Annotated in this window: 44 protein-coding genes (2 of these 44 running past the window's edge); 25 read left to right on the top strand and 19 right to left on the bottom strand. The window is 43.7% G+C overall.

Features of this window, described 5'->3' with window-relative positions; translation table 11 throughout:
* Together ABIC84_RS18275 and ABIC84_RS18270 are read right to left on the bottom strand one after the other, a co-directional pair.
* Positions 1 to 3,369: the 5' portion of a gliding motility-associated C-terminal domain-containing protein gene (locus tag ABIC84_RS18275; protein WP_429264457.1), read on the bottom strand. Its footprint begins 126 nt before the window's first position; only the first 3,369 of its 3,495 coding nucleotides appear in the window; the start codon lies at positions 3,367 to 3,369; its stop codon lies beyond the left edge, outside the window.
* Positions 3,370 to 3,486: 117 nt separating this feature from the next.
* Positions 3,487 to 6,507, bottom strand: a complete 3,021-nt coding sequence (locus ABIC84_RS18270; RefSeq protein WP_429264456.1) for a gliding motility-associated C-terminal domain-containing protein — start codon at positions 6,505 to 6,507, stop codon at positions 3,487 to 3,489.
* Positions 6,508 to 6,634: 127 nt separating this feature from the next.
* Between ABIC84_RS18270 and gcvP the strand changes: the two genes are divergently transcribed.
* The 3 genes from gcvP to ABIC84_RS18255 all read left to right on the top strand — a co-directional run bounded on the left by gcvP (position 6,635) and on the right by ABIC84_RS18255 (position 10,558).
* Complete coding sequence (gene gcvP / locus ABIC84_RS18265) at positions 6,635 to 9,526, top strand: aminomethyl-transferring glycine dehydrogenase (protein WP_429264455.1); 2,892 nt, start codon at positions 6,635 to 6,637, stop codon at positions 9,524 to 9,526.
* A gap of 60 nt (positions 9,527 to 9,586) precedes the next feature.
* Positions 9,587 to 9,961: an antibiotic biosynthesis monooxygenase family protein gene (locus ABIC84_RS18260; RefSeq protein WP_429264454.1), complete on the top strand. Its 375-nt coding sequence runs from the start codon at positions 9,587 to 9,589 to the stop codon at positions 9,959 to 9,961.
* Positions 9,962 to 10,138: 177 nt separating this feature from the next.
* Entirely contained in the window at positions 10,139 to 10,558 is a 420-nt protein-coding gene (locus ABIC84_RS18255; protein WP_426581741.1) for a response regulator, read from the top strand.
* Here ABIC84_RS18255 and ABIC84_RS18250 read toward each other — a convergent pair.
* Positions 10,555 to 11,328, bottom strand: a complete 774-nt coding sequence (locus tag ABIC84_RS18250) for an MBL fold metallo-hydrolase (RefSeq protein ID WP_426581739.1) — start codon at positions 11,326 to 11,328, stop codon at positions 10,555 to 10,557. The two genes, ABIC84_RS18255 and ABIC84_RS18250, sit on opposite strands and share 4 nt — an antisense overlap.
* 83 nt (positions 11,329 to 11,411) lie before the next feature.
* Here ABIC84_RS18250 and recJ point away from each other — a divergent pair, with 83 nt between their 5' ends.
* From recJ to ABIC84_RS18230, 4 genes are all read left to right on the top strand, one after another.
* Complete coding sequence (gene recJ, locus ABIC84_RS18245; protein WP_429264453.1) at positions 11,412 to 13,115, top strand: single-stranded-DNA-specific exonuclease RecJ; 1,704 nt, start codon at positions 11,412 to 11,414, stop codon at positions 13,113 to 13,115.
* 153 nt (positions 13,116 to 13,268) lie between these two features.
* Positions 13,269 to 14,009, top strand: a complete 741-nt coding sequence (lptB, locus tag ABIC84_RS18240) for an LPS export ABC transporter ATP-binding protein (protein WP_429264452.1) — start codon at positions 13,269 to 13,271, stop codon at positions 14,007 to 14,009.
* A gap of 7 nt (positions 14,010 to 14,016) precedes the next feature.
* Positions 14,017 to 15,558: a GH3 auxin-responsive promoter family protein gene (locus tag ABIC84_RS18235; protein WP_426581734.1), complete on the top strand. Its 1,542-nt coding sequence runs from the start codon at positions 14,017 to 14,019 to the stop codon at positions 15,556 to 15,558.
* Positions 15,559 to 15,761: 203 nt separating this feature from the next.
* The gene (locus ABIC84_RS18230; RefSeq protein ID WP_429264451.1) at positions 15,762 to 16,289 is read left to right on the top strand and encodes an REP-associated tyrosine transposase; all 528 of its coding nucleotides are present in this window, start codon (positions 15,762 to 15,764) and stop codon (positions 16,287 to 16,289) included.
* Between the two features lie 149 nt (positions 16,290 to 16,438).
* Here ABIC84_RS18230 and folP read toward each other — a convergent pair whose 3' ends face one another.
* Positions 16,439 to 17,293 (bottom strand): dihydropteroate synthase, encoded by an 855-nt coding sequence (gene folP, locus ABIC84_RS18225; protein WP_429264450.1) that lies wholly within the window; start codon positions 17,291 to 17,293, stop codon positions 16,439 to 16,441.
* A gap of 177 nt (positions 17,294 to 17,470) precedes the next feature.
* On the opposite strand from folP, the gene ABIC84_RS18220 reads away from it, so the two are divergent.
* From ABIC84_RS18220 to ABIC84_RS18205, 4 genes are read left to right on the top strand one after another with little or no spacing between them, the layout of a single operon-like run.
* The gene (locus ABIC84_RS18220; RefSeq protein WP_090534301.1) at positions 17,471 to 17,962 is read left to right on the top strand and encodes a DUF1599 domain-containing protein; all 492 of its coding nucleotides are present in this window, start codon (positions 17,471 to 17,473) and stop codon (positions 17,960 to 17,962) included.
* 5 nt (positions 17,963 to 17,967) lie between these two features.
* Entirely contained in the window at positions 17,968 to 19,131 is a 1,164-nt protein-coding gene (locus ABIC84_RS18215; protein WP_429264449.1) for a BT_3928 family protein, read from the top strand.
* Positions 19,132 to 19,135: 4 nt separating this feature from the next.
* On the top strand, positions 19,136 to 20,194 hold the full coding sequence (locus ABIC84_RS18210; RefSeq protein ID WP_426581725.1) for an ABC transporter permease: 1,059 nt from the start codon (positions 19,136 to 19,138) through the stop codon (positions 20,192 to 20,194).
* A 10-nt stretch (positions 20,195 to 20,204) separates the two neighbouring features.
* On the top strand, positions 20,205 to 20,708 hold the full coding sequence (locus ABIC84_RS18205; protein ID WP_429264448.1) for a shikimate kinase: 504 nt from the start codon (positions 20,205 to 20,207) through the stop codon (positions 20,706 to 20,708).
* 115 nt (positions 20,709 to 20,823) lie between these two features.
* On the opposite strand, the gene ABIC84_RS18200 is transcribed toward ABIC84_RS18205, so the two are convergent.
* The 10 genes from ABIC84_RS18200 to kbl all read right to left on the bottom strand — a co-directional run bounded on the left by ABIC84_RS18200 (position 20,824) and on the right by kbl (position 29,343).
* Positions 20,824 to 21,336, bottom strand: coding sequence for a phosphoribosyltransferase family protein (locus ABIC84_RS18200; RefSeq protein WP_091172302.1), 513 nt, complete (start codon positions 21,334 to 21,336; stop codon positions 20,824 to 20,826).
* Positions 21,337 to 21,467: 131 nt separating this feature from the next.
* Positions 21,468 to 21,863, bottom strand: coding sequence for a hypothetical protein (locus ABIC84_RS18195; RefSeq protein ID WP_091172158.1), 396 nt, complete (start codon positions 21,861 to 21,863; stop codon positions 21,468 to 21,470).
* 117 nt (positions 21,864 to 21,980) lie between these two features.
* Positions 21,981 to 23,390, bottom strand: coding sequence for a 23S rRNA (uracil(1939)-C(5))-methyltransferase RlmD (rlmD, locus tag ABIC84_RS18190; protein ID WP_429264447.1), 1,410 nt, complete (start codon positions 23,388 to 23,390; stop codon positions 21,981 to 21,983).
* Between the two features lie 332 nt (positions 23,391 to 23,722).
* Positions 23,723 to 25,057 (bottom strand): cell envelope integrity protein CreD, encoded by a 1,335-nt coding sequence (gene creD, locus ABIC84_RS18185; protein ID WP_429264446.1) that lies wholly within the window; start codon positions 25,055 to 25,057, stop codon positions 23,723 to 23,725.
* Positions 25,058 to 25,407: 350 nt separating this feature from the next.
* A complete protein-coding gene (locus tag ABIC84_RS18180) occupies positions 25,408 to 25,989 on the bottom strand; it encodes a TetR/AcrR family transcriptional regulator (RefSeq protein WP_090534155.1) in 582 nt (193 codons plus the stop codon).
* On the bottom strand, positions 25,989 to 26,402 hold the full coding sequence (locus tag ABIC84_RS18175; RefSeq protein ID WP_429264445.1) for a Rieske (2Fe-2S) protein: 414 nt from the start codon (positions 26,400 to 26,402) through the stop codon (positions 25,989 to 25,991). The genes ABIC84_RS18180 and ABIC84_RS18175 overlap by 1 nt, the downstream gene beginning before the upstream one ends.
* Complete coding sequence (gene pheS / locus ABIC84_RS18170) at positions 26,399 to 27,433, bottom strand: phenylalanine--tRNA ligase subunit alpha (protein ID WP_426581715.1); 1,035 nt, start codon at positions 27,431 to 27,433, stop codon at positions 26,399 to 26,401. Before pheS ends, ABIC84_RS18175 begins: the two co-directional genes overlap by 4 nt.
* The gene (locus ABIC84_RS18165) at positions 27,433 to 27,843 is read right to left on the bottom strand and encodes a type II toxin-antitoxin system VapC family toxin (protein WP_426581713.1); all 411 of its coding nucleotides are present in this window, start codon (positions 27,841 to 27,843) and stop codon (positions 27,433 to 27,435) included. The genes pheS and ABIC84_RS18165 overlap by 1 nt, the downstream gene beginning before the upstream one ends.
* Positions 27,840 to 28,112 (bottom strand): DUF6364 family protein, encoded by a 273-nt coding sequence (locus ABIC84_RS18160; RefSeq protein WP_426581711.1) that lies wholly within the window; start codon positions 28,110 to 28,112, stop codon positions 27,840 to 27,842. Before ABIC84_RS18160 ends, ABIC84_RS18165 begins: the two co-directional genes overlap by 4 nt.
* A 40-nt stretch (positions 28,113 to 28,152) precedes the next feature.
* A complete protein-coding gene (gene kbl / locus ABIC84_RS18155) occupies positions 28,153 to 29,343 on the bottom strand; it encodes a glycine C-acetyltransferase (protein WP_091172173.1) in 1,191 nt (396 codons plus the stop codon).
* Positions 29,344 to 29,473: 130 nt separating this feature from the next.
* On the opposite strand from kbl, the gene ABIC84_RS18150 reads away from it, so the two are divergent.
* The 7 genes from ABIC84_RS18150 to ABIC84_RS18120 all read left to right on the top strand — a co-directional run bounded on the left by ABIC84_RS18150 (position 29,474) and on the right by ABIC84_RS18120 (position 43,212).
* Positions 29,474 to 31,954 (top strand): DUF5686 and carboxypeptidase regulatory-like domain-containing protein, encoded by a 2,481-nt coding sequence (locus ABIC84_RS18150; RefSeq protein WP_429264444.1) that lies wholly within the window; start codon positions 29,474 to 29,476, stop codon positions 31,952 to 31,954.
* A 169-nt stretch (positions 31,955 to 32,123) separates the two neighbouring features.
* Complete coding sequence (locus tag ABIC84_RS18145; protein WP_429264471.1) at positions 32,124 to 33,080, top strand: rhodanese-related sulfurtransferase; 957 nt, start codon at positions 32,124 to 32,126, stop codon at positions 33,078 to 33,080.
* A gap of 102 nt (positions 33,081 to 33,182) precedes the next feature.
* Entirely contained in the window at positions 33,183 to 36,077 is a 2,895-nt protein-coding gene (locus ABIC84_RS18140) for a triple tyrosine motif-containing protein (protein WP_429264443.1), read from the top strand.
* Positions 36,078 to 36,325: 248 nt separating this feature from the next.
* Positions 36,326 to 39,349 carry a SusC/RagA family TonB-linked outer membrane protein gene (locus ABIC84_RS18135; protein WP_429264442.1) on the top strand — a complete coding sequence of 1,008 codons (3,024 nt, stop codon included), beginning with the start codon at positions 36,326 to 36,328 and terminating at the stop codon, positions 39,347 to 39,349.
* An 11-nt stretch (positions 39,350 to 39,360) separates the two neighbouring features.
* Positions 39,361 to 40,842 carry a RagB/SusD family nutrient uptake outer membrane protein gene (locus tag ABIC84_RS18130; RefSeq protein ID WP_429264441.1) on the top strand — a complete coding sequence of 494 codons (1,482 nt, stop codon included), beginning with the start codon at positions 39,361 to 39,363 and terminating at the stop codon, positions 40,840 to 40,842.
* A 117-nt stretch (positions 40,843 to 40,959) separates the two neighbouring features.
* On the top strand, positions 40,960 to 42,312 hold the full coding sequence (locus ABIC84_RS18125) for a glucoamylase family protein (RefSeq protein WP_429264440.1): 1,353 nt from the start codon (positions 40,960 to 40,962) through the stop codon (positions 42,310 to 42,312).
* 102 nt (positions 42,313 to 42,414) lie between these two features.
* Positions 42,415 to 43,212, top strand: coding sequence for a dienelactone hydrolase family protein (locus ABIC84_RS18120; protein WP_090534138.1), 798 nt, complete (start codon positions 42,415 to 42,417; stop codon positions 43,210 to 43,212).
* A 145-nt stretch (positions 43,213 to 43,357) separates the two neighbouring features.
* On the opposite strand, the gene ABIC84_RS18115 is transcribed toward ABIC84_RS18120, so the two are convergent.
* The 4 genes from ABIC84_RS18115 to ABIC84_RS18100 form a co-directional block, all read right to left on the bottom strand.
* Positions 43,358 to 44,530, bottom strand: coding sequence for a hypothetical protein (locus tag ABIC84_RS18115; RefSeq protein ID WP_354486488.1), 1,173 nt, complete (start codon positions 44,528 to 44,530; stop codon positions 43,358 to 43,360).
* A 104-nt stretch (positions 44,531 to 44,634) separates the two neighbouring features.
* Positions 44,635 to 44,850 carry a DUF2442 domain-containing protein gene (locus ABIC84_RS18110; RefSeq protein ID WP_090534135.1) on the bottom strand — a complete coding sequence of 72 codons (216 nt, stop codon included), beginning with the start codon at positions 44,848 to 44,850 and terminating at the stop codon, positions 44,635 to 44,637.
* Positions 44,851 to 45,018: 168 nt separating this feature from the next.
* Positions 45,019 to 45,744 (bottom strand): YebC/PmpR family DNA-binding transcriptional regulator, encoded by a 726-nt coding sequence (locus ABIC84_RS18105; RefSeq protein ID WP_090534133.1) that lies wholly within the window; start codon positions 45,742 to 45,744, stop codon positions 45,019 to 45,021.
* Between the two features lie 144 nt (positions 45,745 to 45,888).
* Positions 45,889 to 46,842, bottom strand: coding sequence for an NAD-dependent epimerase/dehydratase family protein (locus ABIC84_RS18100; RefSeq protein ID WP_426581689.1), 954 nt, complete (start codon positions 46,840 to 46,842; stop codon positions 45,889 to 45,891).
* Positions 46,843 to 47,512: 670 nt separating this feature from the next.
* Here ABIC84_RS18100 and ABIC84_RS18095 point away from each other — a divergent pair.
* The 6 genes from ABIC84_RS18095 (at position 47,513) to crtD (ending at position 53,474) form a co-directional block, all read left to right on the top strand.
* Positions 47,513 to 48,520: an aspartate-semialdehyde dehydrogenase gene (locus tag ABIC84_RS18095; RefSeq protein WP_090534105.1), complete on the top strand. Its 1,008-nt coding sequence runs from the start codon at positions 47,513 to 47,515 to the stop codon at positions 48,518 to 48,520.
* Between the two features lie 78 nt (positions 48,521 to 48,598).
* The gene (locus ABIC84_RS18090) at positions 48,599 to 49,381 is read left to right on the top strand and encodes a hypothetical protein (RefSeq protein ID WP_429264439.1); all 783 of its coding nucleotides are present in this window, start codon (positions 48,599 to 48,601) and stop codon (positions 49,379 to 49,381) included.
* A 126-nt stretch (positions 49,382 to 49,507) separates the two neighbouring features.
* Positions 49,508 to 50,236 (top strand): hypothetical protein, encoded by a 729-nt coding sequence (locus ABIC84_RS18085; protein ID WP_429264438.1) that lies wholly within the window; start codon positions 49,508 to 49,510, stop codon positions 50,234 to 50,236.
* A gap of 9 nt (positions 50,237 to 50,245) precedes the next feature.
* Positions 50,246 to 51,154, top strand: a complete 909-nt coding sequence (locus tag ABIC84_RS18080) for a LysR substrate-binding domain-containing protein (RefSeq protein ID WP_176622326.1) — start codon at positions 50,246 to 50,248, stop codon at positions 51,152 to 51,154.
* Between the two features lie 194 nt (positions 51,155 to 51,348).
* Positions 51,349 to 51,900, top strand: a complete 552-nt coding sequence (locus tag ABIC84_RS18075; protein WP_373612843.1) for a type 1 glutamine amidotransferase domain-containing protein — start codon at positions 51,349 to 51,351, stop codon at positions 51,898 to 51,900.
* A gap of 98 nt (positions 51,901 to 51,998) precedes the next feature.
* Complete coding sequence (gene crtD / locus ABIC84_RS18070; protein WP_429264437.1) at positions 51,999 to 53,474, top strand: 1-hydroxycarotenoid 3,4-desaturase CrtD; 1,476 nt, start codon at positions 51,999 to 52,001, stop codon at positions 53,472 to 53,474.
* 98 nt (positions 53,475 to 53,572) lie between these two features.
* On the opposite strand, the gene ABIC84_RS18065 is transcribed toward crtD, so the two are convergent.
* Positions 53,573 to 57,130 (bottom strand): VCBS repeat-containing protein, encoded by a 3,558-nt coding sequence (locus ABIC84_RS18065; RefSeq protein WP_429264436.1) that lies wholly within the window; start codon positions 57,128 to 57,130, stop codon positions 53,573 to 53,575.
* A gap of 242 nt (positions 57,131 to 57,372) precedes the next feature.
* On the opposite strand from ABIC84_RS18065, the gene ABIC84_RS18060 reads away from it, so the two are divergent.
* Positions 57,373 to 57,671, top strand: partial view of a vanadium-dependent haloperoxidase gene (locus ABIC84_RS18060; RefSeq protein WP_429264435.1) — the 5' end (the start) only. The gene runs 1,021 nt beyond the window's last position; the window shows 299 of its 1,320 coding nt (coding positions 1–299); it begins with the start codon at positions 57,373 to 57,375; its stop codon lies off the right edge, out of view.

Below are 57,671 nucleotides of genomic sequence, written 5' to 3'. Positions count from 1 at the left end.
TTTTGATTCGAATACCCTTTTTCCGTAACGGTTAAAGATCTGAACTAAGGTGCCGGGGAATTTTTCAAGGCCTTCTATCTTCCAGTAATCATTTATACCATCGCCGTTGGGGGTTATAGTATTGGAGAATTTTACGTCGACCAATACAACTTCAATATGTGTTTTGGTGCGCGGGCTTTCACATGACCCTATGCTGTATGAGATATAATATTCACTGGTTTCGGTTATTAATACTTCAAAATTGCCGGTATTACTGGTTTGAAGCGGCGTTGTTGATGTAGCATCGGCATATAAATTATACATGCCTGTAGTTTTGTTTAAAACAGACAGGCCCACTTTTCCGGGCAGGCAGATCCGTTGGTCGTTTAATACCGGTGCGTCTGGGATAAATTTTTGGTTGCCAACCTCCTTGCTGAATGGTAACGGAATTGCACAGGTAGTGTTATCAGTAACTGTCAATGAATAAGTGCCTTTGCCCACATTTATTAAATCTTTATCGTTCCCCACGGTATTGCCGGTGGCGTCGGTCCAGATAAATTTATACGGAGGTACACCGCCGGAAACATCGATGCCTGTAATGCTGCCCAATAGCTGGTCGCACTCATCTGTTTTGGCTACCGGGGCATTATTTGCCGAAAATTGTAACAATGGGGTTGCCTGTATTACCCAGGTGCCCAATACAGAAGCACATCCGTTTTTATCGGTTACATGAAGCGTATATGAACCGGGGGCGGCGTTTGGAACATCGGTACCGTAACTTACCGTTGTACCGGCTGCATCAACCCATTGATAAGAACTTGGCTTTATAGTCCCCTCAAAATCAATATGCAAACTGCCATTGTTGAGCCCGCAGGTAGTAGGTGTGTTAATAAGGTTTTTAATGGTAAATACCTCGGGTGCCAAACGGTTAACCGTAAAATAGGCGTCGTTGCTGCATTGCGTATGAGTATTTAACGCATTTAGCCGGTATGTACCATCGGCGAGATCAAAAATATCAAGGTTAGTCTGGTTAGTAGTGATGGGATTGCCATTTGGATCATACCACTGATATTTGTCTGCATTTTGAACATAAACCCCCGTTATTGCCCCGTTATTTTCCCCACATTTCGCGGGGGTTACAGCCCCGCCATAAAAGATTACCGAGTATGTTTCTGTAATGGTTATCGGCGGGGTAGAATAAGGACTGCACTCGCTTTGATCTGTGAGTACGAGGGTATAGGTACCGCCTTTAACTCCTACCAGATCTTTTGAAGTCCTAACGGTTTTGCCCGCGGCATCCAGCCATTTGTAGGTAAGTGTACCTATCCCTGAGGGGATGGGTGTAATGTTTTTTATGCTGCCGTCGGCTATACCGCAACGGGCAGGGGTCACAGCCATTGTAGATAAGTCATAATCGGGGCCCGGTTTGGCTTTTATAGGTGGCGTAAGGGTTGATGTTGCCGAACAGCCGGCCTCGTCCTGAATGGTTACAGTAAAAGAGCCTTCGGGTAGGTAGGGGGCCTGGGTATTGGCCACTACGTTGCCGTTCTTGTCCTTCCATGTAAAAGTGAGATTGCCTGCACCACCGGTAAAGTTTACGTTAAAAGGGAACAGTTTTTGGCGGCATTCCGGAACCGGAACAATTACGTTTTGGATCTTGATCCGAAGATCTTTTATTTCAAAAAGTTGTGTTACCTTCTGGCAGCCACCCGGGTATTGAACCGTGAGCTGATAGGTGCCGGGTAAAAGGCCCGAAACATTCTGACCATCTTTTATTGCTGTAAGGCTGCCGTTCTGCTCCTTTTTATCCCAGTGAAATAATAACCCGCTTCTGTCTTGCTTTATAGTGATGCTGCCGGGGGTACAGGTATAATGTTTAACAACTATATCATCATCACGTATTACCAATGATGAAAACGGAGAAGTGTTGTTACTGCCATCGGTAGCAGTGGCTATTACTGCTTTGGCGATACTGCCTGAATATGTCCATTTGCCGCTCGCATCCGACTGAACGGTGGTAATGTAGGTTTTGCCCTGACATATAGTTCCGCAATCGTCTGAGAAGAAAAGTTCGATAGCCGAGTTTGGTGTAGCTACTCCCGATACCGCTGTACTGCCAAAATTGAGCACCTGCACAAAAGGAACGGTGTAATAATTACTCATGACGCTTATGCCATAATCTTTATTACAAAAAATGCTGTTCCGGGTTATGAGTGTATGCCTGCTGTTAAGGGATTCAATGCCATACTGATTATAACCAATGTAGTTTTTATTTGCTGCATTCGGCCCTCCAATGGTGCCCGACGAACTTTCGCCAACCCTGATGCCTTCGCCGTTTCCCAGATCGGCCGTGCCGGTTATATCAGTACCTATCTTATTACCTGTAATATTAAATGTAGCCTGCTCAATAGCGATCCCTGCAAAACGCTGCCCCGAAATAATATTGGCGCTGATATTAGCCGTAGTATTAGTAGCATTGATACTGATGCCATAAGCCTTCATAAACGCGTTCTGCTGAAATATCGGGATGTTTTTAAAATCCTTTTTGCCGGTATAATCAGTGCCTATTTTGTTATTTTGAATATTGATAGTCCCTGGCACCACAGTAAAATTGGACGTGTTGCCGATACCGATGTTTACAGCGTTGGCCGATATGATGTTGCCCATATTGGCATTTGCACCACCTATGTTAACAGTTTTGCTGATGAAAAGGTTCAATCCGTCAAAATTGCTGGCGGCTGTATAGCCGTCGTCAAGTAAACCGATTATATTGCTTTGAATGCTTGCATCGGCAAGGCCGTTAACGTTATAGTAGTTTGAATAATTAACAATACCATTAAGGTTTCCGCATATAACGTTGCCTTTGCCCGGCGCGCCTATTATGATATTTGAGGCATCACCTAAAATATAAATACCCGAACCCTGGTTAAAATCGGGATTGGAGAAATTGGTGATCTTGGCAAAGTTGCGGATATACAGGCCGTAGATCTCAATGCTTTTTGCTACCGCCCCTCCCGAGTTTGGATCGCCGTTAATAAAAAGACCGCTGAAATTTACAGGCGTTGTTTCAGGCTCAATAATAACCCGTGCATCAGATACGCCAAAAGCTATGCCAGCTTGACTTGTGCCATCAATAACAACGTTAGATGTAATGGCAGGCAACTGGCTTCTTAGCCTGATGGTTCTATCAGATACGAGTGTTCCCGGTAATTTAAACTGGATGATATCAGGCGTCGCAGTGCCATTAGCCGCGGCGTTGGTTAAAGCCTCGCGCAGCGTTCCTGGACCGGTATCGGCATTGCTGGTTACTATAAATGTAGCGCCTGAGGCTACATTGCAAAACAAGATCGATATTAGTAGTACTAAAAGTGATAATTTATTAATAAACATTGATTTAGGTAATCAGCTGCAAAATACACTTTTTTGCTGTAAGTACACTGTGAATATTATATTGATCAGGTGGTTATTATACAATAAACAACATCAAAATAGTGAAATGCTGTATAGTTACCTGATGATTGACAAACTGCCTGAGAGCAAATTGCAGCTTTTACCGAGATTTAAAATATAATAGTACACTCCCGAAGGAAGCCTGGTGCCATTATAAGTTCCGTCAAATGGTACGCTATAACCTTTTGATTCAAATACTTTTTGCCCGTACCTGGTAAATATCTGGACTATTGCCTGCGGATAGTTTTGAGCATTGTTTATTTTCCAGTAGTCATTTTTACCGTCGCCATTAGGTGTGAACGCGTTTGGGATATCAATAGCAGATAAGCTGATGGTTATTTGCGCCTGGGTTCGTTCGCTTTCGCACTGGCCGCTAACCCGGCTTATATAATAAGTGCTATTGGGGTTTACTTTGATTTTGAAGATGCCATTGGTTTGTTCATCCTGGTACTGAGTGCTTGTTTGCGAATCATAAAGACGATAGGTATTCCCGGCAGATGGAGAACTGACGGATAGCAAAGCTTCGCCCGGAGCGCATAATTGCAAGGGGGCAATTATCGGCGCATCTATGCTGCTGTTTTCATTTAAAACAGTATAAATGCGACTTGCCATAACGCCGCAACCGCTGGCGTCCTGAACCTGCAGCGTGTAATCCCCGGCACCGACGTCTGTAAGATCTTGCGATGTAAACAAATGCTCACCGGCTACATTAAGCCATAAATAGGTGTAGGGCTGTGTGCCGCCTTTAACCTGAATGTTTTTTATACTTCCCGTATTTAATCCGCATTGATCGTCGGTACGGGTTTCTGAGTTTGCCACTATTTGCAGGGGATCAATTTCGTTAACGGTAAAATCATGCGGATAAAGCGTTTCACAGCCGTTTGCATCGGTAAAGTAAACTTTATAAGTGCCGGGTTTAAGGTTTGGGACATTTAACCCCGTACCTGCAGGCTGCCCTTCGGCGTCAATCCAGCGTGCTGTTTTAACAAGGTTATCTGTAGGTATTACGGTAATTGAGCCGTTGTTTTCACCTGTGCAACTGTTGTTAATGTTGGCAGAATAAGCCGGATATACAGTTGGCGGATTAACGTCAACCTGATAAGGTAAACTGGATACGCTACACCCAAAATCATTGCTTGCGGTTAGTTGATATTTACCGGTGGGAACGTCGGTTAAATCAAGGCTTGTACCGGCTATACTGTTATCAAGCGTGTTTATCCATGTATATTTAGTTGCCCCCGGTGCCGTAATGCCTTTAATAGCGCCGTTATTTTGATTGCAGCTTGCTGCTTGCCTGGTTAACTCCGATATGTTTAGGGTGATTTGATTAGAGCCAAGTGTAAGTGGGCCTAAATAGGCCAAACCGCAACCCCGGCCGTTTATTTGTAATGTATATTCTCCTTCAGGTACTCCGTCAAGGTCAAGTGACGAGCCTACTTTTGTTCCTGACGCGTCTCTCCATGTAAAGGTATAAGGGCCATTATCAAGCCCAATGGGTTTAATCTTGATGTGTTTGATAAAGCCATCAGTCGCATTGTTGCAACTGGCCGGCTTTCTTTCTTCAAGGGATTCATCTATTTCCACATTTAAGTAAGGTGCCGAAAATTCAGAAGTAGCCACGTTGTTGAATGTGGCGGTAGCAATCACCTGTTTATTAATTGCGCCGTGATATAACCACTTTCCATCGGGGTCGGTAACAACACTTGCAATGTATTCTTTACCTTCACAAAGTGTACACTCAGCCGTATGAAACAATTCGATAACAGCTCCGGGTTTTGACGTTCCGCTAACTGACGAAGCTGTAAGGCTCGTTATGATAGGAGCTGGGGCATATTCGGTATCATGCTGTTTAATCCCAAATGTTTTATTGCAGTAAAAACTGTTTTTTCTTACTACAGTATTTGCACCGTCTTCTTCCATCCATAGTCCCCCAACTTCACCGTAGGCTATATAGTTTTTATCTTCGTCATTATCGCCGCCAACAATACCACTTGCATTTAGTTCAATGTTACGCCTGTTACCAAAGTTTTTTGTGCCGGTGATATCGGTACCTATTTTATTGCCTTTAATATCGAATGTACTTACGCGGAGCAGGAGCCCCGTGCCTGTATGTCCTGATATAACATTGTTTTTTACTATGGTAAAGCCCTGGCGTAACTCTGAAACTACACCATAAAATGGGTAGTTAACGCCAGCAGTAGGATTCTGACCAATGAAATGGTCTGCGTAATTTTCAAGACCGTCAATCCCTGTTCCTATCATATTGCTCTGAATAACAGCAGTGTTTCCGGTTGGAAACGGATTGTTTGGGTCTGGATATTGGCCTATGTTTACATCGAATCCATTGGCAGCAATAACGTTGCCTTGTGATGGCAATGGCCCTCCAATTAAGATATCACCACTTCTTGCTATAACGTTTATGCCGCCAAAATTTGAATTAGGGCTTATGCCGTCCTCTAAAAGCCCGATAATATTATTTTGGACAGTTAGCCCGGTGACAAAACTATTCGAAGTAAGGTCTGTACGAATGTTGGCAATTGCATAGTGAGTACCGCAGATAATGTTCCCCTTGCCTGATGCTCCAATTATGAGATTTTGACAGTGTTGTAGAATTTTGATCCCAACGGCTCCAAACTCGAAATTCGCCAGGATAGGCTTTTTTATAAAATTGCGGATATATAAACCATATATCTCAATGTTGGGCATTAAAGCATTATCGGAATTATCAATTATCAAAACCGAGAGGTTTGTTGTTGCTCCCGATTGAATAATAACTTTAGTGCTGCTTACACCAAATTTAACGCCCGGTTGGGTCGTTCCGTCGATAACTATATTTGACGAAATATTGGGTAACTCGGTAAGCAGCGTTATCGTCCTTCCCGCCTCGCTCAAATCCGGTAAATTAAAATAAATGTAATCTTTTTCCGCACTGCCATTGGCCGCGGCTAAGGTTAATGCTTCGCGCAAGGTACCCGGCCCCGAATCGGCATTGCTGGTTACCGTAAAAACAGCCGAAAAGCTTTTAAAGCTGATGAAAAGAAAAATAGTGATAAAGAGTAAAACTCGCCTGCCCGTCATGTTTAGGTATTCAAGAGCCAAATTACATTTTTTTCCTGTAAATGCATTGTCAATATCATATTAGCTAATTGTTACTCATGTTGCAAAATCGTACCTTTGCGGTAAATTTAAGAGGGACGATTAATTCATGAAGTTGAATACAACCTATCAGGAGCAGTTTCAGTCGAGGCACATTGCTCCAAGCGCGGCCGACACGGCCAAAATGTTAAAAACCATCGGTGTAAGTACGCTTGATGAATTAATAGGGCAAACCATACCGCAAAAGATCAGGCTTGCCAAACCGCTTAACCTGCCCGCGGCAAAAAGCGAGTTCGATTACCTGAACACCTTAAAGCAAACGGCTTCAAAAAACAAAGTTTTCAAGTCATTCATCGGCAAAGGCTACTATGATGTAATTGTACCGGGCGTTATTCAGCGCAATATTCTTGAAAACCCCGGATGGTACACGCAGTATACCCCGTACCAGGCCGAAATTGCACAAGGCCGCCTGCAGGCTTTGCTAAATTTCCAAACCATGGTTATTGACCTTACCGGTATGGAAATTGCCAATGCTTCGTTGCTTGATGAAGGTACTGCCGCTGCCGAGGCTATGTTTATGCAATACAGCCTGCGTAAAAACAACAGTGCCAACGTTTTCTTCGTTTCCGAAGAAGTGTTCCCGCAAACTATTGATATCTTAAAAACCCGTTCAGAGCCTTATGGCATTGAGCTGAGAATAGGCGACCACCGTACCGTTGACTTAACCGACGATATGTTTGGCGCTATTGTACAATATCCTGCAGGTAATGGCGCGGTTTATAACTACGCCGATTTTGCTGCAAAAGGACATGAAAAAGGTATTAAGCTTACCGTTGTTGCCGATATCATGAGCCTTGCACTATTAACCCCTCCGGGCGAATGGGGCGCCGATATCGTAGTTGGTTCATCACAACGTTTTGGTGTACCGATGGGTTTTGGCGGCCCTCATGCCGCTTTCTTCGCTACTAAAGAAGAGTATAAACGTTCTATCCCGGGCCGCATCATCGGTGTTACTATCGACAGCGCCAATAATTATGCCCTGCGCATGGCCCTGCAAACCCGCGAGCAGCATATTCGTCGCGATAAAGCTACATCAAATATCTGCACAGCACAGGCACTATTAGCTATTATGGCTGGAATGTACGCCGTATATCATGGTCCGGATGGTATCAAAGCGATTGCCGAAAGGATCCACGGTTTAGCCGTATTAACAGCTAAAACCTTAGGGCAGCTTGGCTATGAGCAATTGAACGAAGCTTACTTTGATACTGTTAAGTTTGATGTGGGCAACCTTGTTGGTCCTATCCATTCGGAAGCATTAAATAACGAAATGAACCTTAACTACGAAGGTTCAATAGTAACTATAGCAATTGATGAAACCACTTCGGTTGAGGATATCAAAACGATAGTAAGGTTCTTTGCCAAAGTTAAAGGTAAAACATTTAACGATGTTGATTTTGATGGCGTTAATGCAAGCCTTGAAACGGTTATTCCTACAGAACTTCAGCGCACCTCTGCATATTTAACGCACAGCCTGTTCAATATCCACCGGTCTGAACATGAAATGCTGCGTTATATCAAATCACTGGAAGCGAAAGATCTTTCGCTTTGCCACTCTATGATAGCTTTAGGCTCTTGCACCATGAAACTGAACGCTACTACCGAAATGGTACCTGTTACCTGGGCCGAGTTTAGTAAAATTCATCCATTTGCCCCAACCGACCAGGTTGGCGGTTATATGCAGTTGTTTGATGAGATCAACAATTGGCTAAGCGAAATCACCGGTTTCGCAGCCATGAGCCTGCAGCCAAACGCCGGTGCGCAAGGCGAGTACGCGGGTTTAATGGTAATCCGCGCTTATCACAATGACAGGGGCGACAGCCACCGTAATATTGCTCTGATCCCTTCATCGGCACACGGTACCAACCCTGCATCGGCAGCTATGGCCGGCATGAAGATAGTGGTGGTTAAGTGCGATGATAACGGAAACATTGATGTTGCCGACATGCGCGCCAAAGCTGAGCAATACAAAAACGAGCTTTCATGCCTGATGGTTACTTATCCATCAACGCATGGTGTGTTTGAAGAAAGCATTATCGAAATTTGTGAGATCATTCATGAAAACGGCGGCCAGGTTTATATGGACGGTGCTAACATGAATGCCCAGGTAGGTTTAACCAGTCCGGCCAATATCGGTGCCGACGTTTGTCACCTCAACCTGCATAAAACATTCTGTATCCCTCACGGTGGCGGTGGCCCCGGCATGGGCCCGATCGGTGTTGCAAAACATTTGGTGCCTTATCTGCCAGGCCATGCTGTGGTTGATATCGACAGGGGTAAATCAATTCATGCTGTATCTGCAGCACCATGGGGTTCTGCATCTATCCTCATCATATCACATGCTTACATTGCCATGATGGGTGCCGAAGGCTTGACTAACGCTACCCGTTATGCTATCCTGAATGCCAACTACATTAAAGCCAGGTTACAGGAGCATTACCCTGTACTATATGCTGGTGCTAATGGCCGTTGCGCGCATGAAATGATATTGGATTGCCGCTCATTTAAATCGGCAGGTATCGAGGTTACGGATATTGCTAAACGTTTAATGGATTATGGTTTCCATGCACCAACCGTATCATTCCCGGTTGCGGGTACGGTAATGGTTGAGCCGACTGAATCAGAGCCTAAGCATGAGCTCGACCGTTTTTGCGATGCCATGATCTCTATCCGCCATGAAATTGCCGATGTGGTTGATGGCCTGTCTGACAAGGTAAATAACCCTTTGAAAAATGCACCTCATACCGTAGCTGTAATTACCGGCAACGAGTGGGAGCATCCTTATACCCGTCAAAAAGCGGCATTCCCGCTGCCTTATGTTGCTGCCAATAAATTCTGGCCTTCGGTAGGGAGAGTTAATGACACTTATGGCGACAGAACGCTGATCTGCTCATGTCCTCCGTTAGAAGAGTATGAGTTTGAAGAAAGCGTGATTGAATAGATTTTAAATCAACCCTCCCCTAAACAAGGAGGGTTTTTATTTTTCACACAAATATATATTATGAGTTCAGCTAATCACGAAGGTAATTCAAAAGTCTCTCCCTTCAGGGGAGATTTAGAGGGGCTTATCGCCCAAACACCACAGCCCCCTTATTATGCGGTAATATTCACATCCCTACGTACCGGTGTAGAGGAAGGCTATGGCGATATGGCTGTTGAAATGGTTGAACTGGCCCGGCGGCAGGAAGGTTTTCTGGGCGTTGAATCCGCGCGTAACAATGTTGGAATAACGGTGTCTTATTGGCAGTCGGTAGAAGCTATTAAGAATTGGAAAGCTAATGCCCGGCACCTGTTTGCCCAGCAGCAGGGGCGCGATAAATGGTACCTGAATTATAAAGTACGCATTTGCCGGGTGGAGCATGACTACGCCTTTTAAATTCAATGGCTAATTCCTGTCCCATATTTTTTTTGAACTTTATTAATTGGCCAGATCAAATAAAATATTCACGGTGCGGAGCCGTTTAAATGTATTGTTTTTTATAATTTACAACTATAAGGAATATAACTTTTTGAATCGCGGTCTCGTATAAAACAACGCGCTTAAATTATAGATATGAATATTAACAATAAAGCCATAAGTGTATTACTGGTTGATGACGATGAGATAAATAACTTTATCTCCATAAAACTGATAAAGAAAGCTTTACTTAATACAGAAATTATGGCCTGCCTGAATGGAAAATATGCGATTGAGCAACTTTCTGATATTCAGCGTAAAGACCCTAATAAACTACCCGATTATATTTTGCTTGATATTAATATGCCCATTATGAATGGCTGGGAATTTTTGGATGAGTATAAGCGCCTCAACCTTGATCCCCTGGGCAAAAGCAAGATCTATATTATTTCATCATCTGTTTTCAGCAACGATATTAACAAAGCGCGTTCATATCCGTTGGTGAAAGATTTTATCTCCAAGCCGCTCAACGTTGAAAAAATAAAAGAGCTTTTTGAGGTAACTGCCGAAAATTAAACCGGTTTAACCTTAAAGTGGTCTCCTTCTGTTTCAACGGTTCCGATAGTGAATGATTTAGCATGGTAAAACAGGCATTTCCATCCTTCGGCGGCAGCTTTTTTACCATATTCTTCCCGCAGCATCATAGCCTTGCGGCCATCCATATCGTACTTAGCAATGAATTTCCTCAGCAGCTGCTCTGGTTCGGGAAGCTCATCGCCACCAAAAAATACTTTCTCGCCTTCTATATCAAACCAAAATACCTGATGCGCAGGGCAATGACCACCCGAATGTTCATACCTGATGCCCGGTTTAAACTCGCCGCTGCCTTCAACGAAAGTTATCTTAGCTCCTCCGGCCTGTAACGCTTCAAATATTTCAACATGGTATGATGAGCCTTTCCCGCTGATCCCAAACTCCCATTCCTGTTTATTGATCACGTGCTCGGCCTGCGGAAAGCTGGGTACTAATTTACCATTCCGTTCAACTACCAAACCGCCTGAGTGGTCATAATGCAGGTGAGACATCATTACCAGGGTTATATCATCCGGATCGAAACCCGCATTACGGATGTTTTGGTGCAGCATGAGCTCGTCGCGGGTATCTTTAAAGCCAAGGCCGGTGTCCAATACAATCAAATCGGTTTTTGTTTTGATGAGGAAAGGGTTAACGTGAATGAACAACGAAGCCGGGCGATCTTTGGGGTTGTCAGTTTCCGGGTTGAATGGGATAAATTTCTTGGTTGCATCAACCGAATATGAGCCCTCACCTAAAGCAAAAAATTCCATAGTAAACGTAGTATCAGATTTTGAATGTAACTTTGGCTCTTTAACAGAGCATAAGTATATTTACTGTTTCAAGCTGCAAAGATATGAATAAACGTTGGGCGCTAAAGGATAATACAAACCATGATGATGTAATAAAATTAGCCGCCGAACTCAATATCGATACCGTATTAAGCGCTATGCTTGTGCAGCGTGGTATCACCACCTTTGAAGATGCCCGCTATTTTTTCAGGCCCGATCACCGGCACCTGCATGACCCATTCCTGATGAAGGATATGGAAAAGGCCATCCTCCGTATAGAACAGGCCATGGCAGCAGGCGAAAAGATCATGATCTACGGTGATTATGATGTGGATGGCACCACAGCTGTTGCGCTAACCTACAGTTTTTTCAAAAAGCTGTATGCCAATATTGAATATTATATCCCCGACCGCTACAAAGAAGGTTATGGGATCTCTACCCAGGGTATTGACTACGCTGCCGAGCATGGTATTACGTTAATCATAGCGCTCGACTGCGGCATTAAATCAGTTGATAAAATTGACTATGCCAATGAAAAAGGCATTGATTTTATTATCTGTGATCACCACTTACCGGGCACATCTATCCCGAATGCGGTGGCGGTGCTTGACCCTAAACGCGAAGATTGTGAATATCCATATAAAGAATTATCCGGCTGCGGCATTGGCTTCAAGCTGATCCAGGCCTATGCCGAAAAGAATGATATCCCGGTTGAAGAAGTAAACTGCTATCTCGACCTAGTGGTGATCAGTATTTCATGCGATATTGTGCACATCACTGGCGAAAACCGGGTGCTGGCACACTTCGGCCTGCAAAAAATAAATACCGATCCGTGTATAGGCGTTAAAGCTTTAATGGAGATAGCAGGCAAGACAGGGACATATACTATATCAGATGTAGTATTTTCGCTGGGTCCGCGCATTAATGCAGCCGGCAGGATAGACGACGCCAAACATGCGGTTGAATTACTGATAGCTACCGATAAAGACGTTGCCAAAGAAAAAAGCGCCATGATCAATGTGCGTAACACCGAGCGAAAAGGGCACGATCTTAACATTACCGACGAAGCGCTTGGCATGATAGAAAGTGATGAGGTGTTGATTGCCCGTAAATCGACGGTGGTTTTTAATGAAGACTGGCACAAAGGTGTTATCGGTATTGTGGCTTCGCGACTAACCGAAAAATATTACCGACCAACCATTGTGCTTACCCGTTCAAACGGGCATGTAGCCGGGTCGGCTCGTTCTGTTTTAGGATATGATTTGTATGAAGCGCTTTGTGGCTGCAAAGACCTGCTGATCCAGTTTGGAGGGCATAAGTATGCGGCCGGCCTTACCATGGCCCCCGAAAACCTTGAAGCTTTTATTGAAAGGTTTGAAGAGGTGGTAAGCTCTACCATAAAACCCGAACAATTGATACAGCAAATACAAATTGACGCCGAATTACGTTTAAGCCAGATAGAACCAAAATTTTTCAGGATCCTGAGCCAATTTGCTCCTTTCGGGCCCGAAAATATGGCGCCGGTTTTCATAAGTAAAAATGTGTATGTTAGTGGTAACGCCGGTTTGGTTGGCGGCTCCCACATTAAAATGAGCGTAATGCAGGAAGGATCGGCAGCATTTGATTGCATAGCCTTTAACCACGGCCAGTACCTGGAACAATTGAGGCCGGGTGTTCCGTTCGAAATGTGCTATTCGATAGAAGAAAATGTTTGGCGCGAAAGAAGAACGATACAGTTGAATGTAAAGGGGATAAGGTTTAGTGATTAGAGGTTATTAAAAAAAGCGTCATTGCGAGGTACGAAGCAATCCCAAACTATACAGGGCGGCTCTGCTAATCGGGGATTGCTTCGTACCTCGCAATGACGGCATGAAGATATTATCAGGGTAATCCATGAATCCCATAATCATGGTTCAGAAAAAATGATACTAAGAGCAGATAATTTAGTTAAGAAATACAAGCAGCGTACCGTTGTTAACGACGTGTCTTTTGATGTGGCACAGGGCGAAATTGTTGGTTTACTTGGGCCTAATGGTGCAGGTAAAACTACCTCATTTTATATGATAGTAGGTTTGATAAAACCTAATGAAGGTACTATTCACCTGGATAATGAAGACATAACCCAGGACCCCATGTACCGCCGTGCCCAAAAGGGCATAGGCTACCTGGCGCAGGAAGCATCGGTATTCCGCAAACTTTCGGTTGAGGATAACATCAAAGCCGTGCTGGAAATGGGCGATATGTCTAAAGAAAAGCAAAAAGATAAGCTGGAAGAACTGATCGATGAGTTTAGCTTGCACAAAGTGCGTAAAAACCGGGGCGACCTGCTATCGGGTGGTGAGCGCCGCCGTACAGAAATAGCCCGCGCGCTTGCTGCCGAGCCAAACTTTATCCTGTTGGATGAGCCTTTTGCCGGGGTTGACCCGATCGCGGTAGAGGAGATCCAGGCGATGGTGGCCAAACTGCGTACCCGCAACATCGGTATATTAATAACCGACCACAACGTGCAGGAAACGCTGTCGATTACCGACCGCGCATACCTGCTTTTTGAAGGTAAAATATTAGAATCAGGCGTGCCCGAGGTATTGGCTGAGAATGAAATGGTGAGGAAAGTGTATCTTGGGGCAAACTTTGTACTTAAAAGAAAGGTTTTTCCTCAATAATAACCCTATGACCCTCTTTAACTCCGTATTTACCTGGTTCATGAAAAAGCGTATCCACCAGATAGAGCTTTTTATGAAGTACCCTAATGAAGTGCAGGAAGAATGGTTTGAGCAACTTGTATCGGTTGCTGAAAACACGGAGTGGGGCAAAAAACACCATTATAAAAGTATCGAAAATCTGGGCCAGTTTAAGGAGCGCGTCCCCATACAAAATTACGATACATTAAAGCCTTACATTGAGCGGATGCTTAAAGGCGAAAAAAATGTGCTGTGGCCTTCAGAGATCCGCTGGTTTGCCAAATCATCAGGCACTACCAGTGACAGGAGCAAATTTATCCCGGTAAGCGAAGAAGCGTTGGAAGAATGCCACTTTAAAGGTGGTAAGGACCTCCTTACCATTTATTTCAATAATCAGCCTAACGCCCGTATGTTTACGGGGAAGATCCTGACGCTTGGGGGCAGTCACCAGATCAGTCAGTTAAGTCCGGATACTTCCTTTGGAGATCTTTCGGCGGTGATCATGAAAAACCTGCCCATGTGGGCCGAGTTTCACCGTACACCGCATTTAGACATCGCCCTGCTCGAAAACTTTGAGGAAAAAATTGAGAAGATAGCCCATGCTACCAAGGATGTTAATGTTACCAGTATCAGCGGCGTACCCACCTGGAACCTGGTGCTGTTTAAACGTATCCTGGAGATCACCGGCAAAAATAACCTGCTTGAAATTTGGCCCAATCTGGAAATGTATTTCCATGGCGCGGTGAATTTTACACCTTACCGCGAGCAGTTTAAAAAGCTGATCCCTCACGAGGATATGTATTACCTCGAAAATTATAACGCTTCCGAAGGCTTCTTTGGCATACAAGATACCAAGGAGCCCGGCGATATGCTGCTGATGCTTGATTACGGTGTTTTTTACGAGTTTTTACCGATCGAAAACCTTCACGATGAAAACCCTGAAACGCTTACTCTTGATGAGGTGGAACTGAACAAAAACTATGCGCTCATTATATCAACCAATGCAGGCCTGTGGCGCTACATGATAGGGGATACCATTAAGTTTTCATCGCTTTCGCCATTCAGGATCCAGATCACGGGTCGTACCAAACATTTTATCAATGCCTTTGGCGAGGAGGTGATCATTGACAATGCCGAACGTGCATTGGACGAGGCCTGCTCGCAGACCGGCGCCATTATCAGGGAATACACCGCAGCTCCCGTGTATTTTAACGGCAATGAATGCGGTGCCCATGAGTGGATTATTGAATTTGAAAAGAAACCGGCCGAGTTTGAGCGTTTTGTTGACCTGTTGGATGAAACCCTGCGCCGCATCAACTCCGACTATGACGCCAAACGTTTTAAAGACCTTGCCCTTCGCCGCCCGATAGTTCGTCGCGCACCTGATGGTACTTTCTTTAACTGGATGAGGGAAAAGGGAAAATTAGGCGGTCAGCATAAGGTGCCGCGGTTAGCTAATGACCGGGAATATGTCGATGCTATTTTGAAAATGATGGAAGGGGCTTTTCAGAACCAGGACTTTAAGAATTAAGAAGCAAGAAAATATAAAGTTGTTATAGTGAGTAGCAGGCCGGAGGCCTGGGGATATTTACCACTCGGCTTGAGCCGAGCGGTGGCGGGAAAATAGAAATAAAATAAATAAATAAACAAACACGCTGACGCTCGGCTCCAGCCGAGTGTCGATTATCAAGCGGCCTCTCGCCGCCGAAGCAAAATCGAAGCCTAAGCCAAAGAATGTCGGAATTTAGAAAAGCCAATACAGATCGCCCGTTTTTTGTAACCCTCACGGTAGTTGGCTGGATAGATGTTTTCACCCGGTCTGAATATTGCGAAGATTTTTTAAATAACCTGGAATTTTGCAGAAAAAACAAGGGTTTAAAGGTGTATGCTTATTGTATAATGAGTAGCCATATTCATCTGATTGTTGAATCTGAGGAAGCAAAGCTGCCTCAAATTATCAGAGACTTGAAAAGTTATACCGCTAAGCGGATTATAGCGATGATAATTGATAGTCAAACAGAAAGCAGAAAAGAATGGCTGCTTTATATGTTCCGGTATTTTGCAAACAGCACTCAGCAAAACAGCGAGTATCAATTTTGGCAAAAGACCACTCATCCTACCGAATTAATAACCGCAAAAGTATTTGATCAAAAGGTAGATTATATTCACAATAACCCTGTTGAAGGGATGATTGTAAATGACCCAACAGCGTATGTGTATAGTAGTGCTAATCCGGATTCAGTTTTTAAAGTTGATGAGTAACCTTTAGGCTACGGCGGCCGGGAGGCCGCTTGATAGTTTGGCACTCGGCTGGAGCCGAGCGCCGGCATATTTTTGTTTTTTATTCACCCTCGCTGACGCTCGGCCCCAGCCGAGTGTCGACTATTTTACGGCCTGCCGGCCGCCGAAGCTCAAATCTGGTAAGCCTCCCAAATCTTCACCGCCTCCACGGCCTCTTTCACATCATGTACCCTCAAAATATTGGTACCTTTCGTCAATGCAATAGTATTTAAAGCTGTAGTACCATTCAACGCCTCTTCCGCCGTATTCCCCAATAAACCGTAGATCATCCTTTTACGGGAGATGCCAGTAAGCACCGGTAAACCCAACATATTAAATTCATTCATCCGGCTCATCAATTCATAGCTATGCTCAGCTTTTTTGGCAAAGCCGAAGCCCGGGTCGAGGATCACGTCATGTACGCCAAGGCGTTTTAATTCGCTGTATTTCGAGATAAAATAATCAAACACCTCACCAAATACATCATCATACTCTGCCAGTTGGTTCATGGTTTGCGGGGTGCCTTTCATATGCATCAAAATATATGGCACCTGCAGGCGGGCAACAATAGCAAACATGTCACCATCAAGCATGCCGCCTGATATATCATTGATAATATGTGCGCCGCCCCTTATAGCCGCTTCGGCAACACCGGCGCGGAAAGTATCCGTCGATATAATAGCTTCCGGGAATTGGGCAGCAATAGCTTCAACAACAGGCAATAACCTGTCCGTTTCTTCCTGAACCGAAATATCAACCGCTCCGGGGCGTGATGAATACGCGCCAATGTCTAAAAACGTTGCACCATCGGTCAGCATTTTTTCTGCTTGTTTTAAGGCTTCATCAACGCCGGGTTTGCGGCTGTCGGCAAAAAACGAATCGGGTGTAATATTGATAATGCCCATCACTTTTGGCGATGAAAGATCAATCAATCGGCCCCCGGCATTAAGTGTAACTTTTTTACGGAAAAATGTATATTTAGTCACGGTTAGTTAAGTGTTGCAAAGTTATAATACGGCAAAGTTAACTAACTTTACAGGCGCAGGCTTCAAAACCTTCCAACATTTAAGCTTTACAACGTTACAACAAACAAAACATAGCATCTTTTGACTAATACAGCAGCAGAATACGAAGGCGTAATTAATATATGTAAAGGCCTTTTCATGAAAAAGACCCGCGACTACGGCACCGCATGGCGTATCCTCCGTCCGCAATCCATTACCGATCAGATTTTTATCAAGGCCCAGCGCATCCGCACTTTAGAAGAGAAGAAAATTTCAAAAGTGGGGGATGATATCACCGGCGAATACATCGGCATTGTTAACTATTGTGTGATAGCCATGATGCAGTTGGAATGCGGCCCCGAAATGTCGACCGAGCTTAACCCTGATCATGTGAGCCAGATGTTTGACGAGAAGGTGAATGAAACCAAAGAACTGATGTTTGCCAAAAATCATGATTACGGCGAAGCATGGCGCGATATGCGCATCAGTTCATTGACAGATCTGATACTGATGAAACTGCTCCGCGTAAAACAGATAGAAGATAATCAAGGCCTTACAGAAGCTTCAGAAGGTGTAAAAGCCAACTACCAGGATATGCTGAACTATGCCGTTTTCGCGCTGATCAAGCTTAATATACATCTGGGCAAATAAAGCTTATGAAAAATACATCATCAAATAGCGCTGTAATATGGATCCCACGCTTATTGGTGGGCTTGTTGTTTATATTTTCGGGAGCGATCAAAGCCAATGATCCGCTGGGCTTTTCGTATAAGCTGGTGGAGTATTTCGAGGTTTTTCATATGACTTTCCTCAATGGGCTTGCGCTTACGATGGCTATTGTATTATGCGCGCTTGAAATGTTGCTGGGTTTCGCCTTGCTCATTGGTGCCCGCGCTGTTAAGGTTGCCTGGGGATTGCTATTGCTGATCATCTTTTTTGGCTTTTTAACTTTTTACTCGGCCTTTTTTAAAGTGGTGCAAACCTGCGGCTGCTTTGGCGATGCCATTCCCTTAACACCATGGCAGTCCTTCAGTAAGGATATGGTTTTGCTTGCTTTGGTGCTGGTATTGTTTGTAAAGCGCAAAGAAATTAAGCCGTTATTTAGCGCGAAGGTTGGCGATAAGTGGCTGATCTGCGCTGCCGTAGTTTCGGTTGGCTTCGGCGTATACACCTACAACTTTTCGCCCGTCATTGATTTTTTGCCATACAAAATAGGTGCTAACCTACCCGATGAAATGAAGATCCCGCCCGGTGCACCTCTTGACGAGTTTGAACTTACCTATCACCTCAAAAACAAAAAGACTGGCGCTACCAAGGTGATGAACGATAAGGAATACCTTAAAAGCGATATCTGGAAGGACGCCAGTTGGGAAGTTGTTGGTGACCCGGAAAACCGCCTGGTAAAAAAGGGATATGAGCCTAAAATTCGTGACCTGGCTATTCAGGATGAACAGCGGAACGATTATACCAAAGAATTACTTTCGAGCCCTTTTTATAGCCTGTTCATCGTAGCCTATGATTTGAGCGAAACAGATAAAGATGCGATCAATCGCTTAAACGCATTGGCCATTAATTTGACTGATAATTATAATATCCGTACCGTACTGCTCACCTCAAATTCCGCAGCCGATGCCAAAGCGTTTGCCAAAGAGCATAAACTGATCAGTGAGATCTTTTATGCAGACGGTGTTCCGCTGAAATCAATGGTGCGTTCCAATCCGGGCGTTTTGTTAATTAAGAATGGCACCGTTATTAATAAGTGGCATTATCATTTGGTGCCTAAATACGAAGACATAGTAAAGGAATACTTGCAGAAATAACCAAATGATCCCCTACCTGCTCCGCAAATTAATGTACGGGCTGGCAGTAATGCTGGGGGTAGTGTTTGTTGTTTTTTTCCTGTTCAATATTTTACCTGTCGACCCTGCCCGCATGACCCAGGGGCAGCGTGCCGACGTACAATCGCTTCAGGCCGTACGCAAAGAGTTTGGGCTGGATAAACCAGTCCCGGTGCAATTCGCCTATTATCTGAATGATCTTTCCCCATTAGGTATCCATCTTAATACGGCTGACGAGCAACAGCGCTACGGCTATGTAAAACTATTCCCGGTGAGCAAAAGTAAAGTACTTGCACTGAAATGGCCTTACCTGAGACGTTCGTACCAAACCCGTAAGGATGTAGCCTCATTGCTGATGGAAGTGATCCCGAATACGTTGGTGCTTGCAGTTGTGGCCATGATCTTCGCCATTATTATCGGTGTTTTTTTGGGCGTGGCAAGCGCGGTTAATAAAGATACCTGGATTGATAAACTGGCTATTAGTTTTTCAACACTGGGCATTTCTGCCCCTTCTTTTTTTGCCGGGATTATCATTGCCTGGATCTTTGGTTTTGTGCTAAGTAATTACACGCATTTAAATATGTCGGGCAGCTTATATAGCTATGATCCTTTTAAAGGGGAGGTGATTACGCTGAAAAATCTGGTACTGCCGGTAATTACTTTGGGTTTGCGTCCATTGGCTATTATTGTGCAGCTTACCCGCAATGCGATGCTTGATGTTTTGGGGCAGGATTACATCCGAACTGCCAAAGCGAAAGGATTAAATAACCGGACGATTATTTACCGTCATGCACTTAAAAATGCCATGAACCCGGTAATTACCGCCATTGCCAACTGGTTTGCGTCGCTTTTGGCAGGTTCGTTTTTTGTGGAATACATTTTTGGTTATAACGGATTAGGCAAAGCTACTGTTGATGCTTTGGAAATGTCGGATTTTCCGGTGGTGATGGGCTCTATATTGTTTATCGCGTTTATATTTGTAGTGATCAGTATCCTGGTGGATGTTATTTATGTTTGGATTGATCCGCGGGTAAAATTAAGCTGAAGAAATTTTTATGAAATATTTTATTGTAGGCTTTATGGGGTGTGGCAAAACAACCTGGAGCCGCAAACTGGCCGCCAAATGGGGCTATGAATTTATTGATCTTGACCATGTGCTCGAAGCCAAAGCAGGCATGAGCATAGCCGAATATTTTTCATCTTTTGGCGAAGATGCATTCCGTAAACTGGAATCGCAGGTATTGAAAAAAACTGAATATGCCGAAAATACGGTGGTATCAACCGGTGGAGGATTGCCTTGTTTTTTTGATAACATGGATTGGATGAATGCCAACGGTAAAACCCTCTACATAAAACTATCTCCCAAAACCCTGGCCGACAGGTTGGAGAGCAGCAAAACCATTCGTCCGGTATTGCAAGGGAAAAAAGGCGATGAACTGATTGGATTTATAACCGGCAAACTGGCCGAACGCGAAGGCTTTTATCTGCAGGCAAGCAACATCGTTGAAGGAATAGATATGTCGGTTGAGAAGCTGGAAGAGGCGCTGGGGTATAATTAACCTCTACGGTGTCCGTGCGAGGCACGAAGCAATCGCATGCTATACAGGGCGGATCTGCTTATGTGCGATTGCCACGCTATCGCTCGCAATGGCATGAATTTTATATATCTGTATCTTACCTCAAATAAACCGCATCCTCTTCGCCATCTTCTTCATCAAGCACTACATCAACATGCTCTTTGATAACGGTTGAAAGGGCTACACCAGCAAAGTCTGTTGTGATGGGGAAGCTTTTATGATTACGGTCAACCAATACCGCGGTACGAAGTTTCTTGAGCGGAACATCTAAAAACACACCGAAGCCATAAGCAAGGGTTTTACCGCTGTTTAGTACGTCATCAACCAGTATCACCACTTTATTGCTGCATTCCTCAACCTCAAAATCAATATTGGCGCTCAGGCTGCTGCTTTGTTTTTCGAGCTCGATGGTGATGATACGACTTTTGAAAGGCGCAATACCGTCAAGTATGGTTTTCAGGCGTTCGGCAATGTGGTTACCGCGTGGCAGAATACCGGCTATCAGTATTTCATTCTCGTCAAAATTATCCTCCAGTATCTGGTAGGCCATCCTGTCGAGCTTTTGCTGGATCTGTTGCTTGTTTAGTATGAGAAGCTTTTTTTCAGGCATTTTTATCAGCATTATTTATTGCTCTTTTTAAAGGAGCTTTTATGCGGAAGCAGGATTCAACTAAAATAGTCCATTCCATATTGCGTCTTCGGGAGAAGGGGCCGCACGTCTCAAATTTATATAAATAAAACTTACTTAGCGTAAGGGAAAAACACAAAGTTTGCGCCTTCGGGAACCACTACAAATACGCACATAAATTGGTACGGATCTTTGTAGCTGTTAATAAAGCGTTCTTTCAGTACAGGCTTTATAACGTCTCGTTCTACAAATTCTTCCAATGTAGAAGCATGAATGCTCCATTCCGAGTTTAAATCATGACGATCAAGGATTAATTCGCCTAAACTAAGTTCGTGCTGGTGAGCTATAAAAATGGGGTAAGAAGAAAGACCCTCGTTCATGATCTCTTCCGATACCTCTTTAATTGATTCGTTAAAATATTTTAGGTCGCGCTCCAAACTTATCAGCGGACTATCGGCCGCCGGTTTGTTGCGTTCATTTCCTTCGTTAAGCAGTTCTTCAGGGTTCATGACCGTTGATTTTTTTGATTACGCTGATTTCGTTGATTTTTTTAGGGGATTACACCGGTTTTTTTGATTAAGATTCTATTATCAGCAAGCCGATAACTATGAACCATCAATCATGAACTATACGCTTCTCAAAACAAGCAACACCACATTCTCCACGTGCTGGGTATGCGGAAACATATCTACCGGCTGAATTTTTACCGTGTTGTATTTCTCTTTTAATACCAGCAAATCGCGGGCCTGGGTGGCGGCATTGCAGCTTACGTAAACAATTTTAGGGGCTTCAATCTCCATTAAGCGGACTACCACATCCGGGTGCATGCCTGCACGCGGTGGATCGGTAATGATCACATCCGGCTTGCCATGCTCTGCTACGAAATCGGCTACCAATACATCCTTCATATCACCGGCATAAAACTTGGTGTTGGTGATATTGTTAATGGCCGAATTTACCTTAGCATCTTCAATAGCAGTTGGTACATACTCAACGCCAACAACTTCACGCACATGCCCGGCAACAAAGTTAGCAATAGTGCCGGCACCGGTATAAAGATCATATACCAGCTCATCGCCTTTAAAACCGGCAAAATCCCGGGTTATTTCATACAGGCGAAGTGCCTGGATGGAGTTGGTTTGGTAAAAAGATTTTGGCCCGATGCGGAACTTGATGCCATTCATTTCCTCGTGAATGTAATCCGGGCCTTTAAAGGCTATAACATCCTGGTCAAATATGGTATCATTTTTTTTCTGGTTTACGATGTAGAGTAAGGAAGTGATCTCCGGGAAACGGGTATCAATATGGCTCATCAGGCCATTAATCTCGCTTTGTTCTGCGTAAGCAAAAACTACAATCACCATGATCTCGCCGGTTGATGAGGTGCGTACAACCAAATTGCGGAGCATACCGCTGTGATTCCGCAGGTCGTAATAGGTATAACCCTGTTGAATGGTAAAATCACGGATCTCGTTGCGCAGGTTATTTGATGGTTCGGCTTGCAGGTAACAATGGTTTACATCCAATATTTTATCAAACCTGCCGGGGATATGAAAACCCAGTGCATTCATATTCAGGGTGCCATCTTCTTTGTTTTCGCCGTCGTAAAGCCAGCGTTTGTTTGAGAAGGTAAATTCAAGCTTGTTGCGGTAATACCTGTCGGCAGGTGAAGGCACAATAGGCATAATGCCGTCAACGTTGATCTTAGCTAAGCGGCTTAAAGCATCTACTATCGATTTTTGTTTGAATTTAAGCTGAGCCTCATAGGTCATGTGCTGCCATTTGCAGCCACCACAGGTGCCAAAGTGCTCACAGAAAGGAGTGGTGCGGTATTCAGAAGCTTGTTTTAATTCGGTGATCTTACCTTCGCCGAAGTTTTTCTTACTCCGGTACACTTGTACATCGGCAATGTCGCCGGGTACGGCTTTATCTACGAAAAGAACAAAATCATCTGCCTTGCCTACACCTTTGCCTTCTTCGGCAATATCAATGATATGTACGTTCTCAAAAAACTTTGGTTTGTTAGCTTTACTCATCAGGCTGCAAAGTTAACCCTATTTATTTAATCCTGAAAATGGGAGAGGAGCGGCAAAAGAGAGCCTGTCGCCTTTAAAAGACGTTACGATACTAAAACAAGCTTTTTAAACAAATAAGCTTAGCAAATATTTAACCATATCAGTGGTATCGATATCTTCTATCTCAAATTGCTCATCAATCAGGTCGGAAAGTTCTGTTAGTTCGCGGCTCATAAAACAAAAAATTACTATGCTAACATAGTAATTTTTAAACTAAAAACCAAATCGGTATAAGGTTTAATTACCAATCAGTAAAGATTTTTGAAAACTTTGCTGATTGGTATATGCAATGCTTAATTTTTATCCCAATTTATCTTGCGCGAAAAGTACATCAACACGGCTATAATGATAAACAGCGCGATACTGCCAACCATTAAAGCAAGATCTTCCAGTTGAATGATGACAAAAATAAACGCATAAAACACCGCTAAAATAAAGGCGAACAGTAACGCCGCCTTCCCGTTTTTTAGCAGGGATGATATAAATACGGATATCAGTGCTATTGTTGATACAGATGCAATAATATAAGCCATGTTGTAGCCAACCTGCTCAGAAAACGACAGCAGCAACGTATAGTAAATAACCATCGCCGCGCCAATCAATATGTAGTTGAACAGATGTATCGGTTGTTTGCGGATAACCTCGGTTAAAAAGAGGGATATAAAGGTGAGCAGGATAATGAATATCGCATACTTGCTGGTACGCATGGTTTTCTGGTACTGATCAACCGGGAGGCGAAGCTTTACACCAAAAGTGGCCTCTTCCAGTTTTTTGTCGTTATCTAAGGTTTTTTGCTGACCGGTCCACTGTTGCGGGAATGGCCGGTTGTAATACATCATACGCCAGCCGGCGCTAAAGCCGCCGGTATCAACTTTAGAATCATCGGGGAGGAAATTGCCATCAAAGCTCGGGCTGCTCCAGTTGCCATTTACCCGCACATCGGTAGTTTTACCAAGTTGTAAAAAGCTTAATCCTTCACTGCCTTTCAGATCAAGCGTGTAATCAAATGGAATTTCGTTATTGTTTATTGCTGAAAGGTCAACACCGGCTTGCAAACCATTGCCAAATACGGATTCAAATGAAGGTTCGGCGCCAAGTATGGGTTGAGTTGTTTTTATAACCGGGTTGCTTTTCAAACCTTTTAGGTCGCTCACACTAAATTCAAACCTGGCTTTGTTTAAAAGGAGCTGATTTATATTTATACCGAGTGAGGAGAGATCAAGCCTGGCAAAATTACCACTTACTTTTACCTGCGTATTGTATACCGCCACGTCAAAAATGCCCCGGTGCCTAAGCTGTGTTGTGAGGCCTGCCTTAATGTGAAGGTTGTCGGGCAAAATGTACAGGTTTTCTATAAGCGTCTGCTTAGCGGTATCGGTCATATTTATTCCTTTTTTATAGGGGATAACCAATATCGGGCCTTTGATGATCTGGCTGGCCGACCAGCTATCTGATACCTCTTTGGCCGTTTCACCCTGTCTGACCGCACGTTCGGTTACCAGGTTTTGGACGAAGGCTGATGGAATTAAGAGTAAAAGCGCCAACAGGCCGATAAAGATCAATTTAAATGTTGCCGACTCTTTGAGCCAGCTTAATGTTGTTTGTTTGGGTGATTGTTCCTCTATCATGATTGTTTAGATATAAAGCACTTTGTATTTCAAAGTTTATAATTAAAAAGAAAGGGCTCTTTGTTAAGCCCAAGACAAATATAATATAAAGTACTTTGTATTTCAAAGTAAATAATAGAAATTTTTACTCAAATAGTTAAAAACTGTTTAAAGGGCGGTCAGATAGCTATCAAATAAATTCATTGCCGTTGACTTTAGTCGACGGAATTATTGCCGAAAGACAGAAGGCTTTAGCCGAAATACAGCTTGGATTTGGGCTGAAGCCCGGCTATTTACTTCTTTAATCCGTTGACTAAAGTCAACGGCAATAAGTAGTCTTTCTTTAGGTAGTTTTTAATTGAAAGGTATTCTTACACCGAAACCGCAGCCTTAACCAGATAAGGCAAAATCTCTTTCTGGAAAGAAACAAAATTTTTCCGTACATCCGAATCACTTACCGAGGTAAAGGCGAAACTGAACACGATGCTTTTGCTGCACTTGATCAGGAAGCGTAAGCGTTGCTGGTAGGTTTCGTGCTTGCGGATACCTGGCAGCTGGATAAACGATGCCATGAGCAGTTCCTCAAGTTCGTTAGAGAGGTTCTTTAAAAAATCCTGGGAGTTGGTTGACTCACGGATAAAATCCCAGCCGATAAACTCATTACAAACGGTGTAGGAGAGGCGGCAGGTTTTCATGATGAGGTTATTGAGATAAACCTCTTCATCAATATCATTCCAATTGCTTTGTACGAGGTCGTCAACACTGGCTTTGATGTAGTCCATCAGCAGCACGTGTAATACGGCCTCTTTGCTATCGAAGTATTTATAGATAGTTGCCTTGGCAATTTTTGCCTTTTTGGCAATCTCATTAACACTGGTTTTATGGTACCCGAATTTGCGGAAAAGTTCCTGTGCTGCCCGCTTAATGCTGTCTTTTATTTTATCGGCTTCCATTAATTAGTTACTTGAATTTCAAACTGGGTAACCGCTACCCTATAGGTTCTTAATGCCTTTGTGGCCGGAGCTTTTACCGGTGTGCCGTCTTCCAGGCTAAACTTTGAACCGCTGCAGGGATCGGTCACTGTAAAGCCTGTATTGTCTATAGTTACTGCGCACTTTTTTTCAGGCTGATAGCTGCTACACCGGTCGTAGGCCGCATAAGTGCCATTCACTTTACGGTAAATGATCAATCCGGACACACCATAACCGTTAATGGCCACCGCGCCGCCCACAACGTTAAGGGGGCTCAATGCCGGTGTGCCCAACGCGGCCTGGAAATTAACAGGTACGCTCGGTACATTATCGGTTGCTTTTCCGCACGAAAAGCAACCGATAACTACCAATAGTATTATAGTGAGTTTCCTCATAAAATTTCAGTTTGGAACTGTTTCAGAAAACGTACGTCATTCTCTGAGAACAGGCGCAGGTCGCGGATTACATATTTTAGATTGGCAATACGCTCCATACCCATACCAAAGGCAAAGCCTGTATATTTTTTACTGTCGATACCGCAGTTTTCCAAAACGTTAGGGTCAACCATGCCGCAGCCTAAAATTTCTACCCAGCCACTGTGCTTACACATGTTACAGCCTGCGCCGCCGCAAATGGTACATGAAATATCCATTTCGGCCGATGGCTCGGTGAACGGGAAGTATGACGGACGGAAACGTACCCTTGTACCTTCGCCATAAAGCTCCTGTACAAAGTGGTAAAGGGTTTGTTTCAGATCAGAGAAAGATACATTCTCATCAACATATAAACCTTCAACCTGGTGGAAAAAGCAATGTGCCCGGGCCGAAATAGCCTCGTTACGGTAAACCCTGCCCGGCATAATTGCACGGAACGGTGGTTTGCCGGCTTCCATCATCCGTACCTGTACCGATGAGGTGTGGGTACGCAGCGCAATATCATCTTTACCATTATTCTTTTTAATAAAGAAGGTATCCTGCATGTCACGTGCCGGGTGTTCATCAGGGAAGTTCAGGGCCGAGAAGTTATGCCAGTCGTCTTCAATTTCCGGACCTTCGGCAACAACGAAACCTAAGCGCTTAAAAATGTCGATGATCTCGTTACGCACCAACGACAGCGGATGGCGTGAGCCAACAGCGAAACCATCGCCGGGTAAGGTAAGGTCAAGATCGTTGCCCTTGCTCTGAACGCTTGAGCCAATGTTTTCCTTCAGATCGTTATACTTAGCCTCGGCCAGTTGTTTAAACTCGTTAAGTACCTTGCCAAAGGTGCGTTTCTCTTCCGGACTAACGCTTTTAAACTGCTCAAAAAGGTCTTTAATAATACCCTTGGTGCCTAAAAATTTAATCCGGAACGCTTCCAGTTCGTCGGCATTGGCCGGCGAAAAAGCATTGATCTCGGCGGTATATTGGTCTATCTGAGCTTGCATTATAATGTATTTAAAAATTGTTCGGCTGTTAAAACCGGTATTGTTGAGTTTTTATAGTCTTTTATATTTCGGGTGATGATTAGATCTACACCCGCATTTTTGGCGGCAAAATATTGAACGGCATCTTCAAAATCTTTAAAGTCTGAAGCTATCGCATCATTTATAGTTGAGGCGTCTTCGCCTAACACCCGTAACTGTTTCGATAGTAATTTTATAGCTTCGATTGCGGTTTCCGCTCCTAAGTGTTTCTTTGTAAAGTAGTGAACATTAATGAGCGTATGTACCGCTGTGCAAAAATTATATCCGCTATCTATGGGTAACGATAGAATTTGTGCAGATGCGCTATAAAAGGTCGGCCTATTTAAAATAACGTCAAGCAATACATCTGAATCAATAAAGGCCAATTTCATAAGCCGTATTTTTCATCAAGATGTTTATGGTACTCTGCTTTGGCGTCAAAATCAGGAATCGGCGTTTTTGAAAATGTTAGTTTTTTAACCCAATCCGCTATTTCTACAGTTTTTACGTTTGTCTTAGGCTCTTCAATAGCAGTAGCGCTGGATGTAACCCTTTTTAAATAACGTTCAATTAACCTGGACAGATTGGTATGCGTTTCATCGGCATAAAGTTCTGCCTGTTTTAAAACCTCCGGCTCAATATCTAAAATTAACTTTGCCATAACTTTCAATCGTCAATACGCAAAAATACGACAATTTACCTTATTTCAATACTCCCAGTTCCTTTCCAACCTTAGTAAACGCTGCAATGGCTTTATCAAGGTGGTGCATATCATGCGCTGCCGAGATCTGTACCCTGATCCTTGCTTTACCTTGCGGTACTACCGGGTAGTAAAAGCCTATTACATAAATACCTTCGTCAAGCATTTTTGCGGCAAACTCCTGGGCCAGCTTGGCATCATATAACATAACCGGGACTATAGGATGTACGCCGGGTTTAATATCAAAACCTGCTTCCGTCATTTTTTGACGGAAATATTGCGTATTGCTTTCCAGTTTATCGCGAAGCTCGGTGGTTTCGCTTAGCATATCCAATACCGCTATTGAGGCTCCGGTAATGGCAGGTGCCAAAGTATTTGAGAACAGGTAAGGACGGGAGCGCTGGCGCAGCATATCAATAATTTCTTTACGGCCAGATGTAAAACCACCAGATGCACCGCCCAAAGCTTTACCTAATGTCCCGGTGATGATATCAATCCTGCCCATCACATTATGGTGCTCATGCGTACCACGACCGTTTTTGCCCATAAAGCCCGAGCAATGGCTCTCATCGATCATGACCAGCGCGTTGTACTTATCGGCCAGGTCGCAGATTTTATCTAACTGGGCAATGGTGCCGTCCATGCTGAAAGCGCCATCGGTAACGATGATTCGGTGACGCAGTTCCTGCGTAGCTTTTAATTTTTCTTCCAGGTCGGCCATATCATCGTGCTTGTAACGGTAGCGCTGGGCCTTGCAAAGGCGCACACCGTCAATGATCGAAGCATGGTTCAACTCGTCAGAAATTATGGCATCCTGATCATTAAATAAAGGTTCAAACACGCCGCCGTTGGCATCAAACGCTGCCGCATACAGAATGGTATCTTCAGTGCCCAAAAATTCAGCTATCTTTTTTTCAAGCTCTTTGTGTATGTCCTGTGTACCACATATAAACCGTACAGACGATAAACCGTAACCATGCGTATCCATGGCATCTTTGGCGGCCTGTACTACTTTGGCATTACCCGATAGGCCGAGGTAGTTATTGGCGCAAAAGTTAATTACTTCGGCACCGCCCTGAACAGTAATATCGGCGCCCTGGGGCGAAGTAATGATCCGTTCCTTTTTGTATAACCCGGCGTTTTCAATTTCGGTTAACTCCTGTTGTAAAACCGGCTTTAGTGTGTTGTACATAGCATGCGTGTTTTAAAGAGGGCAAAATTAAGCATTCGCGGGCATTTGATAGGGTTTATTAAACCTTAAATAATTATTAACTGAATAATAAAACATTTTTAGGCCATAACACATTACCCATAAGTAACATATGAGAAAATATATACTACTATTAATCACTGCTTTTTGCGTAATAAGGGCCTCCGCACAGCAATCACTTTTAACAGGGAAGATAACCGATAAAAATGGACAGGCCATTCCTTTTGTTTCTATTTATATCCGTAATTCCACCTATGGTACAACGGCCAACGAAAACGGAATTTACCAGTTTAAACTTGCCCCCGGTACCTATAACGTCATATACCGCTATGTTGGATATACTGAAAAGATAGAGCAGGTCACCATAACAGATCAGGATCAGGAACATAATGTACAAATGGCCGATGAAGTATTTGCCACCAACAGGGTAGCCGAAACCTATCGTAAAAACCGGGATGCTGCCGATACTATTATGAAGCAAGTGCTGAAAAAACGCAAATACTATATTGAGGAGGCCACTTCATACTCCTGTGCTGTTTATATCAAAGGTGTACAAAAATTACTGAGCGTACCTAAATCATTGTTGGGGCAGGAGGTAAGAAAAACCCTCGATCTGGATACAAACGGTAGGGGGATACTCTATCAATCCGAATCGCTGTCTGAATATAATTTTCAAAAGCCCAACAAGGTACGCGAGATTACCATTGCCAACCGGATGGCAGGGCAGAATACAGCATTTGGCTACAAAAAAGCGTCCGACCTGCAGGCTAATTTTTATCAGAACGTATTTATCATCAACGGATTGGCTACCCGAGGCTTTGTTTCTCCGGTTGCTTCATATGGTCCCAGGTTTTATAATTACAAATTGTTGGGAACTTCTGTTGAAAATGGACATACTATTCATAAAATCCAGGTGATTCCGAAACGCGGGCACGGTCAGTATTTTCAGGGTGATATTTATATTATCGACGGCGACTGGCGCATTTATAGCGTTGACCTGTTTATTGAAAATAAAACAAGCAACCTTAACCTGGTTGATACTTTAAAGATCAGGCAGCAATACGTAGCTATTACCGATAGCGTATGGATGCCGGCATCAACCCAGTACAACTTTAAAGGAGCTGTTTTTGGATTTAAATTTGGCGGATACTATGCGGCTGTTTACAATAATTATAAAATCAACCCAACCTTCCCCGATAACTTTTTTACCGGTGAGATCCTTAAAATTGATACGGCAGCCAATAGTAAAAAACCGGGCTATTGGGCCGATGCACGACCAATACCCTTAACTGCTTCGGAGGATCGTGATTACAAAAAAAAGGACGCCTTTGAAGAATATAAAAAGACAGATACTTACCTCGATTCGCTTCAGCATCATAAAAATCATATCAATTATCCGGGCTACCTGATTTTTGGTTACGCGGCCAGCAATAAAAGCAACAGGGACTCATTATACATCTTCCCGTTTATACAAACCTTTTATTACAATACGGTCGAGGGTTTCGGTATTAACGCCAAAGTAAGTTATATCCGTACCATTGATGATTTTCATTCGCTTACAGTTACGCCGGCTGTGCGCTATGGCTTCTCTAACAAGATCTTCAGCGCCAATATGGGTATTGATTATAAAAACGACCCTTTTCACAATGCAAAATTTTATGCTGATTTTGGAAGCGATGTACTTGATCTGAATAATGTTGGCACGCGTTCGTTATATTTTAACACACTGAGTACACTCCTAAGCGAAAATAACTATGTTAAATATTACCGAAGCCATTATGGCGATTTTGGTTACCAGCGCGAAGTGATAAACGGCGTGTTTTTAAAAGGAGGTTTGTCGTATTCAAGTCGCTCGCAGCTTTACAATACGTCTTTTAGTAAGATAAAGGATATTAAGGATCGTCAGTTTACATCAAATAATCCATTAGCCCCTTCGGGTACTCCGGCAGATGACCATTCGTTTTTGTTTCCGGATAACCAGGCACTGGTATTTAACGCCTCGGCTACTTTTACATTCGATCAGCGATACGAGACACGGCCCACCGGCAAGTTTAACCTGCCCTCAAAATATCCAACCTTAACGGTAAACTACCGTAAAGGGTTTAAAAATATCATTGGCTCGGATGTAGATTATGATTTTGCCTCAGTCGACCTTTCGCAGGACCATATCCGTGTCGGTCTTTCGGGCTATTCATCATTTAAAGTATCGGGCGGAGGCTTTTTCAATAACAACAACCTGTACTACATGGATTATAACCACTTTTTAGGTAACCAGGGTACCACTTTTGATCCTACCTATGTAGGTAGTTTCCACTTCCTGCCTTTTTATACCTATAGTACCAACGGTGCGTTTTTAGAGGCGCATTACCAACATAATTTTGCAGGTTCACTATTTAATCATATCCCGTTGTTAAGGAAGTGGAAGCTTGAAGAAATCATCGGCGCCAACTACCTCACCACGAAAAATAACCGCAATTACCGTGAGTTTTATGTAGGCGTACAGCGCCTCATTTTCCGGGTTGACTACGGTATCTCATACGCCGGCGATAAAAAATACATCCAGGGGTTCAGGATCTTTTATGGAATCAGATAAGGTGAAAGGTTAAAGGCGAAAGGTAAAAGGTTTTTTGCCTACACCAGATTAAGGTGCAGCTACCTTTCGCCTTTAACCTTTTACCTTTCGCCTAATTTTGAGCTTTCAGCTCAATTTCCTATCTTTGCGCCGCTCATTTAACACTGTTTGCAGCAGTATCAATGATTTTATGGAAATGTATAATACCTTACTTTACTATTGTTATTCGACAATAGCTAATGCGGAGCAATTTGCTGCCGATCATTTAAAATTTTGTAAAAGCTTAGGTTTAACCGGGCGCATTATTGTGGCCGATGAGGGGCTTAACGGTACTGTTTCGGGTACTGTTGAGGCATGTAAAACCTATATGGATACTGTACACGCCGACGAGCGTTTTGCCGGTATCGACTTTAAAATTGATGAAGTAGATACGCCTTCCTTTGTAAAAATGCATGTGCGTTATAAATCAGAGATTGTACACTCCGGACTGCGTGACCCTAACGTTATCGACCCGAAACAAAAAACCGGCAAACACCTGGAGCCAAAAGAGTTTTTGGCTATGAAAGACAGAGACGATGTGGTTGTACTTGACGTACGCTCAAATTATGAGCACTCATTAGGCAAATTCAAAAATGCGGTAACCCTTGATATTGAAAACTTCCGCGATTTTCCGGCCATGATTAATGAGCTGGCCAAGTACAAGGATAAAAAGATCCTGACTTATTGCACTGGTGGCATTAAATGCGAAAAAGCATCGGCCTTGTTGTTGCACGAAGGTTTCCCGGAAGTGTACCAGTTGCATGGTGGTATCATTAAATATGGTAAGGAAGCCGGCGGCGAGGATTTTGAGGGCAAATGCTATGTATTTGATAACCGCCTTTCGGTTGATGTAAACAGCGTGAACCCGGTTGTTATTTCAACCTGTTTAAATTGCGGCAAAACCACACCAAAAATGATCAATTGCGCCAATCCCGAGTGCAACGAGCATTTTACCCAGTGCGATGAATGCGGAACCGCTATGGACGGCTGCTGCAGCGATGCTTGTAAAGAGCATCCGCGTAAACGGGTTTATGATGGTACCGGGTATTATGTAAAAGTACCTCAACCGGTAAATGTGAGTAAAAACAAACTGCAGCCAATAGCATAACAGCTGTGGCACAATTAATTATATAAGGCTTACCCTCAAGGGTAGGCTTTTTTATTTTGTCGGGTACAAACACTACTTTAGCAAATTGAGCCGCTACATCCTATGCGTAAAACCTTGTGTATTATTATCGTTCTTGCTTTTATATCGGTTTGGCCGGCCTGGTCGGTAGATATTAAGAGCGTAGGTGTTCCGTATGTGCAAAATTATACCAAGGCGCTTTACCAGTTTGGTAACCAAAACTGGTCGGTAACGCGCGATGAGCACGATATCATGTATTTTGGCAATGCCGAAGGCCTGCTCACCTTTGATGGTAAATACTGGCAGCAGTACCACATGCCTAATGGTTTAATTGTACGCTCAGTTAGTGCTGATGGCAAGGGCAGGGTGTATGCCGGCGGATACGGTGAGTTTGGCTACTGGCATAACGATGGTAAGGGCATTTTAAAATACACCTCACTCGTTAACCTGGTACCGAAAAACTTTTTACCGGTAACCGAAGAGATCTGGAAAATATATTGCGATAACAACAGGGTGCTTTTCCAATCATTCGGGGCTATCTATATTTATTCGGCTGGTAAAATTGAAGTGGTAAAAACACATGAGCCGTATTTGTTCCTTTTTAAATGTGGTAGCCGCTTTTTTGTAGAGCAATTAACAAAAGGGCTTTTTGAGCTTAAAGGTTCAAAGACTGAATATATTGAAGGCAGCAATATTTTAGGTGCAAGTGGTGTGTTATCTATTTTGCCATTTCAACAGGGTAAATATCTCATCGGTACGGCAAAAAATGGTTTATTTATCTACGATGGTAAAACAGTTAAGCCATGGGTGAGCCAGGCAAATGATTTTTTAAAAACCTACCAGCTGAATAACGGCGCGGCCATCGCCGATAAGTATTTTGCCTATGGTACCATTCTTAATGGTATTGTGATAGTTGATACTGCCGGGCGTGTAGTGCAGCATATCAATAAAGCCAGCGGTATGCAAAACAATACGGTGTTAAGCCTTTATACCGATGCCAGCCAAAACCTTTGGGCAGGACTTGATAATGGTATCGATAGAATTGAGGTTAACTCGCCTTTGTATTTTTATTTCGACAAAACGGGCAAATTCGGTACGGTCTATTCCAGCATCATTTTTGATAAAAAGATCTATCTCGGCACTAACCAGGGCTTGTTTTACAGCGATTGGCTGCCTGATAGCCATAACAGCCCATTTCAAACCTTTGATTTTAAGCTGATCCCCGGCTCGCAGGGGCAGGTGTGGGATTTGTCGTTACAGGATAACAGGTTGCTTTGCGGCCATAACGACGGAACTTACCAGGTAAACGGAGCTTCCATAAAAAAGATCTCGGATGTGACGGGCGGATGGACTATTAAGAAAATGGCCCCCGATATGCTCATGCAGGGCACTTATACCGGCTTGGTGATCTACCGGAAAGATGCCGCGGGCAATTGGCAATTCAGCCATAAATTAGCCGGTTTCAGTGAGCCTTCGCGCTATGTTGAACGTGATGCCAAAGGTCAAATTTGGGTAAGCCATGCTTATAAGGGTATTTATAAGCTCACTTTAAGCGCCGATCAGCGCACTGTGGTATCGCACGTTTATTATGACAGGAAGCATGGATTGCCGGGTAGTTATAACATCAACGTGTTTGACCTCGATAACCGCATTGTTTTTTCTTCAGATTCGGGTTTTTATGTGTATGACGATATCACAGACAGGTTTTATAAATATCAGCAGCTAAACAGCAAGCTGGGCACATTTGCCACCTCAAGCAAAATCATTAAGGCTATAGGCAAAAAATACTGGTTCATTAACCAGGGCAGGGTTGGTTTGGCCGATATGTCTGTTACCGGGAAGCTAACCATCGATACCAACAGGTTTTCTATCCTGAACGGACAGATGGTACAGCATTATGAAACCATTAACCGTATAAACAACTCAACCTATTTGATAAGTGTTGATGACGGGTTTGTGATATTAAACGATGCAGATGCTCAACTGCCCAATAGGATCAAAATACCTGATGTTTTGATCAGGAGGATAGAGAATGTTACCGATAAGGTATCGTTGATAACTGAAGCAGCAGAACAGAGCAATAACATTGAAATACCTTACGCCGAAAATAACATCCGTATAAGTTATTCTCTGCCTTATTATACCCAGGCTAAAATCAGGTTTCAGTATTATCTGGAAGGCTATTCGCATCAATGGAGCGAGTGGATGCCGCAAAGCCAAAAGGAGTTTACGAATCTTAACCAGGGTACTTATAATTTTAAGGTGAGGGCTAAGATCAATGATCAGTACCAATCCGCCGTTTCAACAATAACTTTTACGGTATTGCCGCCATGGTATGCCGGCAAAATAGCGCTGGTGTTTTATGTATTGCTGGCTGTATTGCTATTTTATGTGATCAGGTATTACTACGGGCTTAAATTGAAAAAACATCAGCAGCAGATTCAACAAAAGCTGCAGAAAGAGAAGGAAGAATTTTTGAAGCAGGAGGCTATAGCCAATGAGCAGCATATCATCAACATAAAGAACGAGCAGTTGCAAGCCGACCTGGCCAGTAAAAGCCGTGAACTGGCAAATTCGGCTATGAACATAGTTTACAAAAATGAGCTGCTGCAAAAGATAAGCGACGAGCTAACTCACCTCAAAGGAGAAGATGGTAAAAAGCTGGCCGACGAACAATTGCGCCGCATCCAGAAAGTGATTGATGAAGGTATGAGCGATGAGCGTGACTGGAACATATTTGAAACCAGTTTTAATGAAGCGCACGAAAATTTCTTTAAAAAATTAAAAGCCGGTCATCCGGACCTTGTACCCAATGACCTTAAATTATGCGCTTACCTGCGCATGAATATGAGCAGTAAGGAGATGGCATCGCTGCTCAATATTTCATTGCGGGGTGTCGAAATTCGTCGTTACAGGCTGCGCAAAAAGCTCAATCTGGAGCATGATAAAAACCTCACCGAGTTTCTCATCGAGCTTTAACACTACATCATTACCTCTCATTGTGTTATTTAGTGGTATTGGGTACTAAGCGGGCTGTGTAGTAGTTGGTTTTATTTTAACTGTCTGTTAAATAGGTGTTTGTGTTTTATAAAAACATTTCGTGTGAAAGTATTCTTATGCTGATGTATTAATGTTGAGTTACATTATTTGCTAAAGGCTGATTATCTGTACAGCTTTGCAAATCAATAAACCAATTATTTTTCGATCCGTATTATTTATTAACCACTATGAAAAGAATATTTACTATTTCAGGGTTGATGTTGTTACTGTTGTTTTGCTATGACGCGGCGTTTGCACAAAACGTTACACTAAAAGGTAAAATAACTGACGGAAAAACAGGCGAGGCTTTAATAGGCGTGTCTGTTTCAGTTAAAGGAACAACTATAGGTACCCAAACAGACGTAAACGGAGCCTTTACCCTCCAGGCACCGGGTAATGCAACTTTATCAATTGCTTATATAGGTTATGCTACACAAGAGGTAGCAGTTAACGGGCAAACAACCATAAACGTAGCCCTGCAGCCAAAGACAAACGAATTGCAGCAGGTAGTTGTTATTGGTTATGGTACGCAGCGAAAGCTTGACGTAACCGGTTCGATAGCTACTGTTAAAGGCGCCGATGTTGCCAAACAAGCTTCACCTAACGCATTGAGCGGTTTACAGGGTAAAGTATCAGGTGTACAAATCACCAACAGCGGTACACCGGGTAAATCACCAGACATTACTATTCGTGGTTTAGGTACTATTTATGGTAATACCAAACCGCTGTTTGTTGTTGACGGTGTTTGGTATGATGATATCAGCTTCCTTAACCCGCAGGATATCGAGAGCTTCAGCATTTTGAAAGATGCGTCAAGTACAGCTATCTACGGTATCCGTGCAGCTAACGGTGTAGTTTTGATAGGTACTAAACGTGGTACAAAAGGTAAACCGGTTATTAATTATAATGGCTACGTAGGTTTGCAGGCTGTTACTAACCAGGTAAAAATGGCAGATGCCAGCGAATATGCTACCGCGGTAAATGAGCTTTCGGCATTAAACAGCGGTGATCCCATATTCAGCAATCCTTCATCATACGGTAAAGGAACTGACTGGTATAAACAAATACTGCGCAAAGCATTTACCACTAACCATGAAGCATCAATAAGTGGTGGTACCGATAAGTACACTTACAACTATTCGTTCGGTTACCTTAACCAGGATGGTTTGGCCAAAACCAACAATTATCAGCGTTACACAGTTCACTTGTCAAATGATTTTAAGCCAACCAAAAATTTAAAATTTGGTTACACTGCAAGTGGTCTGTCTGATGTATCGCGCGATGTCAATGGCGATATCTTCCACCAGTTATTTGGCGCGGCCCCTACACTGCCTGTACGCAAAGCGGATGGCAGTTATGGCGACCCTAACGATTATGGAACCGGTGATGGTAATAACTATAACCCGCAGGCTACTATTGATTTCTTTAACCAGAGAACAAAAAACAAGCGTTTTACTTACAATGCTTACGGCGAGGTTACCTTCCTTAAAAACTTCAAATTTAAATCAAGCTTTGGCGGCGATATCAGCCAGAATGAAGTAAGGGCATTTACACCTGAGTATACGGCCACCCTGCGTCAGCAAAGCAATAAAACCAATCTGGATATCAACCACACCGATGTTCGTAACTGGATTTGGGAAAACACCCTTACCTATGATGTTAAAATAAAAGATCATAAAATTACAGCGTTGGTAGGTTATAGTGCCCAGAATAACCGGACTAAACAAATAGACGGTAAGGCCGATTATGTTCCGTATGTGAAAAACGGCAGCATCAGAAACTCTTTCCCTGATACCACCAATGTGAACTACTTTGCAACTCCGGGCAGCCAGATCCATACCCGTGCGTTATCGCAGTTTGCACGTGTTAATTACTCGTTCAGAGATAAATATTTATTGAACGCCTCTATTCGTCGTGATGGTGCTTCTCAATTTTATGGAGACCACACCTACGGATATTTTCCTTCGGTTGGTGCCGGTTGGGTAATTACCAACGAGGAGTTCATGAAAGATCAGAAGGTATTGAGCAACCTGAAACTACGCGGAAGCTGGGGTAAAGTAGGTAACTCAGGCGTACCTATTAACCCAACCGTACAGGTTATCGCGACAGATCCTTACCTGACAGGTTTATTCGGTAACCCGCTTACAACTTATCCGGGTGCAAGTATTAACTCTATAGTACCTCCATCTATCGTTTGGGAAAGAACAGTATCATCTGATTTTGGTATCGAAGGTGGCTTGATTGATAACAAGTTAACTTTTGAAGCAGATTACTATAACAGGGAAACTCAGGATGCTATTTTCGCGATCCCGGTAGCCGGTTCATTGGGTACAAATAACAGCTCATTGATAGGTAACCAGGCAAGTATCCAAAACAGAGGATGGGAGTTTTCATTAGGCTGGAGAGATAATCCGTCTAAAGATTTCAATTATAGCGTTAGTGCTAATATTGGTATCAACAATAATAAAGTACTTAACGTTATAACCGGCCAAAACCCAATTTATGACGGTGGTGAAGGCATAGCCAACGGCGCGCTTGCAACACGTACTATCGTCGGCCAGCCGATAGGACAGTTTTATGGTTATAAGGTAACTGGTATTTTCCAAACTAATGCTATCGCCGCTGCTTCAAAACAGCCAGGTGCCAAAGAAGGAGATTTTATCTACCAGGATACCAATAACGATGGGGTTGTTGATAGCCGTGACCGCGTAGCTTTAGGTAGCCCGCTGCCAAAATATAACTACGGTTTAAATACTTCATTCACTTATAAAAACTTTGATCTTGCCTTAGATTTTCAGGGCGTGGCCGGTGTAAGTGTTTATAACGCCAATATCGCCTACCGCTTTGGTAATGAAAATTTCACGCAAGACTTTTACGAACACCGCTGGCATGGAGCAGGTACTTCAAATACCTACCCTTCGGTAAATGTTGGTAAAAATAGTAATGCCGCTCCTAACTCTTTCTATGTTGAAAGCGGTGCTTATTTCCGGATGAGAAATGCGCAATTGGGCTACACCATACCAGGCGATTTCCTGAAAAAATTGAATATTTCAAAAGTGAGGATCTATGCAAACGCGCAGAACGCCATTAACCTGTTTGGTTACAAAGGCTTCTCACCAGAGATCGGTGGTGCTGTAGGCAGCCGTGGTATTGACGCAAGCGTGTATCCGTTATTTGCTACCTATAATTTTGGTGTTAACGTTACTTTTTAATCAATATAAAGATGAAAAATAGTACAAAATATTCGCGTAAGGTCGTTGCTTTAGGTCTTATCGCTTCAATTATATCGTTTCAAAGCTGTAAAAAAAGCTTCTTAAATGTCGATCCGGCTCAAAACACCGCGGCAACCCAATTTTTCAAAACTCAGGATGATGCTACTAAAGCAGTTAGCGCCATGTATGCTAACCTGCGCGAGTGGAACAACATCGCCTTTGCACCTATTGCTGTAGAGAGCATGGGCTCTGACGATGTAGAAAAAGGCAGCACCGCCAGTGATGCTACCTTTTTTAATGACTATCATAACTTTACCATTACCTCGGGCGATGCCCAATTGGGCGGTTTCTGGAGAGGACAGTATCAAAACATCAACTTTGCCAACCAGATCCTGACTAATGTGCCTGGTATTACCATGGACGAAACTTTAAAAGCCAGGTACCTGGCCGAAGCTAAGTTTATCAGGGCTTATTCATATTTCAGGTTGGTTAGGGCTTTTGGCGATGTGCCATTGCGCTTAACCTTACCTAAAGATGCATCTGAATATAATTTGCCGCGTACAGCAAAAGCACAGGTTTGGGCCGCTATAGAAACTGATTTAACTGATGCCGCTAATGTATTGCCGCAAACTTACAGCTCTGCCGATATCGGTCACGCTACAAAAGGTGCCGCTATTGCGTTGCATGCAAAAGTTGCCATGTACCTGAAAAAGTGGAGCGATGTATTGAATTATACCAACCAGGTAATGGGCATGGGCTATTCGTTGTTTCCTGATTATGAACAAATGTTCCGCACCAATCATAAAAATAATCAGGAATCGATATTTGAAATCCAGTGCGCATTGATCCCTAATAACCCGGATGCGTCAAACTCACAATACTCGCAGGTACAGGGTGTACGTGGCGTTACCGGTGGTGGCTGGGGCTTTAATGTGCCAAGTCCGGAGCTGGCGGCAGCTTATGAAACCGGCGATCCGCGACGTGACGCTACCATCATTTTCAGGGGCGAAACTACGCCAGAGGGTGATAAGATCCCGGCCAGCGGAGATAACCCGATGTATAACCAAAAATCATACGTTCCTTTTAGCCTGTATGTATCAGGCTTTAATGAAGGCTGCCAGCAAAACAAGATCGTTTTACGCTATGCTGATGTATTGCTGATGAACGCTGAAGCTAACAATGAGCTTGGTAATTCTGCAGCTGCCTTAATTCCGTTAGAGCAGGTTCGCGCCCGTGCCCGTGCCGGTAACAACGCTATTTTGCCAAAAGTAATTACAACTGACCAGGCAACGCTTCGTGCTGCTATATACCAGGAAAGAAGGGTTGAACTGGCTATGGAATTTGAACGTTACTTCGACGTGATCCGTCAGGGCAGGGGTACCGCAGTTTTTGGCTCACGTGGTTGGAAAGCAGGCAAAAATGAAGTTTGGCCTGTGCCACAAAATGAAATTGACCTGAGCGGTGGCGCATTAACACAAAACCCTGGTTATTAATTAGCCAATAAAATACACACAGTTGATTGATGATGAGGTTGCCTTGTTGGGTTTAACGGGCAACCTCTCTTTTTTTAATGAAAACCCTGTTTTTCATATCCAAATGCAAATAGCTTTATGAAAAAACTATTTATTACTCCGGTATTTATATTGGCTGCCATTTGCGCCTTTGCCCAAAAGCAAACAAAAAAATCAGAAGACGGCATTAAGCCCGTTGGTATTATAAAAAACCTTACCGATAGCGCTTTGCTGGATGTGGTGCAGCGCCAAACGTTTCGTTATTTCTGGGATTTTGGTCACCCGGTGAGCGGTCTGGCCAGGGAGCGCAGCAACACTTCTTTTGATTACGGTAACGAGGTGGTGACTACCGGCGGTTCGGGATTTGGCATCATGTCGCTCATTGTGGCCGATAGCCGCAAATGGATCACCCATGAGCAGGCGGTTGACCGTATGGTTAAGATCGTTAACTTTTTATACAAGGCCGATGCTTTTCACGGCGCTTTCCCGCACTGGTTAAACGGCGAAACCGGTAAAGTGATCCGCTTTGGCCGTAAAGATGATGGGGCTGATATTGTTGAATCTGCCTATTTATTCCAGGGTTTATTGTGCGCAAGACAGTATTTTAATGCTGATGCTCCTAAAGAACGCCGCATCCGTGATGTGATTAGCTGGATGTGGGGTGAAATGGAATGGAACTGGTACACCCGCGATGGCCGCGACTACCTTTACTGGCACTGGAGCCCCAACAATGGCTGGGCCATGAATTTCCCGATCCACGGTTTTAACGAATGTTTGATCACTTACGTGCTTGCCGCATCTGCCGAACGTTACCCCGTTAGTGCCAATGTTTACCATAATGGTTGGGCGCAAAGCGATTTCTTTAAAAACGGAAAAACTTTTTACGGTTTTAAATTGCCGCTTGGTTTTGATTACGGCGGTCCGCTATTCTTCTCGCAATATTCTTTCCTCGGCCTTAACCCTAAGGGATTAAAGGACGAGTATGCCGACTACTGGGAACAAAATAAAAATCATACTTTGATCAATCATGCTTACTGCGTTGATAATCCTAAAAAATTTAAAGGCTATGGTGAAAATTGCTGGGGCTTAACTGCCAGTGATAACTTTGAGGGGTACAATGCACATTCGCCAACTAACGACCTCGGCGTAATTACGCCTACGGCCGCGTTATCCGCATTCCCATATACCCCGGAATATTCGATGAAAGCGTTGCGTCATTTTTATTATGACCTGGGCGATAAGATCTGGGGCGAGTATGGCTTTACCGATGCCTTCAGCGAGTCGCATAACTGGTACGCCAACTCCTATTTAGCCATCGATCAGGGCCCGATCATTGTGATGATTGAAAACTACCGGACCGGTTTGCTCTGGAAACTTTTCATGAGCTGCCCCGAGGTTCAGGGTGGTTTGAAAAAACTGGGTTTTGAAAGCCCTGCTATCGTGAAAAATTAATTCGGCATAAAAAATAAACAAAAGGCCGTTAAAGAGGTTAAATTTGTTTTAAAGCAACGGCGGTAATTACGTCGGTTGCAAAACAAAGAAGCATTTTAACCCATGATCAAAACAATACGAATTACAGGAATGCTAAGCTTACTCTTAGCATTCTCTTTTTTAGCCAAGTCCCAAAATTTGACCTCGTTTGACAGGGGCAGCTTTATTTTTAAAGTAGACACACTACCATACCGAATTTTATTTCCAAAGCATTTTAATCCGGGTCAAAAGTACCCTTTATTGTTTGTATTACACGGTTCGGGCGAACGGGGAAACAATAATGAGTCGCAACTGGCTTATGGGGCACAACGGTTCTTACAGGACAGCTGCAGGGAGTTATACGAGTCTATCGTTGTTTTTCCGCAATGCCCGGCAAAAAGTTACTGGAGCAATGTAAAGCAGGTTACGGATTCGGCAACCAATAAGCGCAAATTTATTTTCCAGGAAAATGCGCCGCCAACAATGGCGATGATCATGTTGATGGGACTGGTTGACCAGTTTTTAGATAAGCCATTTGTTGATAAGCACAAAGTTTATGTGGGAGGCCTTAGCATGGGTGGTATGGGTACATTTGAAATCATTGGCCGCGAACCTAATGTATTTGCAGCAGCCTTTGCCATTTGCGGCGGCGATAATACGCTGAACGCAAAGAAATACGCTAAAAAAGTTCCGCTCTGGATCTTTCACGGTAATAATGACCCGGTAGTACCTGCCGACCATTCGCAGGTAATGGTTGATGCTATTAAAGAGGCGGGAGGCAAGCCGCGATTTACGCTATATCCAGGTGTAGGGCACAACAGTTGGGACAACGCGTTCAACGAGCCTGATCTGTTGCATTGGTTGTTTTCGCATAGTAAGTAGGAGACGGGTAATACAAAAAACATGTCATTGCGAGGAGGAACGACGAAGCAATCGCATGCTATACAGGGCGGTCACGCTTCCGTGCGGTTGCCACGCTACGCTCTCAATGACATGAATTTTTAGCTTGATTGGAAAAGCTATTAACCTATTCTTCTCCCTCTGATTTTTTAGGAAGATTTTTGGCGTTAAAACGTGGCTTGAATCCCAATTTAGGTGCGGGAGTTTCGGCGGATGGTGTCTGAGGCTCTTCCGATGGAGTTTCTTCTTTTTTTTCTTCTACAGGTGTTTCTTCAACTTCAGTAGCTTTAGGCTTTATCATTGCCGCGTTAAACCGTGGTTTAAAGCTAAGTTTTGGCGCAGATACCTCAGCAGTCGGTTTTTCTTCTTCAACTGATGGTTGCTGAGTTTCGGCTAATGGTTCTACCTTGCTATTTTCAACAGGTTCCTGCTCTGATTCAGCTGACTTCGGCTTCCTCATAGCGGCATTAAACCGTGGTTTAAAGCCCATTTTGGATGCAGGTGATTCAGGCTCCTGTATTTTAGGCTCTTCAACTACCGGTGCTTCTTCTTTTTGCTCTTCAGCAGTTACATCGTTTTCAATCGGCTTAGGTTTTACCATGCCGGCATTGAAGCGTGGTTTAAAGCCCATTTTAGGCGCTGGAGTCTCTGCAGGTGGCGTCTGTGGTTCAGCCACCGGGTTTTCCTCTTTTTTATCCTCTGCCGGTGCTTCAGTTTCGGCTGGCTTCGGTTTTACCATTGCAGCGTTGAAACGTGGTTTGAAACCGGGTTTGGCTGGTGTTGCCGGTATTTCAACAGTGGGAGCAGGAGTTTCGGTCTGTGGCTCTTTATCTGTTTCGGGTGATGTTTCGCTTTCCGCCGGTTGAGCCTTCGCCATGGCAGGGTTAAAACGCGGCTTGAATGCTGGTTTTGGTGCAGTTTCAGGCGATGAAGCTTCTGATGCAGTAGGCTCCGTTGCTTGTTCCTTAGGCTCCTCAGCAGAAGGAGCAGGCTTAGGTGTCGTTGCCGGACGGAACTTAGGCGTAAAGCCAACTTTGGCCGGCGTAGCGGGTTCTGTTAAACTTTCGGTTATGGTTTGTTCGGCAAGCGGGTTTTTGATATGTGCTTTTTCGGTTTTAACTTCAAGCGGAACCGGGAACCGCCGCCTTAGTTTATTAAACCAGTATTTTTTGGTATGGTCGAAGCTTTTTTCGCCCATCTGTTCAAAGTGATCTTTAAATTCAGAAAACAAAGCAGGTTCGCCCTGTTGCAGGGCGGCAAGATCAATTCTTTTCTTCTTTAAAAATTCTTCAAAAACCATTTTGTTTAGATATGAGATGTTAGATAGGAGATTTGAGATAGGAGATTTGAGATAATTGAAGGTTTAGAGCCTTGTCTCATATCTCACGTCTCATATCTCAAATCTTATAATGTTACATCTACACCCAGCTTGTTAAAACGGATGCCTTTTTCGGTTTGGCCCCAGTCTTCACGTTCCTCATCGGTAGCGTTTAATAACTGTGGAAACCATTCCAATGGGAAAGCCTGCGGCTTGCCACCATCAGTTTCCACAAAAAGAAGGCCGTTAGCAAAGGTAACCTTTACTTTTTTTTCTCCTTTACGTGTGTTGAATAGTGGCATGATGTTTCTTCTTTATGTCATTGCGAGGAGGAACGACGAAGCAATCGCATGCTGTACAGAGCGATGATGCTTCTGTGCGATTGCTACGCTATCGCTTGCAATGACATGGTGTTTATTGTTTGAGTGGAACTAAATCCGAAATCGAAATTCCGGAATCCGATACCAGGATTACTCCGCCATATTATGGTAAACAGCCTGCACGTCGTCGTCTTCTTCCAAACGGTCAATCAGTTTCATAATTTCAGGCACCTGATCTTCGCTAACAGCGTGGAATGATTGCGGGATACGCTCCAGCTTGGCCGATTTTACTTCGATACCCATCTCTTCTAACGCTTTTTGCATTTTACCAAAATCTTCAAAAGCTGTATGGATTACCGCAATATCGTTGCCATTTTCATCGGCTTCAACAAATATTTCTTCCAAACCTGCGTCTATCAATTCAAATTCAAGCTCTTCCAGGTCGCGGTCGCCCGGCTCAAAAGTGAAAACTGATTTACGGGTAAAGATAAAATCAAGCGAGCCGGTTTTGCCTAATGAGCCACCGTATTTGGTAAAGTAGCTGCGTACGTTGGCAACAGTACGGTTAGTATTATCGGTAGCGGTTTCAACCAACACGGCAACCCCATAAGGCGCGTAACCTTCGTAAACAAGCTCTTCGTAATCTTTTTCGTCGCGGCTGCTCGCGCGTTTAATGGCGGCTTCAACACGGTCTTTAGGCATGTTTACAGCCTTGGCGTTTTGTACCGCGGTACGTAAGCGTGAGTTGGTGTTAACATCGCCGCCGCCGGCTTTTACAGCCATTACAATTTCCTTACCTAAACGGGTAAACTGCACTGCCATTTTGGCCCAGCGCTTAAACTTTCTTTCTTTGCGGAATTCAAATGCTCTTCCCATGTTTTTTTAGTTCATTGTTCATGGTTGATAGTGATAGATCAACCTTGTTGTATTACAAAGCTTTGCCTTATAAAGACAAGGCGGTAAATATAATATTTGTTTATATAATGACAGATAAAAACCTTTATCCTTTCGCCTTTAACCTTAAATTATTGTTTTCAAATTGGTCAACATGTCGGCCACCATTTTTGGTAGGTCATATTCCAGTTTCCAGCCCCAGTCGTTTTGCGCGTAACTGTCATCTATTGACTTTGGCCAGCTATCGGCGATGGCTTGTCGCGGGTCGTTATTACTGTAACTGATTTCAAATTTAGGGATCAGTTTTTTGATTTCAGCCGCCAGTTGTTCGGGCGTAAAGCTAATGCCAGCCAGGTTATATGATGAACGGATGCTGATCTGTTCGGCAGGTGCATCCATCAAACTGATGGTAGCCCTGATGGCATCATCCATATACATCATGGGCAGGGCAGTCCCTTCGGCCAGAAAGCTTTCATAGCTGCCTGCTTTTAATGCCTGGTGAAATATATGTACGGCATAATCAGTAGTGCCACCGCCGGGATTAGCTTTCCAACCTATTAAACCGGGATAACGGATACTGCGCACATCAAGGCCGTATTTATTAAAATAGTATTCGCACCAGCGCTCACCTGCAAGTTTGCTAAACCCATAAACTGTATTAGGGTCCATCACGCAATACTGCGGCGTATTATGCTGCGGCGAATGCGGCCCGAAAACCGCTATAGAACTTGGCCAAAAAACTTTACTTACTTTAAACTCAACCGCAAAATCAAGCACATGCAGCAAACCGGTCATATTCAGGTCCCAGGCCATCTTGGGTTTTTGCTCTCCTACCGCCGAAAGAATGGCAGCTAACAGGTAAACTTGTGTTGGGCGGTGCTTATCAAATATATGGTGCAGGTTGTCTTTATCAAGTACATTGATCAATTCAAACGGTCCGCTGCTGCCGCGCATAGCATAGGTTGGGCTGTTAATATCCGAAGCTATAACCGCTTCGGCCCCGTGTATATTTCTCAAAGCCATTACCAGTTCGGTACCGATCTGGCCATTGGCGCCTATCACTAAGATCTTTTCGCTCATGCAATTTTGAGTTTACCGCGCAAAGGTAGGAAATTGGTTTATTAAGTGAGTGGTTGATTGGGTTGATTAGGTGAGTGGGAGTGAGTCTGAAGTCTGATGTCCGAAAGTCCAAGCCATTTTAATTTTTCGGACTTACGGACATCAGACTTCAGACTTTTTCCGCGTTAGCGATAGTAGCGGATACCGGCCTGTGGCTAATGCCTTGTGTAGTATGAGCGGATAGCGCGGGCCGCAGGTAACGTCCTGATTCAGTTAGCAGTTTTGATTAGGCAGTTTGCAGTTAGTTTCTGTCTGAACTCGAATTAAACGAATTATTGGAATTTCTGGAATTTTGCCTGGCATTCTATTAATTCACTTAATTCTAAAAATTCCGGTTCAGACAAACTAATCGCTTGCAGAAGTCACAAGTCTGCCACCCGCTGGCCTTCGCTCAAGACTTGCGCCAGTATCGGGATTTCATGCTGTTAATTCTCAAATCCTGAAAATTCTGATTCAGACAACCAACCATTCACTTAATCAACCACTCCCTAATCCCCACAATAACCATAGACTTAATATTTCTCCGATACCAAAAAAATGTGCATATTTGAGGGTTTAACTTTTAAAACACATAATTAATTAAAAACAGGCGCTGTGAAGCAGCCTGATACATTCAAAAACAATTTAAAAAATGAAAGTCGCAGTAGTAGGTGCTACAGGATTAGTAGGCACCAAAATGTTGCAGGTTCTTGCAGAACGCAACTTCCCCGTTACAGAATTAATTCCCGTAGCTTCAGAAAAAAGTATTGGTAAAGAAATTACTTTTAAGGGTAAGCAGTTTAAGGTGGTTTCTGTTGAGGATGCGATTAAGATGAAGCCGGACGTAGCAATTTTCTCGGCCGGCGGAAGCACTTCATTACAGCAGGCTCCTTTATTTGCAGCTGCTGGTACAACTGTTATTGATAATTCATCGGCATGGCGTATGGATCCAACCAAAAAGCTGGTTGTGCCCGAAGTAAACGCTGATGTACTTACCGCCGAAGATAAGATCATCGCCAATCCAAATTGCTCAACTATACAAATGGTAGTGGCTTTAAAACCACTGCACGATAAATATAAAATTAAAAGGGTGGTAGTTTCAACCTACCAGTCGGTTACCGGTACTGGTGTTAAAGCTGTTGATCAGTTGTTTAACGAGCGTAAAGGTATCGACGGACCGAAAGTTTACCCTTACACTATCGATTTGAACGTGATCCCGCAGATTGATGTATTTACCGAAAACGGTTATACTAAAGAGGAAATGAAAATGATCCTCGAAACTAAAAAGATCATGGGCGATGACAGCATTAAAGTAACTGCTACTACTGTGCGGATCCCGGTTATGGGTGGCCACTCTGAGTCGGTTAACATTGAGTTTGCAAATGATTTTGACCTGGCCGAAGTTCGTGAACTGTTGGCTAACGCGCCCGGCATTGTGGTGGTTGACGATACTGCTAACCTGAAATACCCTATGCCGCTCGACGCGCATGATAAAGATGAGGTATTTGTAGGCCGCATCCGTCGTGACGAAACTCAGGACAATACGCTGAACTGCTGGATTGTATCTGACAACCTGCGTAAAGGTGCAGCTACCAATGCCGTGCAGATTGCCGAGTACCTTGCTGCTCAGCACTTGATCGGTCAGCCGGTTGAAGCGTAAGCAGAATATTTCTTTTCAGAAGAATAGGATAGGGATAGTCGTTTGATTATCCCTATTTTTATGCAGTAATATTTTGTTATGAAAGCCTTGAACCTGATTGCTCTATTCTGTTTTATTACAGTTAATAAACTCGTTGCACAAACACCGCAAGCCGTTGAGGCCGATCTGCTTAAATCATTTAAAAAGATTGAATACTGGCATCAGAAACAAGATACAGGCGACGACGGCGCGAGCGATGCTTTGGGAGATGCTAATGACGAATTTGGCAACAAGTTAAAAAAGTATGCAGAAACTTATCCCGCCTCCATCGGTATGCCTTTTAACTCGCTAAAGAAAGCGCAACTTGATATTTTCACTTCGGCAGATGGTTTGTTCAGGATCTACTCGTGGGAGACCTGGCAGGGAGGTACCATGCGCGATTTTGCTAATGTGCTGCAGTATAAAGTTGACGCTAAAACAAAATCAGTGCTGCTTACCGGGAGCCAGGAAACTTATATACCTTTTTACAGCAACCTGTACACTTTTAAAACGGGCGATAAAACTTACTATCTGGGCATTTACGGCACTATATATTCAAGTAAAGATGCAGGTACCGGTATCAAGGTTTTTGATATAGAAAACGGAAAACTTAATGACGATGTGAAGGTCATCAAAACAGGTTCCGGGTTGAAAAGTAAGATCTATTATGATTATGACTTCTTTTCGGTGGTTGATATCCCGTTTGAAAAACGTCCTACTATCACTTTTGATCAAACAACGCAAACTATATATGTACCCCTGGTAAATGCCAAAGCAGAGGTTACCTCAAAATTTATCACCTACAAATTCAACGGACGGTATTTTGAAAAAATAAAAAGCTAAAAAACAGCTAACTGGCAATCATCGTAACAGAATGTCTGCCGGATTTGCTTTTTTTGTGTATCTTGTTTACCGATGAAAACCTTTAAGTTAATAATTGTTTTCTGCTGCTGTTTTTACTCAGCAAATTTGTTTGCCCAGAGTCCGCAGGCCATTGAAACCGACCTGTTACGGATTTTTAAAAGGGTAAACTATTACGGTACTCACAAAAAAGAGTGGAAAGCAATTGATTCATTAGAAAAAATGAACAAGATCTTCGGTTTTAAGCTGAAGTATTATACCTCCAAATATCCCGGAACTATTAATTATCCATTTACCGAACTGGTTAAAGAACGGGTAGTGATCGCCACATCTGCCGATGGCTTGTTCCGTACTTATTCGTGGGATACCAGGCTGGGCAGCACCGGCTATGATTTTGACAATGTTTTGCAGTATAAGGTTAGCGGCAAAGTATCGTCATCGCTTAAAATGGATTCCGTTGGCAAAAAACATAACCCGGTTTACTGGTACTCCAAAATCTATACCCTCAAGGCAAACAACAAGGTTTACTACCTGGCGGCGTATAATTCGGTACGTTCCAGTGTTGATGCTACCCAGGGCATCCAGTTTTTTACTGTCGAGAATGGTAAATTGAATGGAGTGGTATTATTGGTTAAAACCCCAACCGGGATGCATAGCAAGCTTTATTTTGATTATAACTTCCTTTCGGTAGTTAATATGAAAGTAATCCCGACTATTTATTATGATGCTAAAACACAAAGCATCCATAGTCCGTTAGTTAATGCAAAACGAGAGGTTACCCGCGACTATATCGTATATAAATTTACAGGTAAGTACTTTGAACGGGTAAAAAATTAACTTTGCCCCATGATCTCTTTCGCCCATCGTGTATTTATGGAAGTTGCCGCCAACCTGAGTTTCAGTAAGGCTGCCCAGGTGCTGTTTATTACGCAGCCGGCCATCAGTAAACATGTTAAAGCGCTTGAAGATCAATATAAAGTGCCCTTGTTTGAACGCAAAGGCAACAGTATTTTACTCACCGAAGCCGGCAACAAACTAAACGAATACCTGCAGCAGGCAACAGAGATAGAGCGGAAGGTGGAGTATGACCTTTCGGTATTAAGTAACCTGTCACAAGCTGCCGGGCATTTGCGTTTGGGTGCAAGTACAACTATTGCCCTGTATATTTTACCTTCGATACTTTCTGGTTTTCAGCGGGAATACGCCAATGTGGATGTGCAGCTGGTAAACCGTAACAGCGAGTATATCCTGAACGCTTTGTTAAACCATGAGGTTGATATCGGCATTATCGAAGTTGATAACAAACTCACTACCGTATCATACAAACCTTTTATGAGTGATGAGGTGATCCCGGTTTGCTCGGCTAAAAGTCCGCTGGCAGGAAAGTCGTTAACGCTTAAACAGTTTGTTAAAACGCCCCTCGCCGTGAGAGAGCGTGGTTCGGGCACGTTGAATGCCGTATTAAAAGCCTTGTCTGCTTTGCATATTAAACCGGCCGACCTGTCCGTAAAGATCCGCCTTGGTGGTACCGAAGCTTTGAAAAACTTCCTGCTGGCCGATCAATGTCTTGGCTTTATGCCGCGCCCGTCAATTATCCGTCAACTGGCCGAAGGAGACTTGGTTGAAGTGCCTATTGAGGGTTTGAAAATTAAGCGTGATTTCTTTTTTATCCGCCGTAAAGGGACAGAAGATTATGGGCTGACAAGCAACTTTATAAACTACGCGTTGCAGCATATTGGACACTCATCTGAATAATAAAGTACACCAAATCGCCAGGAAAAACTTTGTGTTTTCGCCTCTCTGCGAGAAAACTATTTAAGGAGCCTAATCAAGATAGGTACTAATCAAGTTATTATAGTCTCTTTTAAAATTCCTAAAACCATCCTTGTTTTGGCCTGTATTTATATTGTATTTAATTTTTATAATCATTAATTAATAAATTATAAATTATGGCAAGTTTAAATGGTCGTAAGGTGGCAATCCTTACCGAAGAAGGATTTGAGCAGGTTGAATTAACAAGCCCAAAACAAGCCCTTGAGCAGGCAGGTGCAACAGTACACGTAATATCACCCAAAAGCGGGAAGATCAAAGCGTGGGATAAAACTAACTGGGGTATTGAGATCAATGTTGATAAGCAGCTAAACGAAGTAAGCCCTGATGATTACGACGCTCTGGTTTTACCAGGCGGCGTACTTAACCCCGATAAGTTAAGGCAAAATAAAGATGCCGTTGCCTTTGCATCTGCGTTTTTGGATGAGGGCAAACCGGTAGCAGCAATATGCCACGGGCCGCAATTGCTGATAGAAACAGGTATGATCAACGGGAGACGGTTAACTTCATACCCATCGTTACAAACCGATCTTAAAAACGCCGGCGCCGATTGGGTTGATGAAGAGGTGGTGGTTGATAATGGCCTGGTGACAAGTCGCCGGCCGGATGATTTGGAAGCCTTTAACCGTAAAGCTATTGAAGAGATTGGCGAAGGCGTTCATCATGTTTAGCCCCACCCAACCCTCCCCGGATGGGGAGAGCTTTATTATGTATTAAAAAGTCTCCCTATCCGGGGGAGATTAGAGGGGGCTTGCTTATCTTTACCCCCATGCCTCTTCCCAAAAAAGCTTTGATTATTGGCGCCGGTATAGCGGGTATTGCGACAGCTATCCGCCTGGCGGTAAAAGGATATCAGGTTGAAGTTTATGAGGCTAATAGTTACCCCGGTGGTAAGTTGAGCCGGTTTGAGCAGGATGGTTACCGCTTTGATGCCGGGCCGAGCCTGTTTACCATGCCGCAATATGTCGACGAGCTTTTTAAGCTGGCCGGAAAAAATCCTTCCGATTATTTCAGGTATCAAAAGCTGGATGTTGTTTGCAGGTATTTTTATGAAGATGGTACGCGTTTAACCGCCTACGCCAATGCAGGCAAGTTTAGTGATGAGATACAGGAAAAGACAGGAGAACCTGCCGCAGCTGTAAAGCATTACCTTGATAACAGCAGTACGGTCTATAACGTTACCAACCACGTTTTTTTAGAGCGCTCCCTGCATCGGCTTAAAACCTATCTGCGCCAGGATACATTTAAATCAATATTACGGTTTGGTAAGATAGATGCCTTTCGAACTATGCACAAGGCCAATGAGGTCTTTTTCAAGGATAAAAGGATAGTACAATTTTTCGACAGGTATGCAACCTATAACGGTTCAAACCCTTATAGTGCGCCGGCCACGCTGAACGTAATCCCGCACCTGGAGCAGCATTTCGGCGCCTATTTCCCAGAGGGTGGGATGTATAACATAACTTCTTGCTTAGTGGCGCTGGCCGAATCATTAGGTATAAAATTTCACTACAATAACCCGGTAGCAGAAATTGTATTGCAAGGACACAAAGTAAAAGGGATCAAGACGAATGATGGAGTAATTGAAGGGGGGCTTGTGGTATCCAATATGGATATCTGGTTCACCTATCGCAAGCTGCTAAGCAGTCATCCCAAACTTCACCCTCAAAAAATATTAAACCAGGAGCGAAGCAGTTCGGCCCTGATATTTTATTGGGGGATCCGGGATCAGTTCAGAGAACTTGATCTGCATAATATTTTTTTCAGTGCTGATTATGAGGCCGAGTTTAATCACATTTGGCGGGAAAAGGAGATTTATCATGACCCTACCGTTTACCTTAACATCAGCTCCAAATATAAACCAGACGATGCTCCCGAGAGTTGCGAAAACTGGTTTGTAATGATCAACGTACCTGCTAATACCGGGCAGGATTGGGATGCACTGATAGCCGGGGCGAGGGAAAATGTATTAAATAAGTTAAGCCGTTTGCTAAATAAAGACATTCGCAAACTTATTGCTAATGAAAGCATCCTTGATCCGCGGAGCATCGAAAGCCGCACGTCCTCGTACCAGGGCTCGCTTTATGGTACCAGCTCCAACAGCCGGTTTGCAGCATTTTTACGGCACGCCAATAAATCGTCGAAAATAAAAGATTTATATTTTTGCGGGGGAAGCGTACACCCGGGAGGAGGGATCCCATTGTGTTTGCTGTCGGCAAAAATTGTGAGTGAGTTGGTTGATTAAAGTAGGAAGATTGGAGTTTAACTTACCAATATCCCCCCCTTTTGGCTATCGGCCGCCGGTTTAGTATGGCATGACGAACATGCATGAATTTACAACCATCAACCCCCTTTCCTTTTTCTCCCGTTATAGCTTGTTATGGTTACCTCTGCTATATTGGCATCCAGTTCCAAGATCCTTGACGATTGCGATAGGTAGGTTGATCCATAATAATATTCAATATGCTTTTTGCCTCCGTTCTTGAGCGTAATATCAGCATAAAAATCATCGGCCTTTAATTTAATATATCGCCTGGCAGAATTAACGCCCGTTTTCCGGAATACTTTAATGCTATCCTGATTTTGGGTAGCTACTAAAACCCCGCCTCCTTTTGCCGATTGCACACTTGCCAGCCCTTTACCGTCGCCCGCAATATAAATGCCGCTATTAGCTACTGATAGCGGAGCAAAGCTGCCTTTTCCATTGCCTTTCATATATAAACCCATAAAGGCATCATGCCTGCCGGTAAAAGGTTCCATACCAAAGTCGTTACCAGTCATTATCAGGTCGAGATTGCCATCGTAGTCAACATCTTCAGCTATCATGCCGTACACCGGGGCCATTTGTACATCTTGTGGTAGTGCACTGATACTAAAAGTACCAGTGCCTTTGCCGGTGATAAGGCTGGTGTTCATATCGGTTGCCTTAAGGATTACGGCGCCTTCTTTGTCTTTCTCAGTCCAAAGATCATTCATTGTCGCATGACCAAAGCCGCGATAGCTTGGATATTTTTTGCGGATGGAGATCAGCTGACTGATCAGGTCATCGCGGGTATGCATGGGGAAGGGTTTCTGTGAGCCGTCCTCATCCTTCATAAAGCAAAATATCATGGCATCGAAGGAGCCGTTACCATCCAGGTCTTTACCCATAATGGTCATGGGTTGCTCAAATGATGCTTTGTAGTTTGAGTTTTGGCCCAGGTTACCGGCCACATAATCGATATTACCATCGTTGTTAAAGTCACCTGCAACTATGCTGTTCCACCAGCCCACATGATCATCAATGCCCGATTTGATCTTGCTAAGGCCATGGCCGGTGTTTTTGTAAAAGGTAACCGGCATCCATTCGCCAACCACCACCAGGTCCGCCTTGCCATCCTTGTCAAAATCCGACCAAAGCGCGTCGGTGATCATGCCGCCATGTATCAGTTCGGGGCAAAACTGGCTGGTAACATCGGTAAATTTACCATCATCGTTCCTGAGCAAATGGCTAACGGGTGATGAAGGGTAAGCGCCTGAAACCGATCTTGAACCTACAAAAAGGTCAAGGTCTCCATCGCCGTCAAAATCGGCGGCGCGAACGCATGAACCGTTATCGTATTCCACTGGCACCGCGGCAAGGTCGCGTGTGAAATGGCCTTTTTTATCGTTGATGTAAAGCCTGTCCTGAGCCGTGGTATGCCCTTTCTGAAATTCATAGCTGCCGCTGGCGATATACAGATCAGGGAAGCCATCGCCATTGGCATCAAACAGCAACGCGCCCATGTCTTCCTCTTCTTTAAAATCTTCGTGCATAAAACGGTTGTTATCCATAGCGAAATGACCGCCTGCATCCTGCATAAAAAATACCCCTTTGTTGCCTGCTGAACCTCCTATAAAAAGGTCATCGTAACCATTTCCATCCACATCGCCAACAGCAATAGCGGGCCCATACTGACTTAGCTTGTGCGGCAGGGTAGGCTGTATATTATAATCGATAGCGTCTTTTTCCTGGTGCACGTATTTTATGCCTGTTTGGTTATTAGCCTCCTGAAACACCGGGATGATTTTGCCGGATGCCTCTGGCGGGAAATAACCCGACGCGTTTTTATATTGTAATGTAAGCGTTTGGTTTCCCTTAACATTGGTAAGCAACTGGGTTTTACCATCGGGCCAGCGTACCCGCAATGAATCGACAGATGTAGTGGCCCCTATGCCGAAATGCCCGCGGGCATCATCCGTACTCATATAGCCGCGACAGGGTTGCTGGTCATAAAACTGCTGCTTGCCTTTGTAATAGATACGAATGGTAGCACCAATACCGCCAGTATTTTTGCTGTCGCCCTGTAGTGCAACAGTTAGGTAGTTGTGATCTTTGGCTACCTGCGTTTTGCTGTTAGCCGTGTTTTCATAAATAAAAGCCTCGTCATCAATATTATTGATCACGAGGTCAAGATCGCCGTCATTATCCAGATCGGCATAAACGCCGCCGGTTGAAAAGGTAGGTTTTACAATTCCCCAATCTTTCGATTGATCTTTAAACAAATACCCGCCTGCATTCCTGAAAGCATAACTCGGTGTTTTTACAACCGGAAATGAATCGGCAGCAGCTAAAGTAGTATTCTCTTTAACTGTACGGCCCTGATCGTTACTGTACAGCGCGTGATCAAGGTCCGTAACGTCGCGGGGATAACCGTTGGTGATCATCATGTCACGATAACCGTCGTTATCAAAATCGGCCACAAGAGGTGTCCAGCTCCAGTCGGTTTGATAAACACCGGCTTGGTAAGCTATTTCGCTGTATTGCGGATGACCAGCGGGTGTTTGCCCCTGATTAAGCTGCAGCACATTGCGGATGTACTGGTGCTCGTATTTAAACTTGTTATTGTTGATATAGGTGATGTAGTTATCACCTACAAGCATCGTTTTTTTACGTACGTTTTCTTCGGGCAGCATCTCTAATGATACCAGGTCGGCCTTGCCATCGTTATTGATATCAACCATATCCGATCCCATTACCGACCAGCCCGTGTGTTTAAAATACTCGCCCGCGCGGTTGCTGAACGTGCCGTTTTTATTGTTCACCCACAGTACATCGTTAGATATAAAGTCGTTACCTACATAAACATCCGGCCAGCCATCGTTATTCACATCGCATATGGAAACCGAATTGCCAAAGCCTTCTATTAGTATCCCGGCTTCTTTGGTTACATTGGTGAAGGTGCCATTTCCGTTGTTGCGGTAAAGGCGGTCGTTATTCTGTGCGCTGCCATCGGTTAATTTTGGGCGATAGGCCACCGGAGTTTCTTTACCTAAAAAATTGGTGAGCAGGTACATGTCAAGGTCGCCGTCATGGTCGTAATCAAAAAATACGGCTTGTGTGCTGTAGCCGGTATCCTGCAAACCATATGCTGCCGCCGATTCCTTGAAGGTTGGCACGCCATCTTTATTAGTTGCCTGGTTGATGAAAAGCAGGTTTTTGCGGTGGCTGGGATCGCTTTTAAATGATGAGCAGACGTATATGTCCGGCCAGCCATCGTTATTGATATCAACTACTGATACACCTGCGTACCAGTCGCCATTACCGGCTACACCCGCCACATCGGTAACATCTTTAAAAGTAAGTGAGCCTTTGTTAATGTATAATTTATTGGCGACCATGTTGCCGGCAAAGTAAACATCGGGCAGGCCATCATGGTTAAAATCGCCAATACCAACACCGGCGCCATTATACAGGTAGGGGTGATTAAGTATGTTGATGCTGTCACTTTCGGTAACGGTATTTTTAAAATCGATACCTGTTTGTGAAGCATCGAGCAGCTTAAAGAGCGTTGGTCCCGATGACTTTTTTGAACATCCGGCACCAAAAAAAAGTAACAATAAGGTAGATAGTTTAAACGCCTGGGGTAAACTTTTTATCATGCAGATATGGTTAATAATTGATTGATGGTTTATGCTTTGGTTAAGCTTTAACTTATTGGTTATAATGCAATAAGCCACTGTAAAGAAAACGGATTTTACAATTCCGGTTTCTGCAAATTGTATCAAAAGTTAGTTAATTACTATCGGCCCATACTTAAATATTGATTATCTGTTAGCTTTGATCTGAACCCCTGATTTGAGGGGCAGACCAATTAAACTGATCAAGCCGTTGCTGTTTCATCATGATGAAGAGACTATATTTTGCACTTATCGTTATTATAACCTGCTCATCATGCGGTAAAAAGAGCTGGGAAAAACCGGCCGAAAATCCGGATTTTATCCACCGGTCTATCAAAGATGTTACTGATGTGGTAAGGCATGATATTTATTCGCCGCCGGTTGCCAGTCGCATTTATGCCTATATCAGTGTGGCTGCATACGAGGCTGCGCGAAATGGCGATAATCATTACCAATCGCTTGAAGGGCAATTGAAAGGGCTCGACTCGGTGCCTAAGCCTATAGCCGGTAAAAAATATTGCTT

The sequence above is a fragment of the Mucilaginibacter sp. 3215 genome, from assembly GCF_050433785.1.
In the GTDB taxonomy this organism is placed as follows: domain Bacteria; phylum Bacteroidota; class Bacteroidia; order Sphingobacteriales; family Sphingobacteriaceae; genus Mucilaginibacter.
This window is presented reverse-complemented; position numbering and strand designations above follow the sequence as displayed.

Excerpts from the sequence above, each read along its gene's own strand:
- ABIC84_RS18270 (WP_429264456.1), bottom strand. The coding sequence starts at position 6,507 with ATGACGGGCAGGCGAGTTTTACTCTTTATCACTATTTTTCTTTTCATC.
- gcvP (WP_429264455.1), top strand. The coding sequence starts at position 6,635 with ATGAAGTTGAATACAACCTATCAGGAGCAGTTTCAGTCGAGGCACATT.
- ABIC84_RS18260 (WP_429264454.1), top strand. The coding sequence starts at position 9,587 with ATGAGTTCAGCTAATCACGAAGGTAATTCAAAAGTCTCTCCCTTCAGG.
- ABIC84_RS18255 (WP_426581741.1), top strand. The coding sequence starts at position 10,139 with ATGAATATTAACAATAAAGCCATAAGTGTATTACTGGTTGATGACGAT.
- ABIC84_RS18250 (WP_426581739.1), bottom strand. The coding sequence starts at position 11,328 with ATGGAATTTTTTGCTTTAGGTGAGGGCTCATATTCGGTTGATGCAACC.
- recJ (WP_429264453.1), top strand. The coding sequence starts at position 11,412 with ATGAATAAACGTTGGGCGCTAAAGGATAATACAAACCATGATGATGTA.
- lptB (WP_429264452.1), top strand. The coding sequence starts at position 13,269 with ATGATACTAAGAGCAGATAATTTAGTTAAGAAATACAAGCAGCGTACC.
- ABIC84_RS18235 (WP_426581734.1), top strand. The coding sequence starts at position 14,017 with ATGACCCTCTTTAACTCCGTATTTACCTGGTTCATGAAAAAGCGTATC.
- ABIC84_RS18230 (WP_429264451.1), top strand. The coding sequence starts at position 15,762 with ATGTCGGAATTTAGAAAAGCCAATACAGATCGCCCGTTTTTTGTAACC.
- ABIC84_RS18220 (WP_090534301.1), top strand. The coding sequence starts at position 17,471 with ATGAAAAAGACCCGCGACTACGGCACCGCATGGCGTATCCTCCGTCCG.
- ABIC84_RS18215 (WP_429264449.1), top strand. The coding sequence starts at position 17,968 with ATGAAAAATACATCATCAAATAGCGCTGTAATATGGATCCCACGCTTA.
- ABIC84_RS18210 (WP_426581725.1), top strand. The coding sequence starts at position 19,136 with ATGATCCCCTACCTGCTCCGCAAATTAATGTACGGGCTGGCAGTAATG.
- ABIC84_RS18205 (WP_429264448.1), top strand. The coding sequence starts at position 20,205 with ATGAAATATTTTATTGTAGGCTTTATGGGGTGTGGCAAAACAACCTGG.
- ABIC84_RS18200 (WP_091172302.1), bottom strand. The coding sequence starts at position 21,336 with ATGCCTGAAAAAAAGCTTCTCATACTAAACAAGCAACAGATCCAGCAA.
- ABIC84_RS18195 (WP_091172158.1), bottom strand. The coding sequence starts at position 21,863 with ATGAACCCTGAAGAACTGCTTAACGAAGGAAATGAACGCAACAAACCG.
- rlmD (WP_429264447.1), bottom strand. The coding sequence starts at position 23,390 with ATGAGTAAAGCTAACAAACCAAAGTTTTTTGAGAACGTACATATCATT.
- creD (WP_429264446.1), bottom strand. The coding sequence starts at position 25,057 with ATGATAGAGGAACAATCACCCAAACAAACAACATTAAGCTGGCTCAAA.
- ABIC84_RS18180 (WP_090534155.1), bottom strand. The coding sequence starts at position 25,989 with ATGGAAGCCGATAAAATAAAAGACAGCATTAAGCGGGCAGCACAGGAA.
- ABIC84_RS18175 (WP_429264445.1), bottom strand. The coding sequence starts at position 26,402 with ATGAGGAAACTCACTATAATACTATTGGTAGTTATCGGTTGCTTTTCG.
- pheS (WP_426581715.1), bottom strand. The coding sequence starts at position 27,433 with ATGCAAGCTCAGATAGACCAATATACCGCCGAGATCAATGCTTTTTCG.
- ABIC84_RS18165 (WP_426581713.1), bottom strand. The coding sequence starts at position 27,843 with ATGAAATTGGCCTTTATTGATTCAGATGTATTGCTTGACGTTATTTTA.
- ABIC84_RS18160 (WP_426581711.1), bottom strand. The coding sequence starts at position 28,112 with ATGGCAAAGTTAATTTTAGATATTGAGCCGGAGGTTTTAAAACAGGCA.
- kbl (WP_091172173.1), bottom strand. The coding sequence starts at position 29,343 with ATGTACAACACACTAAAGCCGGTTTTACAACAGGAGTTAACCGAAATT.
- ABIC84_RS18150 (WP_429264444.1), top strand. The coding sequence starts at position 29,474 with ATGAGAAAATATATACTACTATTAATCACTGCTTTTTGCGTAATAAGG.
- ABIC84_RS18145 (WP_429264471.1), top strand. The coding sequence starts at position 32,124 with ATGGAAATGTATAATACCTTACTTTACTATTGTTATTCGACAATAGCT.
- ABIC84_RS18140 (WP_429264443.1), top strand. The coding sequence starts at position 33,183 with ATGCGTAAAACCTTGTGTATTATTATCGTTCTTGCTTTTATATCGGTT.
- ABIC84_RS18135 (WP_429264442.1), top strand. The coding sequence starts at position 36,326 with ATGAAAAGAATATTTACTATTTCAGGGTTGATGTTGTTACTGTTGTTT.
- ABIC84_RS18130 (WP_429264441.1), top strand. The coding sequence starts at position 39,361 with ATGAAAAATAGTACAAAATATTCGCGTAAGGTCGTTGCTTTAGGTCTT.
- ABIC84_RS18125 (WP_429264440.1), top strand. The coding sequence starts at position 40,960 with ATGAAAAAACTATTTATTACTCCGGTATTTATATTGGCTGCCATTTGC.
- ABIC84_RS18120 (WP_090534138.1), top strand. The coding sequence starts at position 42,415 with ATGATCAAAACAATACGAATTACAGGAATGCTAAGCTTACTCTTAGCA.
- ABIC84_RS18115 (WP_354486488.1), bottom strand. The coding sequence starts at position 44,530 with ATGGTTTTTGAAGAATTTTTAAAGAAGAAAAGAATTGATCTTGCCGCC.
- ABIC84_RS18110 (WP_090534135.1), bottom strand. The coding sequence starts at position 44,850 with ATGCCACTATTCAACACACGTAAAGGAGAAAAAAAAGTAAAGGTTACC.
- ABIC84_RS18105 (WP_090534133.1), bottom strand. The coding sequence starts at position 45,744 with ATGGGAAGAGCATTTGAATTCCGCAAAGAAAGAAAGTTTAAGCGCTGG.
- ABIC84_RS18100 (WP_426581689.1), bottom strand. The coding sequence starts at position 46,842 with ATGAGCGAAAAGATCTTAGTGATAGGCGCCAATGGCCAGATCGGTACC.
- ABIC84_RS18095 (WP_090534105.1), top strand. The coding sequence starts at position 47,513 with ATGAAAGTCGCAGTAGTAGGTGCTACAGGATTAGTAGGCACCAAAATG.
- ABIC84_RS18090 (WP_429264439.1), top strand. The coding sequence starts at position 48,599 with ATGAAAGCCTTGAACCTGATTGCTCTATTCTGTTTTATTACAGTTAAT.
- ABIC84_RS18080 (WP_176622326.1), top strand. The coding sequence starts at position 50,246 with ATGATCTCTTTCGCCCATCGTGTATTTATGGAAGTTGCCGCCAACCTG.
- ABIC84_RS18075 (WP_373612843.1), top strand. The coding sequence starts at position 51,349 with ATGGCAAGTTTAAATGGTCGTAAGGTGGCAATCCTTACCGAAGAAGGA.
- crtD (WP_429264437.1), top strand. The coding sequence starts at position 51,999 with ATGCCTCTTCCCAAAAAAGCTTTGATTATTGGCGCCGGTATAGCGGGT.
- ABIC84_RS18065 (WP_429264436.1), bottom strand. The coding sequence starts at position 57,130 with ATGATAAAAAGTTTACCCCAGGCGTTTAAACTATCTACCTTATTGTTA.